At 45.9% G+C, this 57,671-nt stretch carries 49 protein-coding genes and 1 pseudogene (1 of these 50 running past the window's edge); 17 read left to right on the top strand and 33 right to left on the bottom strand.

Annotated elements, in window-relative coordinates; translation table 11 throughout:
* Positions 1-124: the 3' end of an aldose 1-epimerase gene (locus AB4482_RS09825; RefSeq protein WP_372112101.1), read on the top strand. 824 nt of this gene lie to the left of the window's left edge; 124 of the gene's 948 nt are visible here — the last part of the coding sequence; its start codon lies beyond the left edge, outside the window; its stop codon occupies positions 122-124.
* A 46-nt stretch (positions 125-170) separates the two neighbouring features.
* Here AB4482_RS09825 and AB4482_RS09820 read toward each other — a convergent pair whose 3' ends face one another.
* The 9 genes from AB4482_RS09820 to AB4482_RS09780 form a co-directional block, all read right to left on the bottom strand.
* Entirely contained in the window at positions 171-2,585 is a 2,415-nt protein-coding gene (locus AB4482_RS09820) for a GH36-type glycosyl hydrolase domain-containing protein (RefSeq protein ID WP_372180866.1), read from the bottom strand.
* 108 nt (positions 2,586-2,693) lie between these two features.
* Positions 2,694-3,785, bottom strand: a complete 1,092-nt coding sequence (locus tag AB4482_RS09815) for a sn-glycerol-3-phosphate ABC transporter ATP-binding protein UgpC (RefSeq protein ID WP_333008087.1) — start codon at positions 3,783-3,785, stop codon at positions 2,694-2,696.
* A complete protein-coding gene (locus tag AB4482_RS09810) occupies positions 3,785-5,134 on the bottom strand; it encodes a GH1 family beta-glucosidase (protein ID WP_261886635.1) in 1,350 nt (449 codons plus the stop codon). Before AB4482_RS09810 ends, AB4482_RS09815 begins: the two co-directional genes overlap by 1 nt.
* Positions 5,135-5,151: 17 nt before the next feature.
* Positions 5,152-6,000, bottom strand: a complete 849-nt coding sequence (locus AB4482_RS09805) for a carbohydrate ABC transporter permease (RefSeq protein WP_017061568.1) — start codon at positions 5,998-6,000, stop codon at positions 5,152-5,154.
* Between the two features lie 46 nt (positions 6,001-6,046).
* Entirely contained in the window at positions 6,047-7,033 is a 987-nt protein-coding gene (locus AB4482_RS09800; RefSeq protein WP_102398449.1) for a carbohydrate ABC transporter permease, read from the bottom strand.
* A 66-nt stretch (positions 7,034-7,099) separates the two neighbouring features.
* Positions 7,100-8,347, bottom strand: coding sequence for an ABC transporter substrate-binding protein (locus AB4482_RS09795; protein WP_017083012.1), 1,248 nt, complete (start codon positions 8,345-8,347; stop codon positions 7,100-7,102).
* A gap of 18 nt (positions 8,348-8,365) precedes the next feature.
* On the bottom strand, positions 8,366-9,373 hold the full coding sequence (locus AB4482_RS09790) for a LacI family DNA-binding transcriptional regulator (RefSeq protein WP_009846150.1): 1,008 nt from the start codon (positions 9,371-9,373) through the stop codon (positions 8,366-8,368).
* Between the two features lie 446 nt (positions 9,374-9,819).
* Positions 9,820-11,838 (bottom strand): methyl-accepting chemotaxis protein, encoded by a 2,019-nt coding sequence (locus AB4482_RS09785; protein ID WP_102398450.1) that lies wholly within the window; start codon positions 11,836-11,838, stop codon positions 9,820-9,822.
* 200 nt (positions 11,839-12,038) lie between these two features.
* On the bottom strand, positions 12,039-13,379 hold the full coding sequence (locus tag AB4482_RS09780; protein WP_102393058.1) for a carbohydrate porin: 1,341 nt from the start codon (positions 13,377-13,379) through the stop codon (positions 12,039-12,041).
* 53 nt (positions 13,380-13,432) lie between these two features.
* Here AB4482_RS09780 and AB4482_RS09775 point away from each other — a divergent pair, with 53 nt between their 5' ends.
* The gene (locus tag AB4482_RS09775) at positions 13,433-13,723 is read left to right on the top strand and encodes a hypothetical protein (RefSeq protein WP_102398452.1); all 291 of its coding nucleotides are present in this window, start codon (positions 13,433-13,435) and stop codon (positions 13,721-13,723) included.
* 29 nt (positions 13,724-13,752) lie between these two features.
* Here AB4482_RS09775 and AB4482_RS09770 read toward each other — a convergent pair whose 3' ends face one another.
* Positions 13,753-15,813: a prolyl oligopeptidase family protein gene (locus tag AB4482_RS09770; RefSeq protein WP_372180865.1), complete on the bottom strand. Its 2,061-nt coding sequence runs from the start codon at positions 15,811-15,813 to the stop codon at positions 13,753-13,755.
* An 11-nt stretch (positions 15,814-15,824) separates the two neighbouring features.
* The gene (locus AB4482_RS09765) at positions 15,825-16,742 is read right to left on the bottom strand and encodes a LysR family transcriptional regulator (protein WP_009846145.1); all 918 of its coding nucleotides are present in this window, start codon (positions 16,740-16,742) and stop codon (positions 15,825-15,827) included.
* Between the two features lie 247 nt (positions 16,743-16,989).
* On the opposite strand from AB4482_RS09765, the gene AB4482_RS09760 reads away from it, so the two are divergent.
* From AB4482_RS09760 to AB4482_RS09750, 3 genes are all read left to right on the top strand, one after another.
* The gene (locus tag AB4482_RS09760; protein WP_372180863.1) at positions 16,990-18,684 is read left to right on the top strand and encodes an L-lactate permease; all 1,695 of its coding nucleotides are present in this window, start codon (positions 16,990-16,992) and stop codon (positions 18,682-18,684) included.
* 201 nt (positions 18,685-18,885) lie between these two features.
* Positions 18,886-20,025 carry an FMN-dependent L-lactate dehydrogenase LldD gene (gene lldD / locus AB4482_RS09755; protein WP_102320301.1) on the top strand — a complete coding sequence of 380 codons (1,140 nt, stop codon included), beginning with the start codon at positions 18,886-18,888 and terminating at the stop codon, positions 20,023-20,025.
* Positions 20,026-20,155: 130 nt separating this feature from the next.
* On the top strand, positions 20,156-23,011 hold the full coding sequence (locus AB4482_RS09750; RefSeq protein ID WP_372180862.1) for an FAD-binding and (Fe-S)-binding domain-containing protein: 2,856 nt from the start codon (positions 20,156-20,158) through the stop codon (positions 23,009-23,011).
* Between the two features lie 121 nt (positions 23,012-23,132).
* Here AB4482_RS09750 and AB4482_RS09745 read toward each other — a convergent pair whose 3' ends face one another.
* The 7 genes from AB4482_RS09745 to AB4482_RS09715 form a co-directional block, all read right to left on the bottom strand.
* Complete coding sequence (locus AB4482_RS09745) at positions 23,133-23,375, bottom strand: hypothetical protein (protein WP_017061558.1); 243 nt, start codon at positions 23,373-23,375, stop codon at positions 23,133-23,135.
* Between the two features lie 152 nt (positions 23,376-23,527).
* The gene (locus AB4482_RS09740) at positions 23,528-25,264 is read right to left on the bottom strand and encodes an ABC transporter permease subunit (RefSeq protein WP_050653167.1); all 1,737 of its coding nucleotides are present in this window, start codon (positions 25,262-25,264) and stop codon (positions 23,528-23,530) included.
* Between the two features lie 4 nt (positions 25,265-25,268).
* On the bottom strand, positions 25,269-26,798 hold the full coding sequence (locus AB4482_RS09735; RefSeq protein ID WP_372180860.1) for an ABC transporter substrate-binding protein: 1,530 nt from the start codon (positions 26,796-26,798) through the stop codon (positions 25,269-25,271).
* 48 nt (positions 26,799-26,846) lie between these two features.
* Entirely contained in the window at positions 26,847-27,698 is an 852-nt protein-coding gene (locus tag AB4482_RS09730) for an ABC transporter ATP-binding protein (RefSeq protein ID WP_372180859.1), read from the bottom strand.
* Positions 27,695-28,453, bottom strand: coding sequence for an ATP-binding cassette domain-containing protein (locus AB4482_RS09725; protein ID WP_372180858.1), 759 nt, complete (start codon positions 28,451-28,453; stop codon positions 27,695-27,697). The genes AB4482_RS09730 and AB4482_RS09725 overlap by 4 nt, the downstream gene beginning before the upstream one ends.
* A 220-nt stretch (positions 28,454-28,673) precedes the next feature.
* Positions 28,674-30,011 (bottom strand): MATE family efflux transporter, encoded by a 1,338-nt coding sequence (locus AB4482_RS09720; RefSeq protein ID WP_372180856.1) that lies wholly within the window; start codon positions 30,009-30,011, stop codon positions 28,674-28,676.
* A gap of 209 nt (positions 30,012-30,220) precedes the next feature.
* Complete coding sequence (locus tag AB4482_RS09715; protein WP_136982302.1) at positions 30,221-31,090, bottom strand: GyrI-like domain-containing protein; 870 nt, start codon at positions 31,088-31,090, stop codon at positions 30,221-30,223.
* Between the two features lie 115 nt (positions 31,091-31,205).
* On the opposite strand from AB4482_RS09715, the gene AB4482_RS09710 reads away from it, so the two are divergent.
* The 4 genes from AB4482_RS09710 (at position 31,206) to AB4482_RS09695 (ending at position 34,686) form a co-directional block, all read left to right on the top strand.
* Positions 31,206-32,354 carry a PLP-dependent aminotransferase family protein gene (locus AB4482_RS09710; RefSeq protein WP_372115558.1) on the top strand — a complete coding sequence of 383 codons (1,149 nt, stop codon included), beginning with the start codon at positions 31,206-31,208 and terminating at the stop codon, positions 32,352-32,354.
* A gap of 262 nt (positions 32,355-32,616) precedes the next feature.
* Positions 32,617-33,606, top strand: a complete 990-nt coding sequence (locus AB4482_RS09705; RefSeq protein ID WP_017065056.1) for a rhodanese-related sulfurtransferase — start codon at positions 32,617-32,619, stop codon at positions 33,604-33,606.
* Between the two features lie 201 nt (positions 33,607-33,807).
* The gene (locus tag AB4482_RS09700) at positions 33,808-34,065 is read left to right on the top strand and encodes a YdcH family protein (RefSeq protein ID WP_009846137.1); all 258 of its coding nucleotides are present in this window, start codon (positions 33,808-33,810) and stop codon (positions 34,063-34,065) included.
* A gap of 96 nt (positions 34,066-34,161) precedes the next feature.
* Positions 34,162-34,686 (top strand): GNAT family N-acetyltransferase, encoded by a 525-nt coding sequence (locus tag AB4482_RS09695; protein WP_372131374.1) that lies wholly within the window; start codon positions 34,162-34,164, stop codon positions 34,684-34,686.
* On the opposite strand, the gene manA is transcribed toward AB4482_RS09695, so the two are convergent.
* The 6 genes from manA to AB4482_RS09665 all read right to left on the bottom strand — a co-directional run bounded on the left by manA (position 34,683) and on the right by AB4482_RS09665 (position 41,920).
* Positions 34,683-35,888, bottom strand: coding sequence for a mannose-6-phosphate isomerase, class I (manA, locus tag AB4482_RS09690; RefSeq protein ID WP_371721724.1), 1,206 nt, complete (start codon positions 35,886-35,888; stop codon positions 34,683-34,685). The two genes, AB4482_RS09695 and manA, sit on opposite strands and share 4 nt — an antisense overlap.
* Positions 35,889-36,179: 291 nt before the next feature.
* Positions 36,180-37,520, bottom strand: a complete 1,341-nt coding sequence (locus AB4482_RS09685; RefSeq protein WP_372131372.1) for an MFS transporter — start codon at positions 37,518-37,520, stop codon at positions 36,180-36,182.
* A gap of 8 nt (positions 37,521-37,528) precedes the next feature.
* Positions 37,529-39,025, bottom strand: coding sequence for a signal transduction histidine-protein kinase/phosphatase UhpB (uhpB, locus tag AB4482_RS09680; protein ID WP_372180853.1), 1,497 nt, complete (start codon positions 39,023-39,025; stop codon positions 37,529-37,531).
* Positions 39,025-39,633, bottom strand: coding sequence for a transcriptional regulator UhpA (uhpA, locus tag AB4482_RS09675; RefSeq protein WP_372131370.1), 609 nt, complete (start codon positions 39,631-39,633; stop codon positions 39,025-39,027). The genes uhpB and uhpA overlap by 1 nt, the downstream gene beginning before the upstream one ends.
* Positions 39,634-39,780: 147 nt before the next feature.
* Complete coding sequence (gene uhpT, locus AB4482_RS09670; protein WP_017061544.1) at positions 39,781-41,175, bottom strand: hexose-6-phosphate:phosphate antiporter; 1,395 nt, start codon at positions 41,173-41,175, stop codon at positions 39,781-39,783.
* 406 nt (positions 41,176-41,581) lie between these two features.
* A complete protein-coding gene (locus AB4482_RS09665; RefSeq protein ID WP_017061543.1) occupies positions 41,582-41,920 on the bottom strand; it encodes a DUF1840 domain-containing protein in 339 nt (112 codons plus the stop codon).
* Positions 41,921-42,235: 315 nt separating this feature from the next.
* Between AB4482_RS09665 and AB4482_RS09660 the strand changes: the two genes are divergently transcribed.
* On the top strand, positions 42,236-43,426 hold the full coding sequence (locus AB4482_RS09660; RefSeq protein ID WP_102321386.1) for a GGDEF domain-containing protein: 1,191 nt from the start codon (positions 42,236-42,238) through the stop codon (positions 43,424-43,426).
* Positions 43,427-43,451: 25 nt separating this feature from the next.
* Here the strand turns inward: AB4482_RS09660 and AB4482_RS09655 are convergent, their stop codons facing one another.
* A complete protein-coding gene (locus tag AB4482_RS09655; RefSeq protein WP_017061541.1) occupies positions 43,452-43,736 on the bottom strand; it encodes a hypothetical protein in 285 nt (94 codons plus the stop codon).
* Positions 43,737-43,893: 157 nt separating this feature from the next.
* On the opposite strand from AB4482_RS09655, the gene AB4482_RS09650 reads away from it, so the two are divergent.
* Positions 43,894-44,766, top strand: a complete 873-nt coding sequence (locus AB4482_RS09650) for a pirin family protein (protein WP_017069674.1) — start codon at positions 43,894-43,896, stop codon at positions 44,764-44,766.
* 211 nt (positions 44,767-44,977) lie between these two features.
* Here AB4482_RS09650 and AB4482_RS09645 read toward each other — a convergent pair whose 3' ends face one another.
* Positions 44,978-45,259, bottom strand: a complete 282-nt coding sequence (locus tag AB4482_RS09645; protein ID WP_017057600.1) for a pyrimidine/purine nucleoside phosphorylase — start codon at positions 45,257-45,259, stop codon at positions 44,978-44,980.
* 307 nt (positions 45,260-45,566) lie between these two features.
* Here AB4482_RS09645 and AB4482_RS09640 point away from each other — a divergent pair, with 307 nt between their 5' ends.
* Positions 45,567-46,031: a DUF2850 domain-containing protein gene (locus tag AB4482_RS09640; protein WP_372131368.1), complete on the top strand. Its 465-nt coding sequence runs from the start codon at positions 45,567-45,569 to the stop codon at positions 46,029-46,031.
* A gap of 398 nt (positions 46,032-46,429) precedes the next feature.
* Complete coding sequence (locus tag AB4482_RS09635) at positions 46,430-48,970, top strand: glycosyl hydrolase family 18 protein (RefSeq protein WP_171733667.1); 2,541 nt, start codon at positions 46,430-46,432, stop codon at positions 48,968-48,970.
* A gap of 144 nt (positions 48,971-49,114) precedes the next feature.
* Here the strand turns inward: AB4482_RS09635 and AB4482_RS09630 are convergent, their stop codons facing one another.
* Both AB4482_RS09630 and AB4482_RS09625 read right to left on the bottom strand, forming a co-directional pair.
* The gene (locus AB4482_RS09630) at positions 49,115-49,963 is read right to left on the bottom strand and encodes an alpha/beta hydrolase (protein WP_372131366.1); all 849 of its coding nucleotides are present in this window, start codon (positions 49,961-49,963) and stop codon (positions 49,115-49,117) included.
* A 192-nt stretch (positions 49,964-50,155) separates the two neighbouring features.
* Complete coding sequence (locus AB4482_RS09625; RefSeq protein WP_017067240.1) at positions 50,156-50,749, bottom strand: TetR/AcrR family transcriptional regulator; 594 nt, start codon at positions 50,747-50,749, stop codon at positions 50,156-50,158.
* Between the two features lie 161 nt (positions 50,750-50,910).
* On the opposite strand from AB4482_RS09625, the gene AB4482_RS09620 reads away from it, so the two are divergent.
* Entirely contained in the window at positions 50,911-51,867 is a 957-nt protein-coding gene (locus AB4482_RS09620; RefSeq protein WP_017072390.1) for an AEC family transporter, read from the top strand.
* A 123-nt stretch (positions 51,868-51,990) separates the two neighbouring features.
* Positions 51,991-53,031: an acyltransferase gene (locus AB4482_RS09615; protein WP_372131364.1), complete on the top strand. Its 1,041-nt coding sequence runs from the start codon at positions 51,991-51,993 to the stop codon at positions 53,029-53,031.
* A gap of 125 nt (positions 53,032-53,156) precedes the next feature.
* Here AB4482_RS09615 and AB4482_RS09610 read toward each other — a convergent pair whose 3' ends face one another.
* Both AB4482_RS09610 and AB4482_RS09605 read right to left on the bottom strand, forming a co-directional pair.
* Positions 53,157-54,035 (bottom strand): 6-carboxytetrahydropterin synthase, encoded by an 879-nt coding sequence (locus tag AB4482_RS09610; RefSeq protein ID WP_104216219.1) that lies wholly within the window; start codon positions 54,033-54,035, stop codon positions 53,157-53,159.
* Between the two features lie 232 nt (positions 54,036-54,267).
* Positions 54,268-54,722, bottom strand: a pseudogene (locus AB4482_RS09605) (helix-turn-helix domain-containing protein).
* 110 nt (positions 54,723-54,832) lie between these two features.
* On the opposite strand from AB4482_RS09605, the gene AB4482_RS09600 reads away from it, so the two are divergent.
* Complete coding sequence (locus AB4482_RS09600) at positions 54,833-55,309, top strand: YHS domain-containing (seleno)protein (RefSeq protein WP_017067245.1); 477 nt, start codon at positions 54,833-54,835, stop codon at positions 55,307-55,309.
* Here AB4482_RS09600 and AB4482_RS09595 read toward each other — a convergent pair.
* On the bottom strand, positions 55,306-55,428 hold the full coding sequence (locus AB4482_RS09595; RefSeq protein WP_017061529.1) for a hypothetical protein: 123 nt from the start codon (positions 55,426-55,428) through the stop codon (positions 55,306-55,308). The two genes, AB4482_RS09600 and AB4482_RS09595, sit on opposite strands and share 4 nt — an antisense overlap.
* A gap of 49 nt (positions 55,429-55,477) precedes the next feature.
* Between AB4482_RS09595 and AB4482_RS09590 the strand changes: the two genes are divergently transcribed.
* Complete coding sequence (locus AB4482_RS09590; RefSeq protein WP_102398472.1) at positions 55,478-56,113, top strand: START domain-containing protein; 636 nt, start codon at positions 55,478-55,480, stop codon at positions 56,111-56,113.
* A 42-nt stretch (positions 56,114-56,155) separates the two neighbouring features.
* On the opposite strand, the gene AB4482_RS09585 is transcribed toward AB4482_RS09590, so the two are convergent.
* Complete coding sequence (locus AB4482_RS09585; RefSeq protein WP_017067247.1) at positions 56,156-56,680, bottom strand: hypothetical protein; 525 nt, start codon at positions 56,678-56,680, stop codon at positions 56,156-56,158.
* Positions 56,681-56,688: 8 nt separating this feature from the next.
* A complete protein-coding gene (locus AB4482_RS09580; RefSeq protein WP_017061526.1) occupies positions 56,689-57,075 on the bottom strand; it encodes an MAPEG family protein in 387 nt (128 codons plus the stop codon).
* Positions 57,076-57,671 lie beyond the last annotated feature (596 nt).

The raw sequence follows: 57,671 nt of genomic DNA, 5'->3' as shown, positions 1-57,671 counted from the left end.
TGCAATAGAACCAATGACTTGCCCAGCCGACGCATTCAATAACCAGATTGGCTTATTAACGCTTAGCCCGAACCAGTCTCAAACCTTCACTTGGCAATGCCAAGCCACCTATCAACCAAAATAACCAAACGAAAGAGCAATAAAGGGCGCATAAAGCGCCCTTCTCTTTGTTAACCTAAAACCACTTCTACCGTGTGCTCACCCGATGTAAATACCGGTGCTTTGTTGCCTGAAATCAGGTCACCATTGACCTTCATATCAACCACGCCCTTACATACGTTATTCGGGTTCGTGACATGAATATAATAAGTCGCACCACGGAACTGACGACGAACTTTGAACTCTGGCCACTCTGCCGGAATACAAGGGTCCACCAGCAAGCCATCAATTTCAGGTCGAACACCTAGAATCCACTGCGTACCTGCCACGTATGTCCAAGATGAAGTACCCGACAGCCATGCATTACGACCTAGGCCGAACTGTTTATGTTCGTCGCCCAAGATGTTTTGCGGGTAGCAGTATGGCTCCGATTCAAAGGTATCAATATCGTCGTTCTTAGAAGCCGGATTAATTTGACGGTAGTACTCATAAGCACGCTCGCCGTTGCCCATTTTCGCTTCCGCGATCATCACCCATGGGTTTGAATGCAGGAAGATACCGCCGTTCTCTTTCGCACCCGGTGGATATGTCGAAACGCCACCAAGTTGTGGATCAAAGCCGTTGTAGCCTGGAGTTGAAAGTTTGATGCCATTGGTGGTGTTCAGCTTGTTGTAAACCGAATCTAGCGCCTGAGTAGCACGCTCTTGAGTCGCGAAACCAGAAATCACAGGCCAGCTTTGACCGTTGGTGTAGATCTGCCCTTGCTCGTTCTTGTGAGAGCCAATAGGCAGGCCTTGCTCATCAAAGTAGCGAACAAACCATTCGCCATCCCAGCCGCATTCATTGACTGTGCTCTGCATCTGTTGGTACTGATCTTTAAACTTAGCCGTCAGTTGCGCTTCACCACGCAGCTCACACAAGTCCAACATGTCGAGCAATGCTTTGCCGTACATGTTCGCCACCATCATCGACTCAGCACCCGTTGGTAGGTTCACCGTGTCGTTCCAGTCAGCAAAACCTAGCAACGGTAGGCCATGCTCACCGGTGTTGGTGTACGTAAATTCAATCGCGCGGCATAGGTGATCCCAAACCGTTCCCGTTTCAACTGGGTTACCCGCTTTGTCTTTTTGATAGAACGGGATCTCTTTATTCAAGAAGTCTGCATTGCCCGTTTCTTTCACATATTGAGTCACCGCGTAGATGATCCACAGGTGATCATCACCGTAGTAATCAGGGCGATCTTCTTCTTCACGAGAGTCACCCGCGTTCGCTTCCATGGTTGATGGGTAGAACTGGTGCATCGCAGAACCGTTGGTGTTTTGCACAGACAACAGACGCTCGATAAACTCACGCGCCTCTTCCGGCATGTGAGTAATTACGCCTAAAGTATCTTGCGAAGAATCACGGAAACCGATACCTCGAGCACCATAGCCAAGCTGGTACAGAGACAGGTAACGAGACCAGTTTTTGGTTGTGTGGCATTGACGTGGGTTATGTACGTTAAGCATCGAGTTCATTGCCGGATCTGGCGTTTCAACCTGAACCGCTTGTAGGTAGCCATCCCAGTGTTCAGCCAGTTCAGCGAAAGCCGAGTCAACCACTTGGTGGTCGCGATATTTAGCTAATAGAGGCAATGCTACTTCTAGACTCTGTTCTTGTGCGATTTGTACAACAGTGCGTTCTGTCTGCTCCGGAGATAACCAACCAAGGCGAAGGTTAAGTGCACCAATGTTGTCGCCACGCAAACACTCGGTGTTGCCTAATTCATCATTGTTTAGTGCTTCTGGCGCTGCCCATGTACCGTAACCCAAATTGCCTAAGAACGATTGGCGATCACCATCAAACGACGTCGCAGGGCGATCCGCTGTCATCAGGTTTACTGCATAGTCACGCTTCATGAAAGCATACTGCTCAAGCACGGTATGACCCGATTCTTGTTGGTGCGCTTTAAGCGTCATGGTCTGTGGAACCCAATCCGCATTCAATAGCTGCTTAAGTGCATCGAAGTGCGTGAATTCATACACAGGCACCACATCAACATGCAGCGCTTTGTCTGAAATGTTGGTGACCTTGATGTCTTGTAGCAGCACTTGGTCAGCTTTTGGTACAAAGAAGGTCGCTTCACAACGCACACCAAAGGCTTCTGTAATGATAGTGGTGTAAGACAAACCGGTGTGGTTTTCAAACTTATCAAGCGGCTTCAGAGTCGGCGTGTAAAAAGGTGAGAACACCTCTACGTTGCCCGCTTCATCACGCACTTTTAGGTAAAGGGTCGAGCCTTTAAAATCAGAGTTTGGCAGTTGTGCAATGTACTTAGTGATACGGTTGAGTGCCGGATCGCCCTTACACAACAGCACACCGCCGTTGCTATCAACAATGCCACCGAAATCTAATGTGCCGACATAGTTACACCATTTGATCGGTGTGCACGGTGTGGTTGCTACGTATTCTTTGTTTTTATCGTCAAAATATCCGAATTTCATCATCACTATCCCTAGCCCCTCCCAAATCAGGAGGAGCCAAAACAATTTGTCGTAAGTTAGTTGGTGTCAGCTCAATGGCTGAATTAAATTGACTGGCTAGCTTGTAATTGACTAGCTCGCTAGCGAGTTCTCACTCAGTGCGTCAAACAGGTGGAAAGCATCCAAGTCCAAGTAAAGTGTCAACTCTTTCACATCCACTTCAGCGGCTTGGGTTTCAACCATCAGCGGTTGACCACCAATTTCTGTTTTCAGAAGAATGCTCGCGCCAAGTAGTTCCTTGTCTTTAATTTTCACAGGGAATGGCAGTACGCGATCGTGGTCGACTTGCTCAGCACGAAGGTGGATATCTGTTGGACGAACACCAAAGTGAAGCGCTAAGTTTTTAGAGGCCAGAGACTTAAAGCGATCTGGCAGTGGGATATGAACATCGCCAAGTTCAACAAAGTATTCGCCTTCTTTTTCAATCAGTTTGGCTTCCAACATGTTCATTGATGGGTTACCAATGAATTGCGCGACAAACTTGTTAGCCGGGCGTTGGAACACTTCCGTTGGCGTACCAACTTGAGCAACATAACCATCTTTCAAGATCACGATGCGATCCGCCAATGTCATCGCTTCGATTTGATCGTGGGTCACGTAGATCGTGGTGGTTTTAAGCTCGCGGTGTAAGTGTTTGATCTCTTCACGCATCACGCCACGCAGTTTGGCATCGAGGTTAGATAGCGGCTCATCAAACAAGAACACTTTTGGTGTACGAACCATCGCACGGCCCATTGCTACACGCTGACGCTGACCACCAGAAAGCTCTTTCGGCTTACGACTAAGTAGTGGATCAAGCTCTAGCATTTTCGCCGCTTTTAAAACTTCTACGTCGATTTCCGCTTTCGGCATGCCCTTCAGTTTTAATGCAAAGGCGATGTTCTCGTAGACCGTCATGTGTGGGTACAGTGCATAGCTTTGGAATACCATAGCCAAGTCACGATCTTTAGCATCGACCTTGTTCATCACTTTGCCACCAACCACGATGTCGCCTGAGCTGATGCTCTCTAGGCCTGCAAGCATTCGAAGTGTGGTCGATTTACCACAGCCAGATGGGCCAAGGAAAACCACGAACTCACCGTCTTCAACCGTAAAATCAAACTCTTTTACAACCTCAACATCACCGAATGATTTCTTGATGTTTTTGAATTCTACTTTAGCCATTATCTGTTCTCCTCAGCGCGCTCTTGAAGCATGTTTCGGTACGCAATCGCGCTCTGTTTCAGTGTTCTTTCTTGGGTGGTGTAATCAACATGGACGATGCCAAAGCGTTGGCAGTAGCCGAATGCCCACTCAAAGTTATCCATCAGACTCCACGCAAAGTAGCCATCGACTTTCACACCCGCTTCAACTGCGTTGTGCACCGCTTCGATGTGGCCTTGGAAGTAACGAACACGTTGGTCATCCATCACTTGTCCGTTAACACGCTCGTCGTTACCTGCTGCACCATTCTCTGTAATGTAGATAGGCGGCATATTTTCGTAACGAGCATCCAGTCTTACCAATAAGTCGGTTAAACCTTGTGGGTTGATCTCCCAGCCGATGTAAGTGTGTTCAGCGTCAGTCTGTTTTACTGATTCAATGTCGCCGTTCTCGTTGAAGCGAGCGACATTGCGTGTGTAGTAATTGATACCGATGTAATCAACTGGTGCACTGATGATGTCTAGATCGCCTTCTAGAATCATCGGCATGTTCATCGCTTGGCGCTCGACAACTAGCTGTGGGTATTCACCTTTCAGTACAGGGTCGATGAACCAGTGGTAGTTCTCTGCTTCACAGTAGTCTGCAGCGCCTTGATCTTGCGGTGTCAGTGGGTAAGCCGGAGTCGCGTTAAATACCACACCATGCTTAGCATGAGGCGCGTTCTTACGAAGAATCGGCATTGCCAAACCGTGTGCCAGCATTAAGTGGTGAGACGCTAGGTAGCCCTCTTTCTCACCCTTGATGCCTGGCGCATGCTCGCCCCAACGGTAGCCCAAGAACGCAGACACAAACGGTTCGTTCAATGTTGTGTAAACATCAATCTTGTCACCAAAGTAGTTACTCACCACTTCTGCGTATTCTGCAAACTTGTAAGACGTTTCACGGTTCAGCCAACCACCTTTGTCTTCAAGGTATTGCGGCAGATCCCAGTGATAAAGCGTTACGTAAACCTTCATCCCACGAGCATGACACTCATCGATGATCTGCTCATAAAACTCTAAACCTTGCTGATTCACCACACCGTCTTGCGGCAGGATACGTGGCCATGCAATTGATAGGCGGTAAGCGTCAACGCCTAAGCCTTGAATCATCTCGATGTCTTGTTGCCACAGATGGTAGTGATCACACGCCACGTCACCATTGTCGCCGTTATCTACCTTACCCGGCTTCTTACAAAACGTGTCCCAGATAGACGGTGTACGACCGCCCTCTTCAACGCCGCCTTCAATTTGGTATGAAGATGTCGCGACACCGAATACAAATTCCTTACTGCGTAACTTTGAATCACTTGGAAGTTGAAATTTATTCATTGTTATAACCCTTAAACCTAACCTTTAACTGCGCCGGACGTTAAACCACTGATCATCTGTTTCGATGCGAACAGGTATGTAATCACAAGTGGTAAAATAGAAATTGTGGTACCTAGCATTACCGCGCCCCATGGCGTATTCGGAATACCTTGAACACTTCGTAGTGCTTGTGTGATGACGTAATTGTCAGGGTTGTTCAGCACCACAAGAGGCTGCATAAACATGTTCCAGAAGAAGACGAACTGCACGATAGCGAGTGTTGCTAGTGCTGGTTTCATCAGTGGCAGTACCACACTCCAGTACGTTCTGAACTCACCTGCGCCATCCAATTTCGCTGCTTCTAATAGCTCTTTAGGAATCGATGCAATCACGTGCTGACGCATCAAGAAGATGCCAAATGGCGTGGTTGTGAACGGTAGCCATACCGCCATGTGGTTATCCAGCAAGCCTAAGAATTTCACGATCATGAAGTAAGGGATCAGGCTAAGCACAGGCGGAATCGCCATTGAGCCAACCAGCATGCCGAACAACACGTTCTTTCCGCGGAACTTAAACACAGCAAATGCGTAGCCACCCATGCTACAAAACAGCAGCGAGATTGTGGTGCCTAAGAAAGCCACGTAAATCGAGTTAAACATCGCTTTCCAAAACGGCATGATTTCCAGCAGTTTTGCGTAGTTCACCATCAGGCTGTCGCCAATCGCAAAGCTGATGCCCGAGCCGAAGATCTCCGAACGGTCACGTGTTGAAAGCAGTGCTGACCACACAAATGGGAACACCGTAATGATTGCGGAAACAATCAGTAATATGCCGAGCATGACCATCAAGATCTTAGTCATGATGTACATGGTGCGTTCGCTTGGCATTAGGCCACTTAATGGTGAGGTATTTGTCTTAATTGATGTCGACATCTTAATGTTCCCCTAAGCCTTTCTTACCGAAGAATAAAAATTGAACCAAAGTACAAGACGCGATCAGTGCAAACAGAAGCCATGAAATTGCTGACGCTGTGCCCATTTCTAACCATTCCCAACCCACTTTGTAGAGGTACATAGAGATAGTTAAACCAGATTGACCCGTACCACCTGTACCACGCGTTAGAACGAACGGTTCTTCAAACATTTGCAGGTTACCGATGATGGTCATGGTGATTGCAAAGAAGATGAATGGACGAATCATTGGTAGTGAGATGTTCCAGAAGCGGCGGAAGGCATTCGCACCATCCATACGTGCAGCTTCTAAAATGTCTTTAGGAATCGTCATTAAACCTGTGGTGTAAAGGACGATGTTAAAACCGGTGTATTTCCAGAAAACCATGATCGCGATAGACGGCTTCACCATAGTGGCATCGTCTAACCAACGGATGGGTTGGAAATCGTTAACCCAAGCGAATGCCCAACCAAACAGCGTGCTATCGGCCAGAGCCATCAGCGTTTGGTTAATAATTCCTGAGTTAGGAGAGTACATATTGAAGAAAATCAGTGACGCTGCGACCGTTGATGTAATGAACGGTAGAAAGTACGCCGATGTTAGCCAGTGACGCATACGGTCACCCATTGAAACCAACATGTAAGCCACTGGAATAGCGACTAAGTGCTGAGCCACGCCTGAAGTGATTGCTAGCCAAAGCGTGTTCTTCAATGAACGCCATAGCCATGGGTCCGTTAAAGCAATGTGATAGTTCTCAAAACCAACGAACTCCATCGCATCCATGCCTCTTACTGGGTTCCACTCGTGGAACGACAGGTAAACAGAGAACAACAGCGGGAAGATCCCAAATACAGAAAAAATGATCAGAAACGGCAGAAGAAATCCATACGGTGTAAGCGCTTTCAAATTTAGACGAGAAAAAAGGCTTTTGTCCGCAGGTTCTATCGTTGTGCTCGCTGTATGATTCATAGTAACGACCTCTTAAAAAGGAAGCGCGTTATCCACGCTTCCTCACTTACTTAAAGTAAAAACAAATTAAAGATTACGCGTGCGACGCTTGATTAGACGCTCAGCCTCTTTAAGCGCTGTCTTGATGTCTTTGCCTTCATCAAGTACTTCCATCAAAGCGTTCTCTAAGATAATAGAACGTGCAACGTGGTCGCCTTGTGCTGGAGATACTGGTTTGATGTTCTGTGCCACTTCAGCAAACAGTAGACGGGCTTTTTGTCCGCCTAGGAATTCCATCTCTTCTTGGAAAAGCTCATCGTCATACGTTGTGATGTTCGCAGGGAAAGCGGCAATCGTTTCGAAGTGCTTAAGCTGTACTTCACGGTCAGTCGTCATGTATTCAATAAGCGCCCAAGCTTCATCTGGATTGTCTGATTGAGTTGGAATTGAAAGGAATGAACCACCCCAGCTGCCGTAGATACCATCAGGTAGGTTTTCTACTGCCCACTTACCTTTAGTTTCAGGAGCAATCCAGTTGTTTAGGTGACCAAGAAGCCAAGCGCCAGAAAGTTGAGTTGCAAATGTGCCGTTGCGGAAGCCTTCGTACCATTCGTTAGACCAAGCCAGAATGCGGCCGTCTAAGCCTTTGTCGCGAATTTCTTTTGCTACTTCAAAAGCGTGAACAAAACGCTCTGATGTAACCACTGGGTTGCCATCTTTATCGAAGTACAGACCTTCACCTTCAGGAACGGTCGTGAAGATAATCGCTTGTGCCACGTCGGCTGCCGAAGCGATAAGTTGTACGTTTTGCTCTTTCAGTTTTTCACCAGCAGCAATGTATGAATCCCAATCTTTGATTGCTTCTTCTACATCAATGCCCGCTTTTTCGAACACGTCGGTACGGTAGTACATAACACCTGGACCTAGGTCGACAGGGATACCATACATATCGCCGTCAGCGCCTTTGCCTTGTGCCCATGCGTAAGGTGCGAATCGTTCTTCGTATTTATCTGCACCGTAGTTTTCAGACAGGTTAACTAGGCCGCCAGAGCCAACAAATGGACCAATTTTCTCAACGTCGACAACAATCACATCACCGGCACCAGAACCCGTTGCAAGGTTCGTTGTGAGTTTCGTGTGGTGGTCACCGTGGTTGTTCATAAGGTAATCAACTTTGATACCCGTTTCCTTTTCGAAATCAGGCAGTAATACCTTCAGGCTGCTATCGAAATCAGGGAAACCGTCGAAACGAATTTCTTTGTCTGCTGCATTTGCAGCTGTTGTACCTAATCCTAAAGCAACCGCGCATGAAAGCGCTAAGGTCTTAAATTTCATGTTCTATCCTTAATATTTTTATAGGGTAACTGGTAAATCCGATACCGAGTTTCTAGTGACCAACGTCGGCAGCAATTTAAAGTTCACGTCATGTTTTATTTTTTTTAGCTTCTGTAGAGTGAGCTGTACTGCTTCAACGCTCATCTCTTCAATAGGGAAATTAATGGTGGTCAAACTAGGGGTCAGATAGCGCGCGAAGATGGTGTTATCGAAGCCCACCAGTGATACATCTTTAGGAACAGACAGTCCCTCTTGATGCAACACCTCGAAGGCGCCAAATGCCATGTGGTCATTCGAAGCAAATACTGCTGTGAAATGACACTTACGATTAATCAGCTTCTTCATAGCACTGATGCCCGTCTCTTCAGTAAAGCCCGCTTCCGAGACTAATGCTTCATCGTATGGCACACCCGCTTCTTCCAAGGCCTTTCGATACCCCTGCAAACGCCCCCTAGCATCTGCTTTATCTAAAGGCCCGGTAATACACGCGATATCTGTATGTCCCTTTTGCAAAAGATATTGAGTAGCGAGTAGCCCCCCGACTTCGTTATCAATATCAATGCAACTCATCGCCATTTCTGGGATGAAGCGGTTAATTAAAACCACAGGGGTCCCCTGTTCTTCCAATTCAATTAAATAATCATCACTGAGCAGTTGAGTATGAAGAATCAAAGCATCAACACGACGCCCCAACAGAAACTCCACAGACTCACGTTGCCCTTGCTCAGTATTCGAACCCGCTGTAACCACAGCGTGGTAACCAAAGCGGCGTAGGTTCTCTTCTATGCAATGCAAAATGCCTGAATAGAAAGAGCCGCCAAGTTCTGGAACAACAACACCCACACTACCAGTACGACTTGAAGCCAAGGCTTGGGCGATAGAATTCGGGCGATAACCCAGCTCCTTGATCGCTTTTTCAACCTTTAATTTCTTGTCATGACTCACTCTACTGGTGCCGTTGATCACTCTAGACACTGTCGCTTGAGACACACCTGCATGTTCTGATACGTGTTTAATTGTCGCCACTCGAACCTCGATACTTCATTAGCTTGTAACCGCTTACAAAACGATTATTAAGAAATTACGTTTTAGTTGAAGTGAGTGTCATCACACTAAAGTTGGAGGTAAAAAGGCCAGTTGTGGAAATCATGAAAGCGCTTACAGATTCACTTCACGCCATGAAACTGTTTCATGAAATTATTGTTCATATTATCAAGATGGCGCTCGGTTACTTGTTCGTCAGATCAAACAAGCCCGCCTAAATCCATTTTTTGAAAACGTCATTTGATGATGAATCCGCAGCTGACGGCAATATACACGGGGAAAGTGACCTTGTTATTTCAATGGCCTTTCGAAATTGTATGAGAACATTTCACGGTAATTTTAGCTCAAAGCCTTTTCATCAGAAAAACCAGATACGAAAACGCCCAGCGGAAGGCTGGGCGTGAAATCATAGAAGAAATTAGCTGGCTCTAATCTTTGTGATTAGATGATTCCGCTAACTTAAACTCTTGAGTTAATGAGAATTGCTGTTGCGACATAGTTTCAAGCTGTTGACCGTGGGAAAAAAGCACTTGAGAACGTTGCGAGTTATCTTCAGCCAAGGTGTGTATCTGACTGATATTTTGAGTGACTTGAGAGGCAACGACTTGATGCTCTGTCGTCGCGGTCGCAATTTGATGGCTTCTTTGCTCTACTTCGTTCAGAAGATCAGACACCGTCGATATCGAGTGATTCACTTCGCCCGTTTGCTCAACACATTGAACCATACCCACCATGCACTGATTGATCTGTTCAACCGCCAGTTTAGAGCTAGTTTGCAACTGCTCGATCTTGTTGTGTATCTCTTGCGTAGAAGCATTGGTTTTGGCCGCTAACACGCGAACTTCATCAGCCACCACAGAGAAACCGCGCCCTTGTTCTCCTGCTCGCGCCGCTTCAATGGCGGCATTCAATGCCAACAAATTGGTTTGTTCAGAGATACCAGATATTACATCCAAAATAGAGCCAATACTGGCGCTTTCGCTTTCAAGCTGACCAATGGTCGCTGTTGATTCTGCTAACTTACGCTCTAAACTGCCCATCAACTCGACGCTTTTGTCCATCGTCTGTTGGCCATGATTGGAACTCGACACCGCTTCGGTCACCAAGGTTAACGTTTGATTAGCGGCTTGAGTTATTTCGGTCACTGAGCACTCGATTTGCTCCATGGCCGTTGCCACCATCACGGTCTGATTGGTTTGGTCTTGCATCGCCTCGCTCAATGAACGGCTAGTGCTTTGGTTCTCTAAAGATGCTTCTTTTAGGCGCGTTGACGATTGGCGCATGTTCTCAATCATTTGAGTCAGGTGACTGATCACTAAGTTGACCTTGTCGCTCACTGAGCCGAACTCATTATTGGCTTGATACTGCACCATCGCGCTCAAGTCTTTATTGGCAACTTGGTCGAGTGCACTTTGTAGCAGCTTGCTTGGTTTACGGATACCTTTGGCAATATTCAACCCGATCAACAGAGCAATAAGCACGGAAGCAAGTGCAATAAAACCCTGCATCACAAGGGCTTGCTGTGAAGAGTCCATCGATTCGTGATACAGGCGTGTCGCGGTGTCTTCAGCGTACATTGAAAGCTCATCAAAGTGACTTAACTGTTGATCGATTAGCTGTTCAATTTCCTGCTTTTGAAGGGAGATAGACTCATCGAGTTTGACGGTTTCTTTATGGGTAGCGACTGAGCCACTGGCTGAAAACGCGTGTGAAGCGAGCAACGATAAAGACTGTTTACTGCGGCGCAGCAAAGATGAATCCAGATTATCTAAACCTGCGACCGCTTGTTCGAATCGCTCTTTGCGACTTTGTAGGCGACGCTCTACCCCACGAACCTCCGAAGATGTTTGCAGTGAAAACGCTTCGTTGGCTTCCGCGGCAATCAAACTCAATTGCACCAACAAAGCTTCGACTGCCTTTTGTGTCTGCTCTGAATCTGCACTCGCGAGTTGATTCACCAAAGTATTATTGAGCTGTCCAACCACAGATTGAAATTGCGCTTGTCCCATCGAACCGAGATCTTTGCTATCCAAATACTCAACATAAAGCTCTAATACCTGCTCTATCTTATCGATAGTCAACAAACCTGTTTGAGTGATGTTGTTAAGCATGGCTTCCATTTGTGAACCAGCTACGCCCTTACCTTCGAACCAGTTCAATTGCTGCTGATATAGCTCGATGTTGTTTAAGACGGTTTGTTTCAGTGGCTCAAGTTCATCAATATAGTTAGCGGATAAGTAGGGTGTGGTGCTGCGATTAATGTCCAGAAATCGGATGGTTAACGTTGAAGATTGAAGTATTAATGGCGTAGCTTGCTGGGTGATGTTTTCGATTCGAGTGGTGATGTCTTTATTGCTACTGATGCTTAACCATGCAGAACCCAGCATGATCACAATCAGTACGAAGAAACCTAAATAAACTCGAGACACGATGGAAGAAAGTCTCATAGTAAATCCCTGATCTAGTGGCGAAAAAAAGGGCACAAAAATGTGCCCAAGAATGGAGTTAATTGAAACGTGCCCTAATCAATCTGCCTTTAGGGCTAAAATGGACAGTATTTACGTACTATTGAAAAGCATGGATATTCGAAAGCATGGCTCTTTGAAAATATGCCGAATTCAAAGAGCCGCTCTTTCTATATCGGTGATTACCACCAAGCTTCAAACATTGCGCCGAACGACAATGTGTCAACATTCGTTGTCTTCACTGTGTTGCCTTTGGTTTCTACATCACCCACGGTTGTGTAGAAACGAAGCATTGGACGGCTCCAAGGTAAGCCACCTAAAGATACGTTTTGAGACAAAGTGACTTTCCACGCGTTCTCTTCACCGTCATCATCGTAATCAACCATGCCGTAGCCAGCTTCTAACCATGTAGAGTGAACATCATCCCATTGGTACTGTGGACGAACGATACCCGCGTATTCAGTATTCTCACGATCTAAGTCTGAGCCAGAGTTGTCTTTGTAAGACACTAAGTAATCAATGATGAACTGTTCAGATGCAGCGTAGCTACCCTCAACACTTGCATAAAAAGTCTGGTAATCACCTTTAAGGTCATATACCGATGAATCGGCACCGTCACCGTACTTAACAACCAACTTGTTAGACTCACCCAAGCCTAATGTTGCACCTACTAGGTAGGCCGTTTCATCACTGACTTTTTGTCCTTGAGTCACGACAGGCTGCATTGAATCTGTCACTGGATCGTATACGTACTCAGTCGTCGTAGACGTATCCGCTTCGCTCGATGCAAAACCGTAGTTCGCGTAAAAATCCAGATTACCAATACCTGCGTCAATACTGTGTAGCTTCGCTGTCACGGCGTATCGGCCATTGTCATTTACGAGGCCGCCTTTCACTTGGCCAACAAAGCCCATATCTAGCTTAGCGCCGCCGAAATCTAGGTTGTTAAAGCCAGCGCCTTGACCATCGTGTGTCATCCAGAAGTAATCGTTCAAACCTTGTTGCGGACGTTGATGGAAGTCGCGACCAGCCCACATATAAAGTTCTGGTTGGCTTTCAAATACGTTAGTTACACCTGCGTACATTTTTTTCATACTCAGGCCGCCGTCGTCAGCCCAAGCGTCTGCTTCCCAGTGGTCAGCCATGAATACGATGTCCCAAATCGCACCATTGTCAGCTTGGAAAAGCTTAGCTAGCTGAACCTCACCACCATTAGCTTCGTTACCCAAACGACCGACAGAACGACCTGTTGTACCGATGTCTACGTAACGCTCATCACCGCTCTTGTAGTGAGCGCCGTAACGAGCATAACCAGAGAAGACGATGCCATCTGGCACCTTAGTTTCTGCTGTTAAAACTGCGGGTTGTTGATCATTAACATAATCAATATCCACAACCTTAGATTCTAACTCTTGAATTCGTTTTTCTAATGCTTCGATATTAGTATCAGCAGCAAAAGAAGAGAGTGAAGCAAGCGATGCCGCCACTGCGACTGTTATTGGCAAAAGCTTAAATTTTTGCATTGTATTTCCCTATTATTTTTTTGAGTTTTCATCGAACAGGGAAATATTAAGCAATGAAAGAGTTGAAAAGTTGGTCGCTGTTCACACTGATAAATCAGCTTAAATGCCATGAAACTTTTAGAAAATCCATGACTAAAACTACTGACTTTAGATCAACAGGTTATAGTGAAAAATGCGTAAAATATCAGCTTGAAATCGCTTTCATTTCATCAGTAATGGTGGCGGCTATCACGGAAAAGGGTGTCGAAAAGCAAAGAGAACGAGGTGTGAACTTGATTGATTTTCATATATATGAAAAGCCTCAAAATCTAAGGCAGATTTTGAGGCTTTTTGGTCTGAGTTAAATACCCAGTTATCTAAAATCAAGTATTCGCTAAAGTGAATCTAGGGACTCAATCCCCATATTGAACAAGGTAAATGCGTAGATATCTGCAGTGAGATCGATCGCTTTACTCAATGGCATTCCAGCACCATGCCCTGCATTTACGTCAATACGAATCATCACGGGCGCACTACCTTCATGCTTATCTTGCAGCTCTGAGATGAACTTATAAGAGTGAGCCGGTACTACGCGGTCATCGTGATCAGCGGTCGTCACCAATGTTGCTGGATAATCCGTGCCACGCACCACATTATGAACCGGAGAATAGCCAAGCAGATATTCGAACATCTCTCTGTTCTGCGCGGATGTGCCATAGTCGTACGCCCACCCTTCGCCAGACGTGAATGTGTGGTAACGCAACATGTCCAACACCCCAACAGCAGGCAGAGCCACTTGGAACAGCTCAGGCTTTTGTGTCATACAAGCTCCTACCAGCAAGCCTCCGTTAGAACCGCCGCGAATCGCCAACTTATCGCTACTGGTGTAGTTTTCTTCAATTAAGAACTCGGCAGCAGCAATGAAGTCGTCAAAGACATTCTGCTTTTTCTGCTGAGTTCCCGCTTTGTGCCACGCCTTACCATACTCACCACCGCCACGCAGGTTCGGCACCGCATATACGCCACCCAGTTCTAGCCAACTGCCAACCGTGCCCGAGAAAGAAGGCGTTAGGCTAACGTTAAAGCCACCATAGGCGTACAACATGGTAGGATTATTGCCATCTAACACTAATCCCTTCTTATAAGAGATAAGCATCGGAACCTTGGTGCCATCCTTCGAGGTATAGAAGACTTGTTTAGACTCAAATTGATCCGACTCAAACGGAGACTCAGAGCGTTGGTAGATTTCAGAATTGCCTGATTCGACATCGAAAGAGAAAATCGTTGGCGGCGTTACATAGTTGGTAAAGGTGTAATAAAGCTGAGTTTGCTCGTTTTTTCCACCTAAGCCACTGGCCGTTCCCAGCCCAGGCAAATGAATTTCACGAACTAGGTTACCTTGGTAATCCAACTGCTCAATCTTAGACACCACATCCACCATGTAGTGAGCAAACAAGTGGCCACCACCCGTGCTGATATCCAATGGCTGTGGCTTTTCAGGGATGATTTCGAGCCATTTCCCATCGCGAGTACCAAAGCTCACCACCTTGCCATTCGGCGCATCAAGATTCGTATATAGAATGAAGGTCTCATCTTGGTTATCGATGAGATAAATGTCGCTATCCACATGATCAATCAGCGTGTTCAGCTGTTGTTCTGGTGAGTTTAAATCGATATAGAACAGTCTATTACCCGATGTCGACTCTCGCCCTAGAATGATCAAGTAACGGTCGTCTTCGGTGGTATAGCCTGATACATAGCGGTGCTGCTCAGCGTTGTTCTCACCAAAGATAACTTTGTTGCTAGCTTGCTCTGTACCCAACTCATGGAAGTACAGCTTGTGTTGCTCAGTACGAGCAGAGAGTTCACTGCCGTCTGGCTTGTCGTAACTAGAGTAATAAAAGCCGCGATTACCCAACCAAGAAATACCAGTAAATTTGGCGTCAGTGATTTCGGCTTCAAGCTGCTGTTTAGTCTCGGTATCAATCACGAAGATCTTGCGCCAGTCGCTACCACCTTCAGAAATGCTGTACGCCACTAAGCTGTAGTCTTTAGAAAACGACACCGAGCCTAGAGATGTGGTGCCGTCTTCCGAGAAGGTATTCGGATCTAGGAATACTTCAATCGACTGACCTTCTTTCTGACGATAAAGAATACTGTGATTCTGCAGTCCATCATTCTTATAGAAATAGGTGTAATCACCTCGCACAAACGGCTGTGAGCTCTTTTTGTAGTCTTGCGCTTTCGCTAATCGCTCTCGCAGTTCTGCGCGATACGGGATTTGAGCGAGGTAATCAAACGTGATTGCGTTTTGACTCGCCACCCACTTCGCGGTCTCGTCACTTCTGTCGTCTTCTAGCCAACGATATGAGTCTTCGATTATCTGACCAAAGTAGTCATCGCTGACGATCTGTTTATTGGTGATTGGATATGGATACTCTTTTAAATAGCTCATCGTGATCCTTATTAAAAATAGTGAGAAATCGTCAAGTAGCGCGTTCTGATATGTTCAATCAATAACTTAATCTTGTTTGGTGGCTGGCGAGTAAAAGGGTACACCGCATAAATTCCCAGCTTTTTACCGACTAAATCAGGGAAGATATCCACCAGCTGGCCGTTACGAATATCGTGATACACCAGACAACGTGGCACGTACGCCACACCATGACCGCCCAAAGCGGCTTTTCGTAATGCCGTCGCGTTATCGGTAGAGAAAGAGCCAGAGACGCGCACGATGTATTTGTCGTTGTCGGTACAGCCATCCTTACTGTGTAAGAACTGCCACTCACTAGCGCCTGTCGTTTGATAAGCGTATTGCAAGCAATTGTGCTCAACCAAATCCTTGGGCTGCATCGGCTTACCGTTCTTAGCAATATAAGACGGCGAAGCGCACACCACCCATTGTGAATCCAATATATGACGAGCAATGAGGCTTGAATCTTCCAAGTAGCCGGTTCGAATCACCAAATCGAGACCATCCTCAACCAAGTCGACAAAGCGATTATTCAGAGACATATCGACCGTTAAACCTGGGTGCATATTACAAAACTCGGCAACAGCGTCTGCCAGAATCAAATCTCCGGAGATAGTAGGCACTGACATTTTGATATGACCACTAACATTTTCACCAAAGCCTGAAACTGCGTCCATAGCCTCTTGAGCCGCCTGCTTCACATTTTTGGCTCCGTGTAACATTGCCTTACCCGCCTCGGTAAGCGTCAATTTACGCGTGGTTCGATATAATAGCTGCACGCCAATCTCTTCTTCCAAACGCGCAATTCTCTTACTAACTACCGAATTTGTAAGGTTATTTTGCTCTGCCACCTTACTAAAACTGCCCAGCTCTACTACCTGTGAAAACAGGATCAAATCGTCTGCTCGCATTTGATTATGCCAATTTTGGAATTAATTATTTTCATTATTTCCCTATATCAATAAAAAATAAAGGGGTAAATTCACGCCAAATTAACAAAACAATTACAAAAACAGCTTTTGCAATCACATCGGTTACAAATAAAGCGACTCTAATTACAACAATTGAATCCTCGAGATTCAGATTACACCTACAAAACTAATGACGTGTTATTCACTTCAAACATGAACGTTTGAAAACAAGTACGAGGAAGTACCCATGAGTGAAACTCTACTAGCATTATTGGCCTTTTCGCCAATAGTTATTGCAGCGATTCTGCTGGTTGGCCTTAACTGGCCTGCAAAAAAAGCGATGCCCGTGGCATTTGCATTAACCGTTGCTATCGCCCTATTCGCATGGGATATGTCTAGCACTCGCGTGCTGGCTTCAGTATTCCAAGGCTTCGGCATTACCGTGTCGGTTCTCTGGATTGTGTTTGGCGCCATCTTCTTATTAAACACTTTGAAACACACCGGAGCTATCACCACCATCCGCAACGGATTTACTGACATATCAGCAGACCGTCGTGTACAAGCGATCATCATTGCTTGGTGTTTTGGTTCATTCATTGAGGGCGCATCTGGCTTCGGCACACCCGCTGCAATCGCCGCTCCCTTACTCGTTGCAATCGGCTTCCCAGCATTAGCTGCGGTACTGATGGGCATGATGATTCAATCTACGCCGGTATCGTTTGGCGCGGTTGGTACACCTATCATTGTTGGCGTAAACAAAGGTTTGGATACGCACAACATCGGTGAAAGCCTGATTGCCAATGGTTCAACATGGGATGCTTACCTACAACAGATCACATCAAGTGTTGCGATCATCCACGCCTGCGTTGGTGTGATGATTCCTGTATTGATGGCGATGATGCTGACTCGCTTCTTCGGTAAGAACAAAAGCTGGACTGAAGGTCTTGATATCCTGCCATTCGCACTGTTCGCAGGTGCCGCTTTCACCATTCCTTACGCACTAACGGGTGTTTTCCTAGGTGCTGAGTTCCCATCACTGATTGGTGGTTTGGTTGGCCTTGCGATTGTTGTAACAGCAGCAAAACGCGGCTTCCTAGTACCTAAATCAAAATGGGATTTTGAGAGCGAAGACAAGTGGCCTGCAGAATGGCTAGGTTCTCTGAAAATCGACCTTGACGACAACAATCAAGGCCATAAGAAGATGAGCATGGCGATGGCATGGGCACCATACGTGCTGCTAGCGGTGACCTTGGTTGCGAGCCGCGTGAGCCCTGAATTCAAAGGCCTACTGAAGAGCGTTAGCCTATCGTTCAGCAACATCCTTGGTGAAACCGGTGTGAGCACTGCGATTCAGCCTCTGTATCTACCGGGCGGTATCTTGGTCTTCGTCGCGCTGGTTGCTGTTCTCATGCAATCTCGCAGCGCAACGCCACTGGCTAAAGCCTTCGGTGAATCGAGCAAGACTCTGATTGGCGCAGGCTTTGTGTTGGTGTTCACCATCCCAATGGTTCGTATCTTCATTAACTCTGGTGTGAATGGCGCAGATTTAGCAAGTATGCCCGTAACCACGGCAAACTTCGCAGCTGACCTCGTTGGTAGCGCATTCCCAGCATTGAGTGCAACGGTTGGTGCGTTAGGTGCCTTCATTGCAGGTTCGAACACAGTTTCAAACATGATGTTCAGCCAGTTCCAATTCGAAGTAGCGCAGACTCTGACTATCTCTAGTGCGGTGGTTGTTGCTCTACAAGCCGTTGGTGCAGCAGCAGGTAACATGATTGCGATTCACAACGTGGTAGCGGCATCAGCAACTGTTGGCTTGCTAGGACGCGAAGGTGCAACCCTACGTAAGACAATCATTCCAACGTTCTACTACTTGGTGATGACAGGCATCATCGGCCTAGTGGTTATCTACGGATTCAAAATGACCGACGCACTTATGTAAACCATAAGTCGTTCAAAAGCACTTGGCGTTAATACTCAATTCCCCGACAGCGACACCGTCTAATAAGACAGTTGATGAGTTCCGGGATGGATACTAGAGCACATCAACACCCATGGGTATTAACGCCATTTTCCCGAATTAAAGCAGCCCAAACCAAGCTCTCAAAGAAGAGCAACATCCCAAGAATTTAGGACTGAAATTATGATCATATCCGCATCGACTGATTACCGCGCCGCAGCAAAAGCGAAATTACCACCGTTTCTTTTCCACTACATTGATGGTGGCTCTTACGGAGAACATACCCTACGTCGCAACACGGCTGACCTAGCTGAGATTGCGCTAAAACAACGCGTACTCAACGACATGTCGGACCTAAATTTGGAAACCGAACTATTTGGCGAGAAGCTAGCGATGCCAATCGCACTGGCGCCTGTTGGTTTAACGGGTATGTACGCAAGACGCGGTGAAGTACAAGCAGCAAAAGCCGCCGACAACAAAGGCATCCCTTTTACCATGTCGACCGTGTCGGTATGTCCGATTGAAGAAGTTGCACCTAAGATTGAACGCCCAATGTGGTTCCAACTTTACGTGTTAAAAGACCGTGGCTTCATGAAGAACGTTCTTGAACGCGCTAAAGCCGCTGGCGTCACAACACTGGTCTTCACCGTGGATATGCCCGTACCCGGCGCTCGCTACCGTGACATGCACTCAGGAATGAGTGGTCCAAATGCAGCAGTACGCCGCGTATTCCAATCTATGCGTCATCCTAGCTGGGCAGTTGATGTCGGCTTACTGGGTAAACCACACGACCTAGGCAACATCTCTACTTATCGTGGTTCTCCTACCAAGCTGGAAGACTACATCGGTTGGTTAGGTGATAACTTCGACCCGTCGATTTCATGGAAAGATCTAGAGTGGATTCGTGATTTCTGGGACGGTCCAATGGTCATCAAGGGCATTCTTGATGAAGAAGATGCAAAGGATGCGGTGAGATTTGGCGCAGACGGCATTGTGGTTTCAAACCACGGCGGCCGCCAGCTTGACGGCGTTCTATCAAGTGCCAAAGCGCTGCCTTCGATTGCTGATGCAGTTAAAGGCGACACCAAAATTCTGGTCGACTCTGGCATTCGTACTGGCTTAGATGTAGTTCGCATGATGGCGATGGGCGCAGACTGCACCTTGCTTGGCCGCTCTTTCGTTTACGCGTTAGCAGCGCAAGGACAAGCAGGTGTTGAGAACCTACTCGACCTGTACGACAAAGAGATGCGCGTTGCGATGACTCTAACTGGCGCCAAGACAATCAAAGACTTAACCCGTGAATCTTTGGTGGGGCTAGATTAAGTCCGTTGATTCACTGTAATGCTTTGGTCTACTTAGACCGAAGTTCAATCGGTGTCACAGCAATTACACTGCCGTTGTGACACCGTTTAAAAACAAATCAGTGCCAAATAAGAAGCACAAGGAAGCAAAGATGGAGACAAACACATCTCATGAGCGAGTAATAGACGCACAAGCTTATCAGCAGCTTGAAGCGATACTGGCTCAAAAAATAGAAACGGAACGCATTGTCACGCAAGAGGCAAAGCGATTGGCTTACGGCACCGATGCGAGTTTTTATCGCTTGGTGCCGAAAATGGTTCTAAGGCTCAAGAACTTAGACGAAGTCATATTCACCATTCAAAGCTGTCGCGAACTCGGTATTCATTTTACCTTTCGCGCCGCGGGCACCAGCCTTTCAGGGCAAGCGGTTTCAGACTCGGTACTCATCACACTGACCGACGACTGGCGTGGCCATGAAATTGTCGACAACGGCAATCAAATCATTCTTCAGCCCGGTGTAATTGGCGCAGATGCCAACAAATACCTCGCCCCTTTCCAACGTAAAATCGGCCCAGACCCAGCCTCTATCAACACCTGTAAAATTGGCGGTATTGCCGCGAACAACGCCAGCGGTATGTGTTGTGGTACTGCGCAAAACTCCTATCGCACCGTCGAGAGCATGAAAATCGTATTGAGTGATGGTTCCCTGCTTGATACGGCAGATAACGCCAGCGTTGAAGCTTTCAAGCAATCACACAAAACGTTGTTTGAAGGCATTATTGATTTACACAGACAGACTAGCTCAAATCAAGAACTGGCAGACAGAATCCGCCACAAGTACCGTCTTAAAAACACCACCGGCTACGCGCTCAATGCATTGGTCGATTACCACGACCCAATTGAGATCATAAAACACCTGATGATTGGCTCAGAAGGCACACTAGGCTTCATAGCCGAGATCACTTACAACACGGTGATTGAACACCCGAACAAAGCTTCAGCGCTATTGGTGTTTGCCGACATCGAGCAAGCAAGTAAAGCCGTAACTACATTATCCAAAACTCCGGTTGCAGCCGTTGAGTTGATGGACGGCAGGGCGCTACGTTCTGTCGCGGATAAACCGGGTATGCCTGCGTTTATGCCAAACCTAGATTTAGAAGCGGCGGCTATTTTGGTGGAATCACACGCCAGCTCCCAGCAGGACTTAGATTTACAATGTAAATCAATTTTGGATGCATTGGCTGATTACACGATTGTTGAATCGGTCCCTTTTACGTCCGATCCAAAGACTGTTGCAACCCTGTGGGGCATTCGAAAAGGCATGTTCCCAGCAGTTGGGGCCGTTCGTGAAGTTGGCACAACCGTTATCATCGAAGACGTGGCTTTCCCTGTTGAAAACCTGGCTAACGGTATTCGAGAGCTGCAAGAGTTGTTCGATAAATACGACTACAGCGAAGCGATCATTTTCGGCCATGCACTCGAAGGCAACCTTCATTTTGTGTTTACCCAAGGCTTCGACAGCCAAGAAGAGATCGACCGTTACGGCGGTTTCATGGATGACGTTGCCGAGCTAGTTGCAGTGAAGTATCAAGGTTCACTGAAAGCGGAACACGGCACGGGCCGAAACATGGCACCTTATGTGGAATTGGAATGGGGCAAAGATGGCTATGCCTTGATGCAACAGATCAAAGCGCTGTTTGACCCAGAAAGGCTGCTTAACCCCGGCGTTATCATCAACGACAATCCAAACTCCCACATCACAGACCTGAAGCCGATGCCTGCTGCCGATGACCTTGTCGACCGCTGTATCGAGTGTGGCTTCTGTGAGCCTGTTTGTCCGTCTCGTACCTTAACTCTATCGCCACGCCAACGTATCGTGCTGTACCGCGAGTTACAACGCCGCCGAGCTGCGGGTGAAGAGATAGAAGCAAGCGAACTAGAGAAAACCTTTGAATACCAAGGCATTGATACTTGCGCTGCAACAGGCCTATGTGCGGAGCGTTGCCCCGTGGGCATCAACACTGGCGATTTAGTGAAGAAGCTTCGTATCGCCAAGTACGAGAAATTTACGCCAATCGCTAAGTGGACAGCGGATCATTTCTCGACCACCACTAAGCTGACCAAGGCTGGCCTCAAAACCAACCAAGTGGCGAGTAAGGTTCTGGGCGCCAACACGGTCGGCAAGCTTACCAATGGCCTACGCTCAGTGACCAAAGGCGCGACACCGATTTGGATGCCAGAGATGCCGCAATCCAACAACCACTCCCTCACGGCTTCACCAATGACAGCCGAAACATCGAACAACGCGAAGAAAGTGGTTTACCTCCCTTCGTGTGCCAGTCGAACCATGGGGCAACAAAGTGATGCGGGCGACCAACGTCCTCTTACTGAAGTGACCATGTCTTTGCTCAACAAGGCAGGATTCGAGGTAATTCTACCGAAGAAGCTAGATGACCAATGCTGTGGTATGCCTTACGACAGCAAAGGAATGACCGATTTAGCCCAATCTAAAGCGCAACAACTCGAAGAAGTGTTATGGCAAGCCAGTCGTCAGGGTGAATACCCGGTACTGATGGACACCAGTCCGTGCGCCAAACGCAGTATTGAGCAGTTCACCAAGCCATTAGAGGTGTTAGAGCCAACAGGGTTTGTGAATCAATATTTGCTTGAACATCTGACGCTTGAGCCGCTACAAGAAACCGTGATGCTGCATGTCACGTGTAGCTCTCGTCGAATGGGCTTAGAAGGCGCGATGTTAAACCTTGCTAAAGCGTGTACCGAAGAGGTGATTGTTCCAGAGCATATTCAATGTTGTGGTTGGGCAGGTGACAAAGGCTTCACTACACCAGAGCTGAATGAGGCGGCGGTACACCCACTCAAGGAACAAGTGCCGAGCAACTGCACTCGTGGCTTTAGTAACAGCCGAACCTGTGAGATCGGTTTATCACACCACAGTGGCATTCCGTATCAATCAATCTTGTACTTGGTGGACGAAGTGGCGCAGTAGATCCACTCATACTGCGAGCAACGTGCTCAAGCTTAAAACGAAAAATGGCAGCCCAATCAGGCTGCCATTTGTTTATTCGATTTAAAACGTATTACCGAGCTAGATATTGCTGAGCTAGCGGCTACTGAGCTAAGCGCACCAACTCTTCTGGCGAGTAGTGTTCTGCTTCTGCGCCTTTGGCGATTAAGTCGATCACTTGGAACTCGTTCATGTCACCAAACTCTTTGGTTAAGTAATCACGGAACGCTTTCTCGTTCGGCCATTTGCCTCGCACGATATAGCCATCTTCCTTATCGAAATCTTCCGTCTCAAAGAAAGAAAAGTCGGTCATACCAATATTGTGGCAATACAAAACGAGATACATGTTGAATCCTTTACACTTAACTAGGGCCTGTTTAACTTTCGAGCCGATCAAAAAGCGTCTCTAAAAAGCAGGGCTAAGGTTACAACATAAATGCTAAATCGAATACCCAATCGGATCGTCAATTTAGAAACCTCAGCGACCGGATCTTTACGTTAGTCATCAAACATCATGTTAATGGCTGCACCCAACAAGATCAGCCCAACAATTGGCCCCATGACTGCTAATGGCGCGCGCTCAATGTATGGAAGGTTCTCTGCGATCATCAAACCCCATTCAGGTGTTGGTGGCTTTGCCCCTAATCCGATGAAGCTCAGCGAGGTCAGACTTAGAGTGATAACCGGTAGCCTCAACATCGCGTGTCTTAACAACGGTGGCAATACATACGGAAGTAAGTAGAAACGGAAGATTCTAAGCTTACTGGTGCCCCATAGTGGCGCGAGGTGCGTATAAGGTTGCGCCTTGGCTTCTACGATCAAGCTTGAGCAGTGCGCGGCTAACGGCGCCCACGACACCAATACAATCGCGATTAATGCGCTGTTCGGATTCATCCCCGTTAAACCTGCAACAAGCAAGCCTGCAATGATGTATGGGATACCCTTAGTGATCTCGATAAGGCCTTGGCTAAAGCGGGTGTTGAAACCCATGATGATGCCCGTCACCAAGCTCAAGAACGTTGCCAATATGCCGGCTTGGAAGGTCGCAATCATACCAGAACCAATTCTCGCCAGTAGGTCTCGACCAATGCCATCTGCGCCCAAAGGTGCTTGCCAACTCGGTGATGCCAAGCGTGCGAATTGGCTAGTGTATGGGTCTCGGAATGCAGCCCATACAACGATAGCAATTAGGAAAGAGAAGATCGCAAAAGCAGTGACACGCTTTGCGCGGTTCTGGGTAAAACGAAACGAAGAGTGGCTACTGATGAGCTTGCCGCTTTTCAGGCTGTGGCCAAGAATCAATTGCTGAACAAACAAGCTCATGCTGCTCACGGCAATTGAAAATAGCAGCAACACCAATAAGCCGCCTTGCAGCGTTGGTAAGTCTTGCGCCTTGGCTGCACCAAGAATCATGCGCCCGATACCAGGGATCGAGAAGATAAGCTCAACCGCGACTGCGCCACCAGTTAAGCCAATCACGATCATCGCGATTTGCGGGATCAGACTGCTCAGCGCTCTTTTCAGCGCAAAGCGAATAATTTGATTGGAATGAACGTTGGCACTGAGCCAAGTGATCACCCAAGGTTCATTGAGAACGCGTTGTAAACTGTCTCTGAGTAGACGACTAAACAAGCCACTTGCAGGCAGTGCGAGCGCTAAACTCGGTAGCCAGATATCTTGCCAACCTTGCCAACCATACGGTGGTAGCCAACCTAACCAGATAGAGAACACCAATATTAATACCGAGGCCACCACATACTCTGGTAACGATATTAATACGGTGCTTAAACTGCTGTAACTCTGCCCTAGTTTGCCCTTCTTCCAACTGCGTAAGGTAGCAAGTAAGCCTGCACCACACAGTACGAAAGTCATCACAAGTGCGCTAGACATCAAGAACAGAGACGTAGATGCTGTTTTTTGAATGCTTAATGCAACCGAGGAACCATCAATCCATGATTCACCTAGATCACCTGAAAAAGCACTTCCTACCCAGTCGAGCAGGCGCTCAATGGCTGAACGGTCAAGCTGAAGATCAGCGCGTACCGCCGCTAAAGCTTCAGGCGTAAGCAGGTGTTGTTGCCCCGCCCTAGCCCGCAGAATAGATTGGCTTGGATCGATGCCTGCAATGTCAGGCATCAAACCAACAAGAATCACCACCACAATCAGTGAGGCGATTCTTGATAGCCAAGGCGTCAAGATAAATAGAGTTCGACGCAGAGTCTCAGCAGATAACATTTATTTAGTTAGCCTGTGTTGCCGGGTTAACTTGTGTCGCTTTTTTGACCTGTGTAGTTTGGTCAACCAAGCGACGTTCACTTGGGTCACGAACGACATTGCTTACACGCTCACTTTCACCTTGAATCACACGTTCGTGAAGCAGCGGGATAGCCGCGAAATCGTTAAGGATTTTTTGTTCAGCTTCGATGATCGCTTGGTGACGCAGCGCACCTAGCGGTTGTAGGTCAGCGTGATTCAGTGCTTTATCTACCTCTTGAGAACAGAACTGGCCAAGGTTGAATGAACCCTTACAACCAAAGTCGCTCATCATGTAAGCCACTGGGTCACCCGAATCTAGAACCGTTGCACGAGAAAGGATAAACGCGTCAAACTTACCAGATAGCGCATCGTTCTCGATCTGAGCATATTCACGAATATCCAGCTCAACCTTGAAACCAGCCGCTTCAAGTTGTTGCTTCAGTAGCGCTGCCACTTCTGGAAGCTCTGCACGGTCGGTAAAGGTACCAATAACAATGCTTTCGCCGTTCGCTTTTAGCGTTTTGTCAACTGCCTGACCTTCAGGTCGAATTGGTTCAGCCCAAGCAAGTGCAGGACCTAATAGGCCTTGCGCGATATCCGCGTGGTTTTCATAAACAGTATTCACGATCTGCTCACGGTCTACTGCAGCTGCCGCTACCTTACGCAGTTCAATATCGCTAAATACGCCTGACTTGTTGTTCAGGTAAAGCGTATTAGTACGAGGCATTGCCACTTCGTAAAGTAGGTTCGGATCAATGGTCGCGATTTGTGAAACGGGTACCGCTTCAACGATGTCTGCTGTACCTGTTCTTAGAGCTGCAGCGCGAGCAAAACCGTTAGGGACGTATTCTGCAATCACAGATTCAACTTGCGCTTTTTCACCCCAGTAGCCATCGAAACGTTTTAGCTTCGCGCTGGTTGTACCGTTGATTTCAGTCAGCTCAAACGGGCCAGTACCAGCACCCATTGGGCTAACACGGCCATCTTCTTGGTAAGCACTTGCTGCAAGAATCGCTAATTGAGGGCTTGATAAACGGCTTGGTAAAAGAGGGTCATCAAAGCTGGTCTTGATCTCTACGCGGTAGTTGTCCATCGCTTTCACTTCGAGATCGACACCATCTAGAATGCGTGGCTTAGGTGCAGCCTCAAGCGCTTTCTGCAAAGAGTTCACTACGGATTCTGCTGTTAATGTAGAGCCATCGTGGAATTTAACGCCTTGGCGAATCGTGAACTGCCAAGTCAGAGGATCAAGATGTTTCCAATCAGTCGCTAGCATTGGTTCTGCTTCTGAGGTTGGGCTCAAGTTCACTAACGTTTCAGCCGTGCTCCAACGTGATAGTTTGAACGCGTCATCAGAAAGTGGCGATAGGCCCGTTCTTGGTGGTTGCATCATCGCAACTCGGATTTCAGATTTTACTGCGGCATCGCTAGACCCTGGTTGAGAGTCAAAACAGCCCGTCAAAGGCAGAGCCAACGCAAGCGTGCAAGCCAGTTTGATTGAATTAAAACGCATAATTATTTTTTCTCTGTAGCTGTATTTTTTTAATAAATAAGGTTGTGTTTAACAAGTAGATTTCGAAAGAGGCTGAGACTCGATCAGCATCTGAGTCGCAGGATGAGCAGGTTTACTCATCACTTGATCGGTCGGTCCGTGCTCCACCATTTCACCATGGTCGAGTACCAGTATTTCTTCACAAAGGGCTTTTGCGGCACCTAAATCGTGAGTAACCAAAATAAGGCGCATATCGCGCTTCTTTTTTAATGAATTAACCAAGTCCAACAACCTTTGGCGATTCACTGGGTCAAGGCTGGCAGTAGGTTCATCGGCCACCAGCACTGCGGGTCTAACGACAAGAGCCCGAGCAATAGCCACACGTTGAGCTTGACCTGTAGAAAGCTGATTAGGTTTCAGTAAGAGCAAACTGGCAGGCAATCCAACGTCTGAAAGCGCCTCTTCAATGATGGCTTCATGATTACCCGAAACATCTAAGTTACTTAGAGGTTCGGCTAAGATCTGTCGAACGGTATAGTAAGGGTTGAGGCTAGTGTGGGGCTCTTGAGGCACCAATTGAATCAAGCGACACACCGTTGCTTGCGCTTTGCTATCGAGAATTGGGAGCGAATAACCGAACAAGTTTATTTGACCAACGGTTGGCGCTTTAAGGCCAAATAGCAGTTCAATTAACGTTGATTTACCGGCACCAGAACGCCCAACAATTGCTAGGCTTTTGTCTTCAACATTAAGGTCTATGTTCTGTAGCGCTTTGAACGCTTTACCACCCAACCAACTTGGTACGGAGTAGTAGTGAACACTCACATTGTCGAACTTAATCTCTATCGGTGTTTGTGTTTCTGAATCAGTCACTGGCATTAATGGCGAGGCTTCTGAGTTTAGTGATAAGGTCGAGCTCATTCGATTAAGTCTCTCAATGAACAGCAGAAAGCGTGAGAACTCGACTCAAGTGCATGTTTCGGTGCACCGTAAGCCACCACACCACCATCATCGATGACTAACAGCTTGTCACACGCCAACGCGCTATGCAGGTCATGGGTGATGAGTAAACCACCAATTTGACGCTGTTTAACATTGTGTCGAATCAGCTTAAGTATCTCTTGCTCTGTCACCGGATCTAACGCACTGGTTGGTTCATCGGCGATGATAATATCGGCGTTACTCAGCAAGCCAATCGCAATACACACACGTTGGCGTTGCCCACCCGAAATTTGGCTCGGGTACAACGGCAAGATGGTTTCTGGATTAGGAAAACCAAGTTGATTCAGCAACTCGGTAATTTGAATTTTTTCTTTTGATTTAAGCTTAGTGCGAGTTCCCGTCAAGGCAAGGCAGAGTTGACCTTCTATTGAAACCAGAGGGTTCAAAGCTTGAAGCGCATCTTGGAAGATAACTGCGGGGCGCTGTGTGGCAGTTCTTTGCAACATAGGCAAACCACACACAGCTTCACCAGATAAAGAAATATGACCTTCAACTTCAATCGTCTCTGGCAGAAACCCGGCAATAGCGCGAGAAAGCATCGACTTACCAATGCCTGACGGTCCCATGATCGCCAACAGCTCACCGTGATAAACATCGAAGTGGATATCTTGGAAAAGGGTTCTCGAAGAGGTTTTGATCGTTAGGTGGTCAACAGACAAAAGTGGGGCGTTCACGCAGATACTCACAGATAGATGTTATAACATAACAACATTATCATTTAGCTGAGGCGATGAAAAGCGGACATTGAACTGTATCGCGTTTTACTTACAATTTTATTGACCATTTATAGTGAGTCATTACATACAAAAAAGCGCTCACCAAATTTATCGTATAAAAATAGTAAAGCGCTTTCATAAAATATTAATAATGTATTAAAGATGGCAATTAGACAGCTTAGTTAATGGCACCCTGTACTGCATCTTTGACTGGGTAACACTTCTGCTTAACTTGTGCGATGAACGGATACAGGAACGCAATACGCCCAAGATAGAACAGAGTAAACGCAAGCCACAAACCATGATTGCCCCAAATATCGATGGTGAATGCCTGTACCGCTAAGAATACCAACAAAGTCACGATGCTTGAGTCTCTAACCGGACGCGTGGTTCCCGTTCCGGTAAAGATGCCGTAAACCGTTAAGCCAAAGCCAGCCACTAGCGGGAATACAATCAGCCACGGAGCCATCTCTTGATACAAGGCAACCAGCGCTGGAATATCGGTAAACAAGAAAACAATCACGTCTTTAAACATCAAGGTCAACAACGTTAACGCAGCAATGAAACCTGCCGTCCATTGAAAATTGAGTCTTAATACACGATCCAACATCGAAGCATTTTTCTGACCAACCGCTTTACCCGCAAACACACTTGATGCATTAGCAATGCCATCAAACATGTAACTAACAATAAAGGTCACCTGCATCAGAATCGCGTTAGCGGCCAGAACATCAGTACCCAGTTTGGAACCAGTACGCGCCATCATATTGAAAAATACCAAGATACAGATCGTGCGTAACAGTAGGTCAGTATTTGATGAGATGATTGTCGAAAGGTCTTTCTTGGTCATCTTCGAGCCTTGCAGGAACTCAGAGATCGAGATGTTGCTGGTCTTCATCACCAGCGTCATACCAATCACAAAGGTGGTGATTTGTGCAATCAAACTTGCGTATGCCACACCGGCGACACCCAAGTCGAAATAAAGTACAAACACCGCATCCAATACAATATTCAACACGTTACCAAACACTTGTGTGTAAAGAACTTCTTTGGCTTTCGCCTGCCCCATTAACCAACCAATAATGGTGTAGTTGAGCAGTACAAAAGGTGCACCATAAATCAAAATACTGAAGTAGATGTGCGCGTGCTCGGCTACATTGGCTTCAGGCTCTATCACCCACATTGCGCCTTGCCAGATGAGTGGTTGTATCAAGATAAAGATCAAACCCACTAAACCAGACAGCACAAACGGACGCATCAAGCTACCCGCCAAATCAGTGCGGTTTCCCTTACCCAGTGCCATCGCACTTTGGCCCGTGGTACTGACACGGAAAAAACCAAACAACCAATACATGGTGTTCATAATGATGGTGCCGATCGCTACGCCACCAATCAATTCAGCAATACCAAGTTGGCCAATAACAGCGGTATCCACAGCACCTAACAGAGGTTGTGTCACCGTTGAGATGATGAAAGGGAAAGCGATTTTCAGATAATCTTTGTGGGTAATGGTCATATTCTATCGGGTGATATTAAGAACTATTTGCAATTAGAACGAAATGCTATCGTTTAATCCGTACGTTGTCATCATTTACTTAGAGTAGATTATCAACAAAGCATCTTTATCTTAGGCCAACTGCATAAAATCGTTAGCTGCTATTGGTTGTGCTAATTTGTCTCAACAAAAGATCAAAGTCTGGTTCAACAAAACAGCACAACCATCGATTAGTAAAAGCTCACGGGAAGGTAAAAATCGAGTTCGAATATTTCATCACTATTAAGAAAGTGATTCTGATGATAATGCACATACGCGGGAGTCGAGCGCTGTTTGAAACCAGATGTGGGTAGCCACTTTTCTAACACCATACTGATCTGTGGTAGCAGCTCACCATAGCGGCCATTCAGTCGAAACACCGCATGCAAGCCTCCTGGGATCACCATCTGGTTCACGATACTGCGATACTTAATCGGTTCATCAATCGCGATACACGCGACATAACGACACTGATCCATCTCAACCCAAGCAGGGTTTGAGTGATGCAAACCAAATTGACTTGAAAAATCACGCTGTTCCGAATTCGCCCACGCTTTCAATATCAACCACGCATTGCGAATAGAGCGGTTATATCCCGTATGTCGAACATAGGCCGCCATCCGTTCAGGCACTTCAATAATCTTAGGTTCAGGTAACACTCGCTGCGCAACATTCAAATAGCCCGCCGCCACTTCGGGATCTTTTAAATAGGGTTTTTCTGCTACTTGTAAATCATGCTTACGCCATTCTCCGGGCGACATATTAAAGGTCGCTTTAAATGCTCGACTAAACGAAGACACCGAGCTAAAGCCACATTTATGGGCGATCTCGACCACTGACGAGCTGGTATCAAACATCAATTGGTTGGCTGCATACTCCATTCGAGTGCGTCGGATATATTGATGCAACGACTCCCCGACCACGCTTTTAAAGGTGCGATGAAAGTGCTGTTCTGAATAGGCCGCTATCTCAGATAACTCTTTGGCAGACAAAGGCTGACTGATGTCTTGGTGAATATGGAACAGGACATCATTGATTCGCGATATGTGTTGACGTGACATCGTTTAAATAGCATAAATGGACATGTTTAAGAGCATAAACGGACACGCTAGTTTTTACAATTGCCGTGTAATATCAAGCGATAGAATAAAAACGATAAACGACGAGACACAACACATGGAAATCGCACAGTCATTACAACAGATTCAATCTTCATACATTCGGGAGATCCTCGCAGCCGCAAGTGATCCAAATGTCATCTCATTGGCCGGTGGTTTACCGGACGAGAAAACATTCCCTATCGATTTAATGAAGCCAACGCTAGAAAACCTAGCGAACATGCCTGAAGTTTTCCAATACGGTTCTACTGCCGGTTACGGCCCGTTGCTTGACCACCTAACACAAAGCTACCAATTGCCAGAATCACACACGGCAATGATTTGTACTGGCTCTCAGCAAGGTTTGGATTTGATTGCGCGTGCGTATGTCGACCCAGGTGATGTGGTTGTGATGGAAGCGCCAAGCTACTTAGGTGCGATGCAGGTGTTTGGCCTAGTTCAAGCAAACATTGCGACCGTGTCTCAAACTGAATTTGGCCCGAACCTAGATGAACTGGAAACGTGCTTTGCACAGCAATCACCGAAGATGTTCTATGCCGTGCCTGATTTCCACAACCCAACCGGCGTGTGCTGGGCAACAGAAACTCGTCAAAAAGTCGCTGAGCTGTGTATCAAATACAACGTGGCATTCATTGAAGATGCACCATATCGTGAGCTGCGTTTCACAGGTACGGAACTGCCATTGGTTTCTTCGTTCTGCCCTGATAACTCTATCGTTCTTCGTTCATTCTCTAAGATTGCATCGCCAGGTCTACGTATTGGCGCGGTAACAGGTAAACGCAGCTACCTTGAACCACTGATCAAAGTGAAGCAAGGCGCTGACTTACACTCAAGTGTACCCATGCAAGCACTGCTTGTTGGTCTTCTAAAACATGAAGACTTTGGCGTACACATGGAGAACATTCGCACCCTGTACAAGTCTCGTTATGAAGTGCTGTTCTCAGAGCTAGAGAAACAACTGCCTGCAGATTGCGTGTTAAAAGCCGTCGATGGCGGGATGTTCATTTGGGTTGAGATCCCAGAGTGCGACACCTTCGAATTGGCTAAAACTCTATTATCGAATGGTGTGGCGGTTGTACCAAGCCCAGTATTTTATCCAAAGGCTGATGAAGCAAAAGCTGCACTGCGCTTAAACTTCACTAACGCTAAACCAGAAGAGCTGACTGAAGCGGTGAAACGCTTAGCGGAAGTACTTAACCAAGCGTAATCGCTGATTAAGTAAGACAGATTCAACACCAAGCCCTGCTGTATTTGTACAGCAGGGCTTTTTCGTTCCTCAAACCATAAATCCACAATAAAAAAGGCGTTATATAGCCCTACGTTTGGTTGGTTTTTGTCCCGCACCGCCTTGGTTATACTGCGCCTGATTTTAATAAGCCAACAAGACAGAACTAAGTTGAAATACTCAGTTCTGATCAAAACAGGCAACCGCTCTGGATTTACGTTCCAGCTCGCAGAAAGGAAAAACCATGTCTCAATATGTTGTATGTGCTCTGTATAAATTCGTAGCACTTGATGATTACCAAGAAATTCGCCAGCCACTAACCGACGTGTTAGAAGCCAACCAAATCCGCGGTACTTTGTTACTTGCGAGTGAAGGCATCAACGGTACCGTTGCAGGTAAGCGCGAATCTATCGACGCCCTTCTTCAATGGTTCAAACAAGATTCTCGCTTGGCTGATGTTGTTTACAAAGAGTCGTTCAACGAAGAACAACCATTCAACCGCACCAAGGTTAAGCTTAAGAAAGAGATCGTAACCATGGGCGTTGAGGGCATCGACCCACGCCACGTTGTCGGCACTTACGTGAAACCAAACGAATGGAACGCATTGATCTCTGATCCTGATGTGATTCTGGTTGATACTCGTAACGACTACGAAGTGGACATCGGCACCTTCAAAAATGCTGTAAACCCAAACACAGAAACCTTCCGTGAATTCCCTCAATACGTTGAAGACAACCTTGATCCTAAGAAGCACAAGAAAGTTGCGATGTTCTGTACTGGCGGTATTCGTTGCGAAAAATCAACAGCCTACATGAAAGAGCAAGGCTTTGATGAGGTTTATCACCTTGAAGGCGGCATTCTTAAGTACCTAGAAGAGGTACCTGAAGAAGAGAGTATGTGGGAAGGCGACTGCTACGTATTTGATGGTCGAGTTGCAGTAAACCACCAGCTAGAAAAGAGCGGTTACGATGTGTGTAACGCGTGTCGCCTGCCAATCACTGACGAAGACAAAGCCTCTAAACACTTCGAGAAAGGCGTAAGCTGCCCTAAGTGTATTGATAAGCACAGCGACGAGCAGAAAGCCCGTTTCCGTGAACGTGAAAAGCAAGTTCAACTGTCGAATGCTCGTGGCGAAACCCACGTAGGCGGCGAAGCTGCTCACCTTATCGAGCAACGCAAAAAAGAGAAGCTTGCACACAAAGAGCAGCAACGCTCTGGTAAGAAAGCAAAGTAAACTTTCTGCTTTAAACTCTTATAGTTCTAAACATATAACTATAAATAGTTAGCTATATACATACAAAAGGGCGCAAGTTCGAGGATAATCCTACGAGTTTACGCCCTTTTTTGATCGCTTTACGGCTTTGTGTTTTGAACCACATTTCTTTCGAAAAATTACTTCTATACTGTTAATAATTCGACTAGAGAGGAAGTGCCAATGCTCAATGAAAACCATGCCTTTATCTTAGATTTCCCAGATCTTAAATTAGACATTGTTCAGCTCAACCACGACGACGAAAAATTCAAAGCAGACATGCAGAAATACCACCAACTCGACTACGACATCCGTCAGCTAGAAATCTCTGGCAGCCCTATCGATGACGACAGCATGCACAACCTCAAAGTAGAACGCATGGAGCTAAAAGACTCGCTACACAAACAGCTCACGCGCCATCACGCGCTTAAGATCGTATAGAAAAATCAATCCAAGACTTTATTCTTAGCCATGCATCACGCATGGCTTTTTGGTTTCATCACTTCGCAAATCTAAGCTAATTCGGCTTCTTCAATTATGTTACTGTTTGCTTATTCAAAGGCGTTTGATAAGGAAGCGGTAAAAGTGGCAATGAAAGAAGAGAACATACAACTCCAACTCGCTTCAAATTCTGAATTCGATGAACTGTTTGCGTGTGTTAAACAAGGTATCTTCATACACGTAGATAGCGTTTTCGGCTGGGATGACGACTTTCAACGTCAACGACTTTTAAACGAATACCATCCATCTTGGTTTCATTGGGTATATCGCGAAAATAAAAGAGTGGGGCTCGCCTGCTTTAAACCTTATGACAACGCATACCATATTCATTTGCTGATCATTTTCCCCCAGTACCAAGGTCGTTCGCTTGGCAAGCAAGTCATGACTCTCATACATAAAAAAACTATGGCAGAGCAACTTAGTCAAGTCACTCTATCGAGTTTTAAAAGTAATGCTCGTGCTATTAACTTTTATCAATCGCTTGGCTATCACGTTGTTGATGAAGGAGATGATGATTTTGTGGGGATGGAGCTCAATCTATACCACAAACACCATCTCTAATTAAACGCCCTAGCCACTCGCCCATTGCTGCTCAGTACATAATGACCAATATAAGCTGGGATAAATACCGATTGCCCTTTGGTGAGTGTTAGGTGTTCACCTTTCTGACTCATTAACGTTAAATCATCATCTATCGCCATTAAAATTTCAGCACCGCTTGTGATGACTTCTTCTTGCTTTGGGCGATGAAAAATATTGAAATCAAAGTCACTGACTGGGATATCATAGCGATCACATTGACCTAACTTTGAAGGTGCTAACAACAAGCGTTCGAACGGGATTGGTGTAAACTCTGTGCAGGCAACCAACTCAGCGACATCAATGTGTTTTGGCGTTAAGCCAGCTCGCAGCACATTGTCTGAATTGGCCATAATCTCGAGCCCAGTCCCCTTGATGTATGCGTGCGGAGTGTTTGCATTCAAATACATCGCTTCACCCGGCCGTAGTGTGATCAAGTTCAGCAGCAGAACGCAAAACAAACCGATATCATTCGGGTACTGGTGGCTAAGCTCAGTAACCAAAGCAAACTCAGATTGACCTTGGTGAGCGGCTGCGTAAGCCAGAAGTTGCTCTAATGCTCGGTGTTTACGTTGGTCGTCCAGAGTTAATAAATCACGGAAAAACGCCTCTAAACCTAGAGAATCAAGGTGGTTGCCAAACTCTTCAACTAAACCAGCCAGCTCGCTCGAATTCAACTTTCTGAACAACCCTAATATTTCATCGAATTCTCGAAAGCCATTCATTGCTTGATATTCAGTGATCGCGTAAACCAATTCAGGTTTGTGGTTAGAGTCTTTGTAATTACGATGTCCTGCAGTCAGAGGGATTCCTGCTTGCTCCTCTCTTGCAAAGCCAACCTCTGCTTGGCGCTTGTTTGGGTGAACCTGAACAGACAACGCTTTTTCTGCTGCCAAGATCTTAAACAAGAACGGCAGCTCACCAAACTCCTGCGCAATATCGCTTGATAGATAGGCCGGTTTATTCTTGTTAATCAGCTCAGAGAGAGGCACCAAGTGCTGGTCAAGCTTAACCATTGAGCAACCTTTTGGATGCGCTCCCATCCAAACTTCCGCTTGCGGCTCTTGTGACTCATTCTGAAAGCCAAACAGTTCACGTATCGAAGAAATGCTCCCCCATGCATAATTTTGGATGGTGTTTTCCATTGGGAAAAATGAGTGTTCTGAGAGGTGGCTGAGTGACATGGCGTTTTCCGTAGTGAGCCCTTTGAACACAATTCAGAGAGCTGATTTCTAATAACGTAAATAATTAGAAAGACTACAGAGCTCGGCTAGAACCCACATGAGATGAGGTCTTAGACGCAATAGGAAAAATTCTTAGAAACAGGTGAGACCGATGAAAAGCGTGAAAATAGTCACATTTGAATATCACGAGTAGAAAGCGCTGAGAATAAGATAGCGGCTTGTATCGCACTGATTACAGCAGCGATACAAGCATCTGAATACAAACACTAGTGACTATCTTGTTATCGTTCCTTAAAAACCAGAGCGAGCTTCTGCACTTTTCTGAGGTGATTGAGCTTGTAGGAAAGGCAGTAGCAGCAAGCCAATAACGGCCGCACAAGTCGAGATGGTAATGAAGAACCCACTCCAGCCATAAGTTTCTAGAACGAGCGCTAATGGGTAACCAGAAAGTGCTGCACCCATGTAAGCAAACAAGCCCACAAAGCCTGTCGCCGCCCCAGCAGAGTCTTTGTGCGAACATTCTGCCGCCGCCATGCCAATAAGCATTTGAGGACCAAAAACAAAAAAACCGACACAAAACAGCCCAGCCGCTTGAAACACAAAGTTGGTTAAAGGCATAAGCCATAAAGCCGATACCGAGAGGAAGATACCAATCGCAAACAGGATGTTCATCGGGCCACGGTTGCCACCAAACAGTCTATCCGATCCCCATCCAGCAACAAGTGAACCAACGAAGCCGCCAATCTCAAACAGAGACAAAGCAGCATTTGCGTTGATCAAACTGTAATGATGTTCTTCGGTGAGATATAAATTACCCCAATCGTTGACGGCCGTTCTGACGATGTAAACCAGCACATAGCTAAAGGCGAGCAACCAAATGTACTTGTTACTGAACACGTAAGTTTTTAAGATCTCTCGATAGCTTAACCCTTGCCCATGGTTCTCTTGCGCCAACTCTAGATGATCATTGCGCCACTTCCCTACCGTCGGAAGTCCCATGGTGGTCGGCTTATCACGTAAGCGCCAGCAAACGATAAGACCGATAAATACACCTATCACACCCGGCCAGATAAACCCAGCTCGCCAACTGAATTGCAGCGTTAGATAACCCACGAGAATAGGAATTAGCGCCCCACCAACGTTATGGGCTGTATTCCAGATTGCCCAACGGAATCCTCTTTCGGAGCGAGAATACCAAGTCGTCAATAACTTGGAACACGATGGCCAGCCCCAACCTTGGAACCATGCATTGAGCACCCAAAGCAAGATAAAAGCCGCCAAAGAACTAGAAAAGCCAAACGCTATATTGATCAAGCCTGTCGCGATTAAGCCAAGCCCCATGAAGTAGCGCGGGTTTGAGCGATCCGATATCGTGCCTGAAATAAATTTCGATAAACCATAAGAAAGATAAAAGAGCGTGCCAATTAAGCCAATATCTCCTTTGTCCAAACCAAGATCGGTGATCATTGCGGGCGCGGCATAATTAAAGGTTTTACGAGTGAAGTAAAAACCCGCATAGCCGACATACATTCCTATCATGATGTGGAGACGCCAGTAGCGATAACTCTGGTTGACTTCATCATCTGTTAGAGCATGAGTATTTGACGTAGCTGAGCGCAGAAATCCAAACATATTCGTTCTCACACTTTAGGTAATGTAACGCTGATATTGGTACCCGAAGATGAGCCATTAGCGTTAATGGTCATCTTGCCGCCGAGCGCCTGAACACGCTCTTGCATACCGCGAACCCCCATTCCTTTGAGAAGATCTTGCGCTGTAAAACCAACGCCATTATCTGATATCTGAAGATAAGCCTGATCATCTAAAATCAGTTCAATTTTAATCTCGCTCGCTTGAGCATATTTATGGGCGTTATTTAATGACTCTTGACAGAGTCGGAAGAGAGTGACCTTGAGCGTGTCACTCAAACATGAATAATCACCTTGCCAATTTAACTGGATATCAACGCCATGGTCCGAAAACTCCATCTCCCGAATAAGCTGTTCCACGGAATCTTTTAGATCAAGATCGTCCAACATTTTAGGTCTTATTTTTGTAAGTAGACGTTTGGTGGTGTCATAAACATTCAAAGACAATGACTCAATCGTACCTGCACAGCGAACACTCATCTTAGCGGCATCGACGCGTTTAATAATGCTTGCCTGTGTACGGATTGCCGTAATGTTTTGGCCTATTTCATCATGCAGCTCACGAGCTATATCACGACGAACCGACTCTTCAGCGGTCACTAGCTGGCGTGAAAGATTTTGATTCCTGGAAAGTTCACTTCGCAATTTCGAGTTGAGATCTTTCTGCTTTTGAACCGCTAAACCAAGCAATATACCAGTGATGGTTTGAGCAGATAGAGACAAGAGCAAATCGGTAATTTCGAGTTTGGACGTTCCACTATGAGCAGCAATCAGCGCGACACTATTTAGCATTGTTGCAAGCAGAGCGCCTTGCCATCCGTAACGAACGGCGAGCAAGATAATAGGGATCGCCATACAGAACGGGGCAAAGCGCCTTAGCTCATCAGGCAAACTGGTTTGTATCAAAATACTGGCGACCAACAACACGCTATATAAAGCAATATGACGGATTTTGAACTCAACAACATTGTTGATTAAATAAGAGCTCAGTGGCGCCCACTTATTTTGGAATAGATAGTTCCAGACCAGATAACACATCGGCACCAGCATCAGTCCACCCGTGATACTCGCTAACCACACCATGTAAACGGCTGGTACATGAGAGCCCACCACGGCAACATTAATAAATGCTGTGACCATGATTAAGCTCGCCATCACTAACAAGTGACGATTTTGGTCACCAGAATAATAACGCTTGGCAATTAGAGTGGCAGGAATACTCAACCCACTGGCGATGAGTATCGTCAGCCATTGAGGTTCATCAAGTAGCAGAGCTAAAGCAATCGCAAGCCCCCACTCTGCAATATAGATAGCGGGCCAATAGTGAGTGCGAGTGTGCAGCGTCATTCCCAATCGAAGTGAGAATGGGAAAAGCAGAATGGCTAACTCAGGGTCATTAATAAAATAGAAGGCAATAACCCATAAACAAAACCATGCACAGCCAGCCATAAAAACCCCACATAGTGAAGTGGCTAGATAGGAGCGCATTAGTACTGATCTTGAGTGAACAATTTAGCTAACTCAACGTTGTTCTTAACATTGAGTTTGTCCATCGCATTGGCACGGTGTACATGCACCGTTTTATGACTAACCCCTAGCTCAACGGCGATAGATTTCACATCGAGCCCTGTTGCCAATAACTGACACACTTCGCTTTCTCGGCGGGTGAGTTGGTTTAAAGAGGCTTTATTCTTCATTGGTGTCGCAAGCTTTATAGCGATATCGGGCGTGAGATAACAGCCACCATTTGCGCTCGTATGTACGGCTTGGATTAACTCATCTGGGCTACAGCGCTTACTGAGGTAGCCTTTAGCTCCTAACTCTAATGACTTCTCAACCATCGCCGGAGAGTCATGTACGCTCAGCATGATACTGGCAATGCCTGATGGAATCTCTTCCAATAAGCACAGGCCACTTTCGTCTTGCATTGAGATATCTAAGATCACGACATCAGGGTGACAACTTGGCAATCCTAGGCGCGCTTCTGCCGCAGAGTTGAATTCCCCCACGACCGTAATATCAGCTTCAAGACTGAGTAATTGAGCAAAGCCAGATCGAACAATGACGTGGTCATCAACAAGCGCAACATTAATCATGATATTAACCAAAATTAAGAGTAAGAAAGAAAAATAGCCCCAACAGGAGCTATCTAAAATTAAGTTTATTAATAGAGATGATACTGAATCGAACTAACGATTGGTATGATCTCACGTGCTTTAAACCAATAAAGCACGTGAGACTCGCTACGCGTTTTGAGACGCTAAGTGTATTTTCTTAGCGTGGCGAATCTTCTTCTCTTCCGCAACCGCAACGAATAGCAGTAACACGATACAAATGGCAGCTGACGTATCAAGCGCTGCGAACGTGCCTTTCCAACCCGTTAAGCCAAAAATAGGTGTGCCGTCTGCAATCATACCTAGGCCAAGTTTGGCAAAGCTGTCACCAATTAAGTAAGCAAATGTACCTTTCACGCCATCCGCAACGCTGATTGCTTTCTTAGGCACGAAACCTACTGCAGCAACACCAATCAGCAACTGAGGACCAAATACTAGGAAACCAAGCACAAACAGTGATGCTAGGTACATGAACTCACTGGTTGCATGCTGGTAGAACTCTAGCGAAACGATAATCAGGCCAAGCGATACACAAGCAACCAAAGCACGGCGTCCGTTCGCAAGGTCTGACAGATAACCCCACATTAACGTACCGACCAGTGCACCAACCTCAAACAGAGTGAAGCCTGAAATCGCGGTTTCTTTTGATAGACCTAGCTCTTGATACGCATAAACGGTAGACCATTGATCGATACCGATACGAACAATGTATAAGAAGATATTCGCGAAGCAGAGCAACCAGATCACTTTGTTTTTCAGGATGTATTCAACAAAGATCTCTTTCTTAGTCATTTGATTTTCTTCAGCAGCCGTATCTTCTTCGCTGACTTCTTCATCAAACAACTCTTCAACCGTACCTAGACCATAGGCTTCTGGAGAGTCATTACCAAAGCGCATACCAATAAAGCCAACCACAATCGCAATGATTGATGGGAACACGAACATACCGATCACGTTGCCATCAAAAAGGTAGTTAGCACCGAACAGAGCAACACCAGCGGCACCTGCGCCACCCACGTTGTGCGACATATTCCAAAGGCCTAAATAAGAACCACGCTTGTTACGAGGCGTCCATTTAGTGATGGTCGAGTAGCTTGAAGGACCGCCGGTACTTTGGAAGAAACCACTCAACGCATAGAAGGCAACCATCAAGAATAAGCTAGCACTGCCACCGCCCATACTGAAGCTGAAGCCCAACATAGCGATACCAGAAAGGACAAGCATGAATGGCAGGAACTGCTTGGTGTTTTTACCATCGGCATAATAGGAAACGACGGTTTTACCGATACCGTAAGTGATAGAGAAACCCAGACCGATAAGACCTAGATCCGTCATCGATAATCCATAAGTAGAAATCATGTCGTTTTGCGCGACATTGAAGTTCTTACGGATCAAATACATGGTTAGATAACCAATGAACACGACGAGGTAAGATTGTAGGAATGGTTTAAACCACATTTTTCTTCTAGTTTCGACCGGAAGATCCAGCGTCGGTTTTCGAACCTGATCTAGGAACTTTAACATTGTGAACTCTCTTATTTTTTGTGAGGTCTGCACGGCATAATTGCGGCCATACATTGTTTGTTAGTTGACCGTGAAATAATAAGGAGTCTAAAAATCGACCGCATGAGAGAGGGTCTTAGAATAACTAGGAAAAATTCTTAGTTCAGAATTGGGAGTCAAGAAAGCGTGAACAGCATCACTTTGTTTACGGTCTGTTATGGATTGATATTACGATAACAAAAGTCACTCATTTCAGGGCTGACGAACCTTGTAAATAAACAGAAACGAGTGGATTACTTCACTAAAAAAACACCAGTATCGGTTCATCACCATAAAACTCCATGGTCATGGTGTGTCCGATACTGGTTCAGCATTCATTCTGATTAAAATAGATTCAATAGGCTTGTTACGTTTCGCGTGAATCGTACTACAGTCGCTTGCCGCTACCGTCTTCCCACATTACTTCACATTCATCTTTGATGGCAGCTTTTAATAATTCAACCAGTGGGAACGCTCGACTACCGATATTAACAGGCGCTTCAACCACCTCTTCTTCATTGTCGTCATCAGTATTTTCATGCTCTACGGACTTGCTCTGCTCTGCTGCAATAGCAGCACGTAGATTATCCAGAGCTTGAGGAACCTCTGAAGCATCCATAGCACCTGGGATGGAGCCGCTATGCCCAAGCATCTTGATGAACTGGAGGCCGACTTCACCAAACATCGTGACACTAGCATGAGCTTTACAACTAAAGGTAATTAACATAATGAGCCTTTCTTAATTTTGGTCGTTTACAAACTATGTGGAGTAACTCTCTGGAAAGCAAGTAGATAAACATCAAACAACGGTTACAAGTTTGATGCTTAAATCTAATCTTCTAGAGATGACCAGCACCATCGGTGATATACATCACTATTTGGAATTGATTGAACAGCCTTTCATATGAAACCTTGATAGTAGTCACACTAAATAGACATCTAAGCCTCTGCATAGCTTGTTATTTAATCTACTATTACCACCATTATCAAAAACTTTGGCACAGATCACATGAAAAGGCTCGTCGGCAGGCACCTAGAAGAAATGGCGGACATACGATCCACCCGCAAGCAAAAAATTGTCCACTCCTTTTCACTGACTGCCGCTGCGTTATTCATTTTCTATACTTGGGCTTACTTCGAAGGCGAGCATTACACGCTGTCAATATTCGAATTGTGCTTCGCCATCATTGCCATTTCTAACGCTTTATATGTAAGAAAAGTCATCAATCCTGAGTATTCCGAATTGATTCTGAGTGGTGTTCTTCTAGTTCAGGGCGTCATCCTATTCTTGTACAGTCACGCCATCCCAGATCGCATCCTCTGGCTCTACCCAATTCTGGCCGCGGTCATTTTCATTAATGATTTTAGAATTGGCATAATCTTCAGCACCTCGTTTTGCCTGTTCATCAGCACCTTGATTACAGCAATGCCCAACAATTTTTCTTTACCATTTAACAGCACACACAGATTTTTCCTTAGCTTATTTACCATGAGCTTGGTGTGCCACACATCCGCCTATTACTACACAAAAGCCGTCAGTTATATTCAACGCCTGTATAAAGAAGGCATTGAAGATCTCGCTTACAGAGATCAGTTAACCGGCTTGGCAAACCGTTGGAGCTTTGAACGCTGGGCGACAGAAAAACTAGCCACCGTGGATAGTGAGCGATCACTTACGGCATTGGTCTTTTTGGATATAGATGACTTTAAAGGCATTAACGACAGCTACGGGCACGATGTGGGAGACAGTGTCTTACAGCATTTTGCCAATCGCTTGAGCAACAACATTCGAACCAGAGACAGAAAAAGCCATGAATACGATTATTCCATCGCGCGCTTTGCTGGAGACGAGTTTGTTCTGATGCTCTACGATGTGCCAACTCGTAAAGATCTAGACGGCATTCTAGATAGGATCTGCGGGCTGTTCGAAAGCGGCTGCCAAACAAACGAGAGAATCAAGGAATTGACGTTAAGTGTTGGGGTTGCTTTGTATCCGCAAGATGCCCAAGAATTACATGAGCTGACGAGATGTGCTGATAAAGCGATGTATGTTGCCAAGCATTCAGGAAAAAACCGATATGCTTATTATCACGACAACCCAGTATCGACCCTGATAGAAGAACTACCAACGAGCCTTGTTAGCTCAGCACCGGATTCATCTGAACTTGAAGATTGCTTTGAAGCGAAGATCGAAGGGAACAATGTTACGCTATTAAAAACGCGCCAACGCTAGCCATTCCTATAACGGAGCGGCGCTGCTAACCTGCAAGGTACATAAGCCAAAGACTCACTAACCCGATCATAATAATCCATATGACTTGACGTGTTCGGTTTGGGTTATTTCCTTTAGGTCGCCTCACCACGGTTTTAAAAGCGGCTTGCTTAGCTGACTGAATAAACGGCGCTTCTATCTCACGTTTTTTCACGCGGCGTTTAACTGCGCTGTTTGCAACCTCTGTAAAGCGCTGGCTTTGCTCCGTTGTAAAGTCGTTATCAAAACCTATCCGACCATGCCTTTCGCCATGTTTTTGCTGAACTGCCATAGCGGCCTCCTTGGCGATATACTCTCTATTGAGTATAGACATAATTTCATATTGTTACCTGTTCAAGATTTTCGAATAAGTCACTCAACGCTGTGCCATCTTCTTTTTAAATCAAATTACATAAACTACAGCTATTCAAGTTTATGAGGGTTTCAAAATGACGAATGTAAGAGCAGTAGATCATGTGATTACAGCACATGCCACCTCAGATGGTGATGGCGTCAAAATCCAACGACTCGCAGGTTTTAATAACGCACGTTTCTCTCCATTTTTAATGATTGATGAACTGAAGTCGGATGAAAGCAAAGACTATGTTGGCGGCTTTCCTCCACATCCTCACCGTGGGATAGAAACGCTCACTTACATGCTCCAAGGTCACTTCCAACACAAAGACCATATGGGGAATGTTGGAGAGCTACGCAGCGGTGGCGCTCAATGGATGGCCGCAGGCCGTGGTGTCATTCACAGCGAAATGCCAATGATGGAAGAAGGTGCGCTGCATGGTTTTCAGATTTGGATAAACCAACCTGCGACACACAAAATGCAGCCAGCTCAGTATCACGATTTCCAAAGTGAAAGCATCGCGGAGCATCAAAGTGAACAAAGTGGTTTGTTAAGAGTGATTGCCGGAGGGTTTGAACTGCACAACCAAACTGACAAGGATTCAGAGGCTTTACGAGCGCAGGGTCCATTACAGAAAACAGGTGTGCCATTAAGCGTTGCGGATTGGCGCTCTCATTCTGGGCAAAAAGTCACGTTAGGGACTAATGTTAATCACAATGCCATGACTTATGTGTACCGAGGCAGTATTAAGATCGGCGACAAAGTCATCAACCAAAGTCAACTTGCCCTGCTCACCAAAGCTGAATTGTTGTCTTTAGAAAGCCTAGAAGATTCAGGTGTACTGATTTTTTCTGGTCAGCCGATTAATGAGCCGGTTGTGCATTATGGCCCGTTTGTCATGAACTCGATGGAAGAGATTGAACAGACAATTCAAGACTACAACAACGGTGTGTTTGAGACTTACTGATGTCTTGGCTTTGAGCTTTGAGCTTTGAGCTTTGAAGATTGAAGAGATTTTGTAACGAACAACGATTTGGTCATCCATTTGATGACTACAAAAACAAGTGACACTATCCACTGCCGGTTACTATCACTTATTTAACCACGCTCCTAGAGCGTGGTTTTTTTCTATTCAATCAGAGACAAACGATGCCCTGATTGAACAAATTTAGATCTGATTACAAATACTCACATAGGTAAGCTGTCGCTTCTTTTACCTGTAGGTCGAATGAAGAGTCACCCGCAACGTCAAAAGACTCACCAGATTGGTATGTCGTCCAATCATCATCGCCAACACGCTTTACAATCAAAGCACCTTTAACAACGGTCATCTTTTCTGGAGCCGCAGTACCAAAAGTGTACTCACCAGCCGCCATTACACCAACACTCACATCAGCACCAGACTGGTTAAACGCTAACGACTTAACGCCACCTTCAAAGTATGTGTTTTCTTTAATCATTGTACTTCCTTGTTATCTTCAAATTGCAATTATTGAGCTCACCGAGTAAGCCTATGCGTAAATTTAGGTGATAATTGTTTTAACCAATTCGAGACTTTCCTACAAGAAATAAATACGCATAGCTTAAGCATTTCTGGAGTTCGCTTTCATTGATAGCGTAAATACTGAGGAGCAAGGCTAAAAACCACTAACGCAACCACATTTATTAGAACATTCGATCCTGCTTCTAACTCTTAGAACAATTTTTGCAAACTAAGGTTTTAATTAATAGAATCTAAAACAATATCAGTCGAAAAATGAAGAGATAATGGCAAAAAAGCCGACTAAAAGCAGAGATCTATTTGCCAACTCGTTACTCTACGGCTTCCTATTAGCTGGCTTTATGGTTGCCCTCACCGCCGGCTATTTTGCTTACCAAGCCCACCAGCAATCTGTCAGCCCAAGCAACGTCTATGGCACATGGATAGAGATTGCGGCGCCACCTTACAACACCGACATCCTGACACTTTCAGAAAACGGTGTGATGATGAATCATCGTCTTATCACTACCTCATTCGATTTTGACGGGAAGATCGTCACGATCAACACTGGCTCTGGAACCACCGTTTACACCATCAGTGGTACTTACGATTCGCCTCGCTTAAAGCGATTAGAGCCAAGCGTACCATCTCAGCAATTTATTAAAGAAGGCTACGAAGATACTGCGACTGGTGATACCCATAGTGTCATGCAACAACGACGCACTTCCTTAGCTGAGCAATTCAAAAGATAACCCTCTTATCCATACTGCCATAAGCATTCGTCTTCAAGTTTACCCGTCGATCGACCCCGCTCGCTCAACATACTTCACTTTGTGATTCAGCTTCAATCCACAGTATTTTCTTATAGTTTGTCGCACCTTTTCATAACTTCATGTCGTGAATTTACACTTGTGAGATTTTCCTACTGAAGGATGTTTTATTTTATAAAACATGGACTCAGCCTCTCATTCATTAAGCAACAGAATTGTAACAAGATACAATTTTTTAGTTGTCCATCGAAAACGGATTTATTTTCAGTTATGAAATTAAAACTCTCTCGAATACTGACTGGGAAGCTCCTTCAAAACTGATTGGAGCCGTTTATGGGGCCATTGGGTTCTCGTAATCTTCAAGGAATGAGAGAAATAGTATGATTCGTATAAATACCTGTGCTGCAAGCATTGCTCTAGCGCTATCTGGTACAGCATTAGCTGCTCCAACAGCACCTAGCATCGACATGTACGGTTCCAACAACCTGCAATTTTCTAAAATTGAACTCGCGATGGAAACCACCTCTGGCTACAACCAGATGGTTAAATATCACGACAAAGCAAAAGTCGACGTTAAGTTCAACCAATGGAGCGGAACGTCAGGAAACACGTACAACATCTACTTTGATGGCGTTAAAGTAGCCACTGGCCCAATCACTGGCAGCCAAACCACGGCTTCATTCGAATATGGCCAAGGCGGCTTATTCGAAATGGAAATAGAAGCGTGTGACGAAACAGGTTGTAGCAAAAGCGCACCCGCTAAAATCACGATTGCCGATACAGATGGCGCACACTTAGCGCCACTTGCGATGAATGTGGATCCGAACAACAAGTCATACAACACAGATCCAAATACGGTAGTCGGTACTTACTTTGTAGAGTGGGGTATTTACGGCCGTGATTACACCGTTGATAACCTACCCGCTGACAACTTAACCCATATCCTTTATGGCTTCATCCCAATTTGTGGTCCGAACGAATCAGTTAAATCAGTAGGCGGTAACAGCTACAACGCACTCATGACAGCTTGTCAGGGTGTTAACGATTACGAAGTGGTGATTCATGACCCTTGGGCGGCTTTCCAGAAAAGCTTCCCTCAAGCGGGACACGAATACAGCTCACCGATCAAGGGTAACTACGCAATGATGATGGCGCTCAAACAGCGTAATCCTGATTTGAAGATCATCCCATCGATTGGTGGCTGGACGCTGTCTGACCCGTTCTTTGATTTCACAACTAAAGCCAACCGTGACACCTTTGTAGCGTCTGTTAAGAAATTCCTTAACACATGGAAATTCTACGACGGTGTGGATATCGATTGGGAATTCCCTGGTGGTGGCGGTGCTGCTCCAGACCTTGGTGATCCTGTAAATGACGGCCCAGCTTACATTGCACTGATGGCAGAACTTCGCGTGATGCTAGATGAGCTAGAAGCGGAAAACGGTCGTACTTACGAGCTCACTTCTGCGATCGGTGTTGGTCACGATAAGATTGAAGACGTGAACTACGGCGATGCTATCCAATACATGGATTACATCTTCGCAATGACTTACGACTTCTACGGCGGTTGGAACAACGTGTTAGGTCACCAAACAGCACTAAACTGCGGTAACTTCATGCGTCCTGGTCAATGTGATGGCACAGGCCTTGATGAAAATGGCGAACAATACACAGGCCCAGCTTACACCACAGACAACGGCATCCAACTGTTGCTTGAGCAAGGTGTTCCAGCGAACAAGCTTGTGGTTGGTACAGCGATGTACGGTCGTGGTTGGGAAGGCGTATTACCATCATCACTCACCGATCCGAGCGACCCAATGACTGGCGTTGGTAACGGCAAACTGAAAGGCAGCTCTGCGCAAGGCGTATGGGAAGATGGCGTTATTGATTACAAAGGCATTAAAGCAAACATGCTTGGCGCGAATAACCAAGGCATCAACGGCTTCGAATATGGCTATGACGAAATGGCAGAAGCGCCTTACGTTTGGAACCGCACTTCAGGTCAGCTAATCACATTTGATGATGATCGCTCTGTAAAAGCAAAAGGCGCGTACGTTCGTAGCCTTGGCCTTGCGGGTCTATTCTCTTGGGAAATTGATGCAGATAACGGCGACATCCTGAATGCAATGCATGAAGGCCTAGCGGGCGGTACAACTGATCCTGTCAACCGCAAACCAACGGCAGCTGCAGGTACAGACCAATCGGTTGAAGGCCCAGCTTCTGTTTCTCTAGATGGCAGCGCTTCAAAAGACAGCGATGGTACAATCGCGAGCTACGCTTGGTCTCAAGTCGGCGGTACAGCAGTAACACTGGCGAACGCTAATGCTGCGGTTGCGAGCTTCGATGTTGTTGAAGTCGCTCAGCAAGAAACACTAACCTTCAGCCTAACGGTAACGGACAACGAAGGTGCTACTTCTACTGACACCGTTGTTGTAACAGTAAGCCCTAAAGATACAGGCCCAGTAAACACAGCACCAGTAGCAGTGGTTACGGCTCCGGCTGAAGTTAATGCGGGTGATGTAGTCGTGGTTGATGCTTCGGCTTCAAGCGATGCAGACCAAGACACATTGACCTTCACATGGGATGTACCTGCTGGTATTGATGCAACGGTTCAAGGTTCTTCAGTGAGCTTTGTCGCAGCGGAATACACGAAAGATACAACGCTGAACTTCTCTGTAACAGTCAGCGATGGCACAGAGACATCGGTAGCAGCTACTTCAGTGAAAGTTCTTAAGAAAACCACAGGCGGCGGTACGTGTACTAACGCTTGGGATTCAGGCGCGGTTTACACTGGTGGCGACCAAGTGACTCAAGGCGGTAAGGTTTGGGAAGCGAAATGGTGGACAACCGGTGAAGATCCAACAACGACAGGCCAATGGGGCGTGTGGAAAGAGATCGGCCCAGCAAGCTGTGCTAACTAAAAATAGGATTGAGCTAAACACCAACTAAGCACCTAAAAGCAAGGCCAACCAGATAATGTCTGGTTGGCCTTTTTAATGTTTGTTTTCTTAGCTTTGAGCTTACGATCTTTTTACTGGCGTCCTACTGACTTGCGCTCGTTGTGCTTAGCCAATTAAGTTATCAAAGCTCTCGAACACTTGTGGGCACTTCATTACTCGCCCGTGGCCCTGTCCTTGAGTCGCAATTAAAGTAACGCGACCCATTTCATTAGCCGCACGCTGAGACACATCAAACTTAGTAAACTTGTCTTGCTCATCATGAACGATGATCGTCTGAGACTCACGAAGCGCTAGCTTTCCATAAGGATCAACAGACTGAATTGGGTAATTAAATTGCTCTTCCACTTCACCGACTACCGCCTCAAAAAGCTTCATTGAGTAACCAGAACGCGCGACGCTGCCAAATAGGTTTTCTAGATAATCCAATACAGGTGCAATCAGCAATAATGGCTTGTTTTCCAATTTAATGTGCTTACATTCCAACGCAGAAGCGGTACCCATGCTGTGACCTACTAAGCCTGCCACTTCGCCAACCGAATCTAGAATCGCTTCCAAGCCATTCACAAACGCAGGGATATGACCATGAACACCATCACTACCACCATGAGCTGGATGATCGTAAGCCAGAGCCGTAAAGCCTTTGGCTGCGATATGTTCCATAAGAGGAAAGAACTGACTCGCCGTACCAGACCAACCATGAGTCAGCACCCAAACTGGACCTGTACCCAGAGAGTACGTTTTTAGCACGCCATCACGGCCTTTGATTTCACTCTTAATCAACCCTTGTGGATCAGCGTTTTTCTGCTCAGTACGCATTGGAGTGAGCAGCAACTTACGTGCTGTTTTCTTCGCATGACTCGGCGCTAGGATGTAATGAAGATTGGTTGTTGCGCCAATTAAGCTGCGCTTGAAGCTGAATTTGTTCGATGTATTAAAGTAGATTTTGTCACTCATGACCGCTCCTTGTATCGCCATCATCATTGGCGGATCGAGCTCGGCCCTGAAAATCGAACGACCGTGCTATTTGTTAGTATAAAAAATGACGATAGCGCTGTTTATGATTGCTTGCCGCCACTTCTGTTAAAATCTTTTGCAAACCTTAGTTAAGCAAAGTCACATGATTTGCGAGTTAACCTGCTGTATGTATTAAACCGCTCTCCAACTGGCTACCAAGCGCTCGACACCACTCCAAAAATGGGTGTGGCTCGCTTGTTGGCCTCGTAACGAGTAGAACAAGTTCGCACTCAAATAAAGACCGTATAACTCGAAGGTTGCCTGTTTCGGGTCTAAATCGGCTCTGAACTGTTTGCTCTCAACCGCTTTTGCTACCTGAATCGTCAAGTAGTCAATCCACACTGAAATGGTTTTCTGCAGTGCTTTCTGAATCACAGACGTTTCACTGCCCGCATCTTTCCATGCATCAATAAACATGCAACTGCCTTGGAATGAATGGTTCCAGCCCAACCAATTGTCAAGCAGCTGTTTCAATTTCGCTTCAATATCACCATCTCCCAGCTCTCTTGCGGGAATGATGACTCTTTCGGTGAATATGGCGTTGGAATACTCCAGTACAGAGAGTTGCAGGTTTTCTTTAGAGTTGAAGTGTGCAAACAAGCCACTCTTAGACATGCCACACTGTTTGGCTAATTCGCCAATCGTCAAACTCTCAAGCCCGTTTTCACTCGCAAGTGCGAATGCATGACTCAAAATATACTCTTTGGTTATCTTTCCTTTACTCATTATTCACCAAGGATAAATCTGATACGTTATTTTTAGCACGTTCGTTCTTTTTTTCAAAGATTTTTACTTATCTATTGGGATTCAATTTCTCTTCTCAAAGAATTGTGGAAAAATGCGACAGTATTCAAAGGAAATTGAAATCGACTAACAAAGGAAAAACAATGAACACACTTTGGGAACAGTTTGCGTTTTCGGCGTCAGTAACAGGCCCTATCTGTTTAATGCTGTTTCTTGGTGTGATGCTCAAACGAATCGGCTTAATCAACGACAATTTCATTGATGTCGCATCTAAGGTGGTCTTTCAAGTCACCCTACCCGCGATGCTATTTCTGAGTATTGTTCAATCGAATCACAACTTTTCAGCCAGTAGCGCGTTAGTTGCCTTTGGCGTCATCGCTAACTTTATCTTTTTCTTGTTCACGATTTTCTCGACCAAGTTAGTATTTAAAGGTTCGAAAGATCAAGGTGTGATTGTCCAAGGTGGATTCCGCGCTAATACCGCGATCATCGGCCTCGCCTATGTAGCTAATATTTATGGTAACCAAGGCGTGGCATTGGCGGCTATCTATGTCGCATCCCTAACCGTGCTATATAACATTCAAGCCGTAATTGCACTGACACCCAAAGGCGAAGACACAGGCGCGAAAGCGATTAAAGTGATCGCTAAGTCGATTACCAAAAACCCATTGATCATCGCTATTTTCTTAGCGGTCGTCTTCTATGCACTTTCGATTCCTATCCCAAAAATGGTCACTGATGCTGGTCAATATTTTGCCAACATGACGTTGCCTTTAGCACTGCTGTGTACCGGTGGGTCGCTCGATATCAGCTCGCTCAAACAAGAAAAGTTATCGACGTGGTTTGCCTCTAGCTACAAGTTAATTGCCTCACCGTTACTGATTACATTGGCGGCTGGGTACTTAGGATTTGAAGGGCTCGATCTCGGGCTTATCTTCTTGATGAGCGCGGCACCAACGGCAGCGGCAAGCTACGTTATGGCTCGTGCGATGGGAGGAAACTCAACACTGGCGGCTAACATCATCGCGCTTACTACTGTTGTTTCTCTTATCACTTGTACTCTCGGTATTTTTGTACTTACTGCAATGGATTTAATATAGCTGCGACAGGCTTCAAAAAACCGACACTAGCCTTGAAACAAAGGTCATAAGCCTTGATTTAGGACTAACTGGTTAGGCATAAAGACTGCTAGATTTCGTAAAAATTTTACTAAGAGATCTGATATGTCTTCCGTTCAACATACGCCTTCACAACACATCGCCAGTATCGAGTTAGGCCGAGTGATTGCTATCTTGGCGATCATTGGTTTACACGGTCAAATGGCACTCACTTATTGGCAAATAGATGAAGTGCCTTGGATCGGTTATGTACTCAACCAAACCGCTCGTTTTGCGGTACCTCTGTTTTTCCTAATTTCCGGTTATCTTATTCAGCCCAAGCTGACTGCCTCCCCGTGGCAAACCGTCATTAATTACTCTAAACCACTGCTTAAGGTTTGGTTAGCATGGAGCATCATTTGCTTAGTGATGCCATTCAACCTCGCGAAGGTAGAAGAGTTTGGTTACCTAGGTGAGCGCCAAGGCTATTGGGGCTTTTTAATGAACACGCCACTTAACTCTTTCTTAGAGGGTGGATTGGTTCATTTATGGTTTATTCCCGCTCTCGTATGTGCAGTTTTGATCATTGCTTTGATAGTCGAAATGAAACTCGACAAACTGCTATTACCAGCGGCCATTGTACTTTACGTTTATGGTGTTTTAGCGGGCAGCTACGCAACGCTAGCCGGGTTAGAAGCACCTTTCTTCACGCGTAATGGCCCGTTCTTTAGCACGTTAATGGTGACCTTAGGTTTCCTTATTCGTCAGAATCAATGGAAGGTGTCATCAACTAAAGCGTTGGGGTTATTAGCGTTAGGCATGTTGATTCATTTTGCTGAGGCATCATGGCTCACCACGTTCGACGTCGGATTCAACATGAATGATTTCTTGTTTGGCACGGCGCTATGGGGGATGGGCGTGTTCATGTGGCTTTTAGCAAATCCAAACATGGGTAACTACGCTTGGGTTCGCGCCATTTCAAATCGCATGCTAGGTATCTACGTCAGCCATTTGCTGATCATTATCGTGTTGTTCAATGTCTGTGGAGTTTTAGGCATTACGGAATTGGCAAAAGACGTTACGGTTTTTTTTGGCACCGTATTGTTGAGCTTCGGGTTGGTTGTTGGAATCGAAAAAACACCACTGCGACGTGTGCTGCTTCGTTAGTGTTTGTGCCTAACATCATCAGCTAAATCAGTTTTAAAGAGTCACAAAAAATAAAGGCAAGATAACGGATTATCTTGCCTTTATTTCATCATGTCAGTAATGAGACTGTGTCACTCGCTGGAGTGTTATCGGAACGCCATTGCGCCCTTGCCAACACCTTCATAAGCGACGATTTGTAGTGATTGGTTCTCTGCTAGGCTCGGTTCAACTTGATCCGCGATATAGCCAGCAAGTAATTCCACCGTGGTATCTGTCGGTAAAATTTCCGTCTCACTCTTAGCAATCGCTAGCTCAAATTCGCCTTGTGGCGCGGTGTAGCGGAAGCCATAGTGACTTTCATCATTAACACTGTTCGCGTTTTCACTCAGGTTAAGTGATGAAACTGAAACTTGGTCTTCTTTAGAACCTAAATAAATGTCTTCCCAACGCTGAGCAAATGCTTGTTCACGTTGCCCGTCACGCTGACCATCGACCACGATTTCTACTGGAGAACGGTGACCATGCGCGATGCGTTGGCAGTTGCCATCATGCTTTTTTAAACCATGGGTGTAGTGGTAGAACGCGCCATTAATGTTCTCATGACGTAGGGTGATCTCTAACCCTGTGACGTTACTTGGTAGGTTATCGCGAAGAATATTGTAAACGTGTGCGGTCACACTCTCGATGGTGATCGCTTCTGCATCAATGAGGCAATATGCTTCATCAGGGCAATGTAGATGAAGACTCTTGTCACCACGCAACACATCAACCTTAGAGTAGCCCGCTTTGCTCGCTTGAAGAACAATTGCAGCGCTCTGCATTGGCAGCAGCAAACGATGATCAACATGCTCATCGACAAGCTGTTTGATCTGCTTTTTGACCTTGCTAAAATCCAGCACCATGCTCATTTCATTAAGTTCACCAGACATGGTGACATCTAAAATCCAACTATCTCCTACGACCCCTCTGTGTTCACAGATGTATGAAGAATCGATAACGGTAAGGTCTCTTACAAATAGGTTCAAGTTGAACTCCTTAATACTTTAATGAGATACGGGAGGCTGAATAATGTTCAGCAGGCACTTCGTCTCATTGGTGTCTAGATAAAATAGGACGGGCAGGATGTTACAACGAGCTTATAAAGTCCACCTTTTTACACCCTCTTCCGATAAAAGAACAAACTACATACAATTTCCGCTAAAACATAGACCAGCCAGATACGAATAGCCATAAATCGGGTGGGGATTGCCTGCCGTTTCACGACGCATTTTGCTTTAGCCAAAGGCGCGGCGACACTCCGGCAACATGTTGAAAAGCACGTGAGAATCCTGAATAGCTATTGTAACCCACTTCATCAGCGACCCAATTGATCGGCTTATTTTGCAATAACAGAGATTGAGCAACAGAGACTCGCCACTTTTGCACATAATCTCCCGGCGTTTCACCCACTTCCCGTTTGAACGCTTCAATAAACTGAGTACGAGACATCGCGGCCAGTGACGCCATTTCGGCAAATAAACAATGCAAGGCTGCGACAAATGCCTGTGTTCCGTGTGAGCGCTAGACAAGCTCAACTCCCCCGCGCTCAATACATGAAGGTGGCCCTCTTTACCTTGTTGCGCGTTAAATGACGATACTCCACACAGGTTTCCAGAATAGAAAACGCCAGTGCGTATCGAGAAGTGTTCCATTAGTTGTGAAAGCAGATCCATGCATCCTCCGAACGATTCGCTTAGTTTTTAGTTCTTTTGTCCCTCTATAGACCGGACGAGTGGGCTAAATTATTTCAAACAAGATAACCAACACTGACAAGGAACTTGATATGTCACACATGAAATCGACCAGTCAAAAAATCACTCTAATGGCCGCGTTACTAGGCACCAGCTTTTCGTTAATGGCAGCAGACCTTGATATGAGTGTCGACAGCAATAACCTCGCAATTAAAGGCTATGATCCTGTCGCTTACTTTGCCAATGAAGGTCCAGTAAAAGGCACATCTGAGTTCACAGCGACCTATAAGAATGCGATCTATAACTTTGCGAGCAGTGAAAACAGAGATGAATTTCGAGCCAATCCAGAAGCCTATGCCCCTCAATATGGCGGTTACTGCGCGTTTGGAGTAGCCATGGGTAAGAAGTTTGAAACCGACCCTCTCGCTTGGAAGGTGGAAGATGGAAAGTTGTATCTGAACTTAGACAAATCGGTTCAGAAACGCTGGCTGGAGAATACACAAGAGTTCATCCAAGACGCCAACAGCAACTGGACAACCATCAAAACCGTAGAAGCCTATAAGCTCTAGCCTACAGCGCTTATCCATTGCCCAAGAATAAAACGGAAGCGACCGAACGCTTCCGTTTTCATTGGGATTTTCCCCAAAGAGGCCAACCCAAAGCGATTGGCAACACCTACTAAGTCCATTTCTATTCTATACTCCTAGCAGATAAGCTTTTCTTTTTATGGAAGAATAATGACATTACCTAAGATTTTGGTACTCGGCCTCTGCGCCCTATCGACACTGACTTATGCCAACCCATGGCAGTTCGTCAAAAGTGAAGATGGCATCATGATTGATAAAAGGCCACACAGCGAAGGCTTGGTCGAAATACGAGCACAGATGCAAACGCCCACCACTTACTCCGGTTTTTTACTGTTATTGGAAGACAGTGAGAACGTGCCAAACTGGATAGATAATGTATCGCAAAGCCGTGTGTTGATGCAGATATCTGAAGATGAAAACATCGTCTATACCCAATTCAAAGCACCGTGGCCTGCCAGAGATCGAGACATGGTGACCTACTCAAAATACAGCATTGAAGATGGTCAGTTTGTCTTGTCGATAAAGGATGCGTCGAACTATTTGGCGAAAGAGTCGGGGTACATTCGAATCTACGATGTGGACGCTCTTTGGACGCTGCAACCGCTGACTAATGGCAATACCTACATCACCTACACCGCGTATGCGAACGCAGGTGGCATCTTGCCAAATTGGTTGATGAACAAGTTATCGATAGGCAGTGCACTGAGCACGTTTAAGGGGCTAAAAGAACAGTTACCAAAGTACCAAGGCCAACAGCACCCTAACCTGCCAAACGAGTCTCGCTAACGGTACAAGTCGATAAGTAAATGAACGAAGTAAGGTTAAAGATTAAGGTCTTCTAGCGAGATCGCGAGCTAAGATAAGCGCCAAGCCAAATACTTGAAGAAACAGGGCGATGTTCTTATAGAAAGCCATTTTCTCATCAAGCCTTTGGATTAACTCAACCAAGGTCAGGTTATCCAAATAGTAATCATCGATTCGAGTTCGTTGCGCTTCTTGTGCACTGTTTATCAGCATCATCAGTTTCGGTAAGTGAGCCAAAGAGATACTTGGCACTTCGCTACTCACCCAACGCCTAAGTTGCCCACGCAGTGCTTCGTCGAGAACCGTGGTCGGCTGCACCGTTTCTAGTTTATCAAGGTGAATCAAAATCGCTTCACGCTTGCGCTCTAGGGTTTCAATCGTATTCCAAGCAAGCTGTATTGAGTACACATTGCCGTATTTGCGATCGTTGTACTCCGCTTTCTCAGCTTCAATTTTATCGAGCACCAAGCTCGACATGACAATCGCCATGATGTTGAGTATCAAGCCTGCGAGGACAATCGCCCAAGCAGGAGGAAGACGCAACGCCATAATGCTCCCTAGAACATTTTATCAAAAGGTAGGTAAGCTAAGTTTAGGACAATCAAAGAGATCATGCAGATAAGCGTTAACACCATACCCACTTTTCGACCTTTGAAGTTCTTCGCTAAGATCCCTTTCGCATGAATCACACGCCCCAGAATAAACGCCACACCAATGACATGAATCAGCCACACACCGGCGCCATTCATCTCTAACAATCCCATCAAAATAACGGTGATTGGGATGTAATCCATAGCATTACTTTGTGCCGAACGTGCTATCTGTAACGACTCGACACCGCCATCAGCATGAGCAACAAGATTGATTCGCCTTTGCTTGATCACCTCTATTGCTAACCAAATCATTACGATCGTCAGCAAGGCTGCGTAAAGTGCTGTAACCATCATATTTCCCTATTATTTTGTGTTTACTCAGTGTTCTTTGTTATCTGTTCGACAACACCCGCCGAGATAAAATGAAAATCGCACCCGAGTACTTGTAAGAGATCTCTCACACCGAACGTAAGAGATCACAATCAAGCTTCGCAGAAAATTCCTAAAATACAAACCCAAGCCCTTGTTTTGTATGAATCCACGCATATTTCTTTCGATCAGTGGGTACATTTATTTCTTAGGGTGGATTGTGAGCAAAGCCTCTGCAGTGTTTAATACACATGTCGACAGGGAGTTGGCAGGAACAGGAAAAAGCCTAACGGATTAGGTATCTTCAGGATGAAGATTTGATGGCTTAGGATGAGTTATCAGCAAGGAAGTTATGCTCTAGGATAGAGTCGCTTATCAGGATGATGAGTTTGCAAGGACACCGCTAGGACGGCGATGAATTGGATAGGTTAAAGGATTTAGCCACGTCAAGGAACGATGCAGGGAGCACCAGTTACCTATTGAAAGATAAGTAACGCGCAGTAGCAGGATGGCTACGAAAAGAATAGACCCCGTTTGGTGAAAGCCAAACGGGGTTTCCTTTTTTGTAACGTCTGAAA

It is taken from the genome of Vibrio sp. 10N.222.55.C7, assembly GCF_041473335.1.
GTDB classification, from domain to species: domain Bacteria; phylum Pseudomonadota; class Gammaproteobacteria; order Enterobacterales; family Vibrionaceae; genus Vibrio; species Vibrio crassostreae_C.
This window is presented reverse-complemented; position numbering and strand designations above follow the sequence as displayed.

Coding starts and splice junctions, on each gene's coding strand:
- AB4482_RS09820 (WP_372180866.1), bottom strand. CDS start 2,585: ATGATGAAATTCGGATATTTTGACGATAAAAACAAAGAATACGTAGCA.
- AB4482_RS09815 (WP_333008087.1), bottom strand. CDS start 3,785: ATGGCTAAAGTAGAATTCAAAAACATCAAGAAATCATTCGGTGATGTT.
- AB4482_RS09810 (WP_261886635.1), bottom strand. CDS start 5,134: ATGAATAAATTTCAACTTCCAAGTGATTCAAAGTTACGCAGTAAGGAA.
- AB4482_RS09805 (WP_017061568.1), bottom strand. CDS start 6,000: ATGCCAAGCGAACGCACCATGTACATCATGACTAAGATCTTGATGGTC.
- AB4482_RS09800 (WP_102398449.1), bottom strand. CDS start 7,033: ATGAATCATACAGCGAGCACAACGATAGAACCTGCGGACAAAAGCCTT.
- AB4482_RS09795 (WP_017083012.1), bottom strand. CDS start 8,347: ATGAAATTTAAGACCTTAGCGCTTTCATGCGCGGTTGCTTTAGGATTA.
- AB4482_RS09785 (WP_102398450.1), bottom strand. CDS start 11,838: ATGAGACTTTCTTCCATCGTGTCTCGAGTTTATTTAGGTTTCTTCGTA.
- AB4482_RS09780 (WP_102393058.1), bottom strand. CDS start 13,379: ATGCAAAAATTTAAGCTTTTGCCAATAACAGTCGCAGTGGCGGCATCG.
- AB4482_RS09775 (WP_102398452.1), top strand. CDS start 13,433: ATGAAAGAGTTGAAAAGTTGGTCGCTGTTCACACTGATAAATCAGCTT.
- AB4482_RS09770 (WP_372180865.1), bottom strand. CDS start 15,813: ATGAGCTATTTAAAAGAGTATCCATATCCAATCACCAATAAACAGATC.
- AB4482_RS09765 (WP_009846145.1), bottom strand. CDS start 16,742: ATGCGAGCAGACGATTTGATCCTGTTTTCACAGGTAGTAGAGCTGGGC.
- AB4482_RS09760 (WP_372180863.1), top strand. CDS start 16,990: ATGAGTGAAACTCTACTAGCATTATTGGCCTTTTCGCCAATAGTTATT.
- lldD (WP_102320301.1), top strand. CDS start 18,886: ATGATCATATCCGCATCGACTGATTACCGCGCCGCAGCAAAAGCGAAA.
- AB4482_RS09750 (WP_372180862.1), top strand. CDS start 20,156: ATGGAGACAAACACATCTCATGAGCGAGTAATAGACGCACAAGCTTAT.
- AB4482_RS09745 (WP_017061558.1), bottom strand. CDS start 23,375: ATGTATCTCGTTTTGTATTGCCACAATATTGGTATGACCGACTTTTCT.
- AB4482_RS09740 (WP_050653167.1), bottom strand. CDS start 25,264: ATGTTATCTGCTGAGACTCTGCGTCGAACTCTATTTATCTTGACGCCT.
- AB4482_RS09735 (WP_372180860.1), bottom strand. CDS start 26,798: ATGCGTTTTAATTCAATCAAACTGGCTTGCACGCTTGCGTTGGCTCTG.
- AB4482_RS09730 (WP_372180859.1), bottom strand. CDS start 27,698: ATGAGCTCGACCTTATCACTAAACTCAGAAGCCTCGCCATTAATGCCA.
- AB4482_RS09720 (WP_372180856.1), bottom strand. CDS start 30,011: ATGACCATTACCCACAAAGATTATCTGAAAATCGCTTTCCCTTTCATC.
- AB4482_RS09715 (WP_136982302.1), bottom strand. CDS start 31,090: ATGTCACGTCAACACATATCGCGAATCAATGATGTCCTGTTCCATATT.
- AB4482_RS09710 (WP_372115558.1), top strand. CDS start 31,206: ATGGAAATCGCACAGTCATTACAACAGATTCAATCTTCATACATTCGG.
- AB4482_RS09705 (WP_017065056.1), top strand. CDS start 32,617: ATGTCTCAATATGTTGTATGTGCTCTGTATAAATTCGTAGCACTTGAT.
- AB4482_RS09700 (WP_009846137.1), top strand. CDS start 33,808: ATGCTCAATGAAAACCATGCCTTTATCTTAGATTTCCCAGATCTTAAA.
- AB4482_RS09695 (WP_372131374.1), top strand. CDS start 34,162: ATGTTACTGTTTGCTTATTCAAAGGCGTTTGATAAGGAAGCGGTAAAA.
- manA (WP_371721724.1), bottom strand. CDS start 35,888: ATGTCACTCAGCCACCTCTCAGAACACTCATTTTTCCCAATGGAAAAC.
- AB4482_RS09685 (WP_372131372.1), bottom strand. CDS start 37,520: ATGTTTGGATTTCTGCGCTCAGCTACGTCAAATACTCATGCTCTAACA.
- uhpB (WP_372180853.1), bottom strand. CDS start 39,025: ATGCGCTCCTATCTAGCCACTTCACTATGTGGGGTTTTTATGGCTGGC.
- uhpA (WP_372131370.1), bottom strand. CDS start 39,633: ATGATTAATGTTGCGCTTGTTGATGACCACGTCATTGTTCGATCTGGC.
- uhpT (WP_017061544.1), bottom strand. CDS start 41,175: ATGTTAAAGTTCCTAGATCAGGTTCGAAAACCGACGCTGGATCTTCCG.
- AB4482_RS09665 (WP_017061543.1), bottom strand. CDS start 41,920: ATGTTAATTACCTTTAGTTGTAAAGCTCATGCTAGTGTCACGATGTTT.
- AB4482_RS09660 (WP_102321386.1), top strand. CDS start 42,236: ATGGCGGACATACGATCCACCCGCAAGCAAAAAATTGTCCACTCCTTT.
- AB4482_RS09655 (WP_017061541.1), bottom strand. CDS start 43,736: ATGGCAGTTCAGCAAAAACATGGCGAAAGGCATGGTCGGATAGGTTTT.
- AB4482_RS09650 (WP_017069674.1), top strand. CDS start 43,894: ATGACGAATGTAAGAGCAGTAGATCATGTGATTACAGCACATGCCACC.
- AB4482_RS09645 (WP_017057600.1), bottom strand. CDS start 45,259: ATGATTAAAGAAAACACATACTTTGAAGGTGGCGTTAAGTCGTTAGCG.
- AB4482_RS09640 (WP_372131368.1), top strand. CDS start 45,567: ATGGCAAAAAAGCCGACTAAAAGCAGAGATCTATTTGCCAACTCGTTA.
- AB4482_RS09635 (WP_171733667.1), top strand. CDS start 46,430: ATGATTCGTATAAATACCTGTGCTGCAAGCATTGCTCTAGCGCTATCT.
- AB4482_RS09630 (WP_372131366.1), bottom strand. CDS start 49,963: ATGAGTGACAAAATCTACTTTAATACATCGAACAAATTCAGCTTCAAG.
- AB4482_RS09625 (WP_017067240.1), bottom strand. CDS start 50,749: ATGAGTAAAGGAAAGATAACCAAAGAGTATATTTTGAGTCATGCATTC.
- AB4482_RS09620 (WP_017072390.1), top strand. CDS start 50,911: ATGAACACACTTTGGGAACAGTTTGCGTTTTCGGCGTCAGTAACAGGC.
- AB4482_RS09615 (WP_372131364.1), top strand. CDS start 51,991: ATGTCTTCCGTTCAACATACGCCTTCACAACACATCGCCAGTATCGAG.
- AB4482_RS09600 (WP_017067245.1), top strand. CDS start 54,833: ATGTCACACATGAAATCGACCAGTCAAAAAATCACTCTAATGGCCGCG.
- AB4482_RS09595 (WP_017061529.1), bottom strand. CDS start 55,428: ATGGACTTAGTAGGTGTTGCCAATCGCTTTGGGTTGGCCTCTTTGGGG.
- AB4482_RS09590 (WP_102398472.1), top strand. CDS start 55,478: ATGACATTACCTAAGATTTTGGTACTCGGCCTCTGCGCCCTATCGACA.
- AB4482_RS09585 (WP_017067247.1), bottom strand. CDS start 56,680: ATGGCGTTGCGTCTTCCTCCTGCTTGGGCGATTGTCCTCGCAGGCTTG.
- AB4482_RS09580 (WP_017061526.1), bottom strand. CDS start 57,075: ATGGTTACAGCACTTTACGCAGCCTTGCTGACGATCGTAATGATTTGG.